The sequence below is a fragment of the Oceanobacillus sp. CAU 1775 genome, assembly GCF_054482815.1.
This window is the reverse complement of sequence record NZ_JBTLRO010000004.1, coordinates 1-56,976: the sequence shown is the minus strand read 5'-3', so window position 1 is coordinate 56,976 and position 56,976 is coordinate 1. Positions and strand designations below refer to the sequence as shown.

Annotated in this window: 69 protein-coding genes; 10 read left to right on the top strand and 59 right to left on the bottom strand. The window is 35.4% G+C overall.

Features of this window, described 5'->3' with window-relative positions:
- Positions 1–58 precede the first annotated feature (58 nt).
- The 7 genes from ACXYMZ_RS08170 to ACXYMZ_RS08140 form a co-directional block, all read right to left on the bottom strand.
- Positions 59–373 (bottom strand): thioredoxin family protein, encoded by a 315-nt coding sequence (locus ACXYMZ_RS08170; protein WP_458947902.1) that lies wholly within the window; start codon positions 371–373, stop codon positions 59–61.
- A gap of 24 nt (positions 374–397) precedes the next feature.
- Positions 398–754 (bottom strand): toprim domain-containing protein, encoded by a 357-nt coding sequence (locus ACXYMZ_RS08165; RefSeq protein WP_458947901.1) that lies wholly within the window; start codon positions 752–754, stop codon positions 398–400.
- Positions 755–911: 157 nt separating this feature from the next.
- A complete protein-coding gene (gene gcvH, locus ACXYMZ_RS08160; RefSeq protein WP_458947900.1) occupies positions 912–1,295 on the bottom strand; it encodes a glycine cleavage system protein GcvH in 384 nt (127 codons plus the stop codon).
- A gap of 80 nt (positions 1,296–1,375) precedes the next feature.
- Positions 1,376–1,732, bottom strand: a complete 357-nt coding sequence (locus ACXYMZ_RS08155) for an arsenate reductase family protein (protein WP_458947899.1) — start codon at positions 1,730–1,732, stop codon at positions 1,376–1,378.
- Between the two features lie 193 nt (positions 1,733–1,925).
- Positions 1,926–3,710 (bottom strand): acyl-CoA dehydrogenase family protein, encoded by a 1,785-nt coding sequence (locus ACXYMZ_RS08150; RefSeq protein ID WP_458947898.1) that lies wholly within the window; start codon positions 3,708–3,710, stop codon positions 1,926–1,928.
- Between the two features lie 27 nt (positions 3,711–3,737).
- Entirely contained in the window at positions 3,738–4,913 is a 1,176-nt protein-coding gene (locus ACXYMZ_RS08145) for an acetyl-CoA C-acetyltransferase (RefSeq protein ID WP_458947897.1), read from the bottom strand.
- 36 nt (positions 4,914–4,949) lie between these two features.
- Positions 4,950–7,337 (bottom strand): 3-hydroxyacyl-CoA dehydrogenase NAD-binding domain-containing protein, encoded by a 2,388-nt coding sequence (locus ACXYMZ_RS08140; RefSeq protein ID WP_458947896.1) that lies wholly within the window; start codon positions 7,335–7,337, stop codon positions 4,950–4,952.
- A 364-nt stretch (positions 7,338–7,701) separates the two neighbouring features.
- Here ACXYMZ_RS08140 and ACXYMZ_RS08135 point away from each other — a divergent pair, with 364 nt between their 5' ends.
- From ACXYMZ_RS08135 to ACXYMZ_RS08120, 4 genes are read left to right on the top strand one after another with little or no spacing between them, the layout of a single operon-like run.
- Complete coding sequence (locus ACXYMZ_RS08135) at positions 7,702–8,643, top strand: metal ABC transporter solute-binding protein, Zn/Mn family (protein WP_458947895.1); 942 nt, start codon at positions 7,702–7,704, stop codon at positions 8,641–8,643.
- A 24-nt stretch (positions 8,644–8,667) separates the two neighbouring features.
- Positions 8,668–9,420: a metal ABC transporter ATP-binding protein gene (locus ACXYMZ_RS08130; protein ID WP_458947894.1), complete on the top strand. Its 753-nt coding sequence runs from the start codon at positions 8,668–8,670 to the stop codon at positions 9,418–9,420.
- Between the two features lie 16 nt (positions 9,421–9,436).
- Positions 9,437–10,285, top strand: a complete 849-nt coding sequence (locus ACXYMZ_RS08125) for a metal ABC transporter permease (RefSeq protein WP_458947893.1) — start codon at positions 9,437–9,439, stop codon at positions 10,283–10,285.
- Positions 10,285–10,698, top strand: coding sequence for a Fur family transcriptional regulator (locus tag ACXYMZ_RS08120; protein WP_458947892.1), 414 nt, complete (start codon positions 10,285–10,287; stop codon positions 10,696–10,698). Before ACXYMZ_RS08125 ends, ACXYMZ_RS08120 begins: the two co-directional genes overlap by 1 nt.
- Positions 10,699–10,754: 56 nt before the next feature.
- Here ACXYMZ_RS08120 and ACXYMZ_RS08115 read toward each other — a convergent pair whose 3' ends face one another.
- From ACXYMZ_RS08115 to ACXYMZ_RS08035, 17 genes are all read right to left on the bottom strand, one after another.
- The gene (locus ACXYMZ_RS08115) at positions 10,755–11,570 is read right to left on the bottom strand and encodes a VLRF1 family aeRF1-type release factor (RefSeq protein WP_458947891.1); all 816 of its coding nucleotides are present in this window, start codon (positions 11,568–11,570) and stop codon (positions 10,755–10,757) included.
- Between the two features lie 178 nt (positions 11,571–11,748).
- Positions 11,749–12,927, bottom strand: a complete 1,179-nt coding sequence (locus ACXYMZ_RS08110) for a DUF4129 domain-containing protein (protein ID WP_458947890.1) — start codon at positions 12,925–12,927, stop codon at positions 11,749–11,751.
- A 54-nt stretch (positions 12,928–12,981) separates the two neighbouring features.
- Positions 12,982–14,181 (bottom strand): DUF58 domain-containing protein, encoded by a 1,200-nt coding sequence (locus tag ACXYMZ_RS08105; protein ID WP_458947889.1) that lies wholly within the window; start codon positions 14,179–14,181, stop codon positions 12,982–12,984.
- Between the two features lie 3 nt (positions 14,182–14,184).
- A complete protein-coding gene (locus ACXYMZ_RS08100) occupies positions 14,185–15,120 on the bottom strand; it encodes an AAA family ATPase (protein ID WP_458947888.1) in 936 nt (311 codons plus the stop codon).
- Positions 15,121–15,353: 233 nt separating this feature from the next.
- Positions 15,354–16,646: a hemolysin family protein gene (locus ACXYMZ_RS08095; protein ID WP_458947887.1), complete on the bottom strand. Its 1,293-nt coding sequence runs from the start codon at positions 16,644–16,646 to the stop codon at positions 15,354–15,356.
- 419 nt (positions 16,647–17,065) lie between these two features.
- Positions 17,066–18,310 carry a C40 family peptidase gene (locus ACXYMZ_RS08090; protein WP_458947886.1) on the bottom strand — a complete coding sequence of 415 codons (1,245 nt, stop codon included), beginning with the start codon at positions 18,308–18,310 and terminating at the stop codon, positions 17,066–17,068.
- 382 nt (positions 18,311–18,692) lie between these two features.
- Positions 18,693–19,322, bottom strand: a complete 630-nt coding sequence (locus ACXYMZ_RS08085) for a response regulator (protein ID WP_458947885.1) — start codon at positions 19,320–19,322, stop codon at positions 18,693–18,695.
- Positions 19,315–20,355 carry a sensor histidine kinase gene (locus ACXYMZ_RS08080; protein WP_458947884.1) on the bottom strand — a complete coding sequence of 347 codons (1,041 nt, stop codon included), beginning with the start codon at positions 20,353–20,355 and terminating at the stop codon, positions 19,315–19,317. The genes ACXYMZ_RS08085 and ACXYMZ_RS08080 overlap by 8 nt, the downstream gene beginning before the upstream one ends.
- Positions 20,352–21,080: a cell wall-active antibiotics response protein LiaF gene (gene liaF / locus ACXYMZ_RS08075; RefSeq protein ID WP_458947883.1), complete on the bottom strand. Its 729-nt coding sequence runs from the start codon at positions 21,078–21,080 to the stop codon at positions 20,352–20,354. Before liaF ends, ACXYMZ_RS08080 begins: the two co-directional genes overlap by 4 nt.
- 83 nt (positions 21,081–21,163) lie before the next feature.
- Positions 21,164–21,808: a PspA/IM30 family protein gene (locus ACXYMZ_RS08070; RefSeq protein WP_458947882.1), complete on the bottom strand. Its 645-nt coding sequence runs from the start codon at positions 21,806–21,808 to the stop codon at positions 21,164–21,166.
- A 16-nt stretch (positions 21,809–21,824) separates the two neighbouring features.
- Entirely contained in the window at positions 21,825–22,181 is a 357-nt protein-coding gene (locus ACXYMZ_RS08065) for a lmo0954 family membrane protein (RefSeq protein WP_458947881.1), read from the bottom strand.
- Positions 22,182–22,401: 220 nt separating this feature from the next.
- A complete protein-coding gene (gene ant(6), locus ACXYMZ_RS08060; protein ID WP_458948171.1) occupies positions 22,402–23,256 on the bottom strand; it encodes an aminoglycoside 6-adenylyltransferase in 855 nt (284 codons plus the stop codon).
- Positions 23,257–23,270: 14 nt separating this feature from the next.
- Entirely contained in the window at positions 23,271–23,639 is a 369-nt protein-coding gene (locus ACXYMZ_RS08055) for a DUF1801 domain-containing protein (protein ID WP_458947880.1), read from the bottom strand.
- A 25-nt stretch (positions 23,640–23,664) separates the two neighbouring features.
- The gene (locus ACXYMZ_RS08050) at positions 23,665–24,033 is read right to left on the bottom strand and encodes an iron chaperone (RefSeq protein ID WP_458947879.1); all 369 of its coding nucleotides are present in this window, start codon (positions 24,031–24,033) and stop codon (positions 23,665–23,667) included.
- On the bottom strand, positions 24,020–24,586 hold the full coding sequence (locus tag ACXYMZ_RS08045; protein ID WP_458947878.1) for a GNAT family N-acetyltransferase: 567 nt from the start codon (positions 24,584–24,586) through the stop codon (positions 24,020–24,022). Before ACXYMZ_RS08045 ends, ACXYMZ_RS08050 begins: the two co-directional genes overlap by 14 nt.
- Positions 24,587–24,601: 15 nt before the next feature.
- A complete protein-coding gene (locus ACXYMZ_RS08040) occupies positions 24,602–25,159 on the bottom strand; it encodes an AAA family ATPase (protein ID WP_458947877.1) in 558 nt (185 codons plus the stop codon).
- A gap of 11 nt (positions 25,160–25,170) precedes the next feature.
- Positions 25,171–25,791: an FMN-binding negative transcriptional regulator gene (locus ACXYMZ_RS08035; protein WP_458947876.1), complete on the bottom strand. Its 621-nt coding sequence runs from the start codon at positions 25,789–25,791 to the stop codon at positions 25,171–25,173.
- Between the two features lie 176 nt (positions 25,792–25,967).
- On the opposite strand from ACXYMZ_RS08035, the gene ACXYMZ_RS08030 reads away from it, so the two are divergent.
- The gene (locus tag ACXYMZ_RS08030) at positions 25,968–26,696 is read left to right on the top strand and encodes a GTP pyrophosphokinase (protein WP_458947875.1); all 729 of its coding nucleotides are present in this window, start codon (positions 25,968–25,970) and stop codon (positions 26,694–26,696) included.
- A 63-nt stretch (positions 26,697–26,759) separates the two neighbouring features.
- On the opposite strand, the gene ACXYMZ_RS08025 is transcribed toward ACXYMZ_RS08030, so the two are convergent.
- The 20 genes from ACXYMZ_RS08025 to ACXYMZ_RS07930 form a co-directional block, all read right to left on the bottom strand.
- Positions 26,760–27,854 (bottom strand): NAD(P)-dependent alcohol dehydrogenase, encoded by a 1,095-nt coding sequence (locus ACXYMZ_RS08025; protein ID WP_458947874.1) that lies wholly within the window; start codon positions 27,852–27,854, stop codon positions 26,760–26,762.
- Between the two features lie 170 nt (positions 27,855–28,024).
- On the bottom strand, positions 28,025–28,375 hold the full coding sequence (locus tag ACXYMZ_RS08020; protein ID WP_458947873.1) for a DUF2200 domain-containing protein: 351 nt from the start codon (positions 28,373–28,375) through the stop codon (positions 28,025–28,027).
- A 12-nt stretch (positions 28,376–28,387) separates the two neighbouring features.
- Positions 28,388–29,419, bottom strand: coding sequence for a S66 family peptidase (locus ACXYMZ_RS08015; RefSeq protein WP_458947872.1), 1,032 nt, complete (start codon positions 29,417–29,419; stop codon positions 28,388–28,390).
- Positions 29,400–29,879 carry an NUDIX hydrolase gene (locus ACXYMZ_RS08010; protein ID WP_458947871.1) on the bottom strand — a complete coding sequence of 160 codons (480 nt, stop codon included), beginning with the start codon at positions 29,877–29,879 and terminating at the stop codon, positions 29,400–29,402. Before ACXYMZ_RS08010 ends, ACXYMZ_RS08015 begins: the two co-directional genes overlap by 20 nt.
- Positions 29,880–29,925: 46 nt before the next feature.
- Complete coding sequence (locus ACXYMZ_RS08005; protein WP_458947870.1) at positions 29,926–30,324, bottom strand: VOC family protein; 399 nt, start codon at positions 30,322–30,324, stop codon at positions 29,926–29,928.
- Positions 30,325–30,356: 32 nt separating this feature from the next.
- Complete coding sequence (locus ACXYMZ_RS08000; RefSeq protein WP_458947869.1) at positions 30,357–30,701, bottom strand: ASCH domain-containing protein; 345 nt, start codon at positions 30,699–30,701, stop codon at positions 30,357–30,359.
- Positions 30,691–31,206, bottom strand: a complete 516-nt coding sequence (locus tag ACXYMZ_RS07995; RefSeq protein ID WP_458947868.1) for a kinase — start codon at positions 31,204–31,206, stop codon at positions 30,691–30,693. Before ACXYMZ_RS07995 ends, ACXYMZ_RS08000 begins: the two co-directional genes overlap by 11 nt.
- A gap of 14 nt (positions 31,207–31,220) precedes the next feature.
- Entirely contained in the window at positions 31,221–31,970 is a 750-nt protein-coding gene (locus ACXYMZ_RS07990; protein WP_458947867.1) for a class I SAM-dependent methyltransferase, read from the bottom strand.
- Positions 31,971–32,146: 176 nt separating this feature from the next.
- Complete coding sequence (locus ACXYMZ_RS07985; protein WP_458947866.1) at positions 32,147–32,488, bottom strand: TIGR04104 family putative zinc finger protein; 342 nt, start codon at positions 32,486–32,488, stop codon at positions 32,147–32,149.
- Positions 32,489–32,571: 83 nt separating this feature from the next.
- A complete protein-coding gene (locus tag ACXYMZ_RS07980) occupies positions 32,572–33,135 on the bottom strand; it encodes a hypothetical protein (RefSeq protein ID WP_458947865.1) in 564 nt (187 codons plus the stop codon).
- A 17-nt stretch (positions 33,136–33,152) separates the two neighbouring features.
- Complete coding sequence (locus tag ACXYMZ_RS07975; protein WP_458947864.1) at positions 33,153–33,899, bottom strand: hypothetical protein; 747 nt, start codon at positions 33,897–33,899, stop codon at positions 33,153–33,155.
- Between the two features lie 15 nt (positions 33,900–33,914).
- Complete coding sequence (locus ACXYMZ_RS07970; RefSeq protein ID WP_458947863.1) at positions 33,915–34,802, bottom strand: GNAT family acetyltransferase; 888 nt, start codon at positions 34,800–34,802, stop codon at positions 33,915–33,917.
- A gap of 30 nt (positions 34,803–34,832) precedes the next feature.
- Entirely contained in the window at positions 34,833–35,000 is a 168-nt protein-coding gene (locus ACXYMZ_RS07965) for a hypothetical protein (RefSeq protein ID WP_458947862.1), read from the bottom strand.
- A gap of 12 nt (positions 35,001–35,012) precedes the next feature.
- Positions 35,013–35,180 (bottom strand): hypothetical protein, encoded by a 168-nt coding sequence (locus tag ACXYMZ_RS07960; protein WP_458947861.1) that lies wholly within the window; start codon positions 35,178–35,180, stop codon positions 35,013–35,015.
- Between the two features lie 62 nt (positions 35,181–35,242).
- Complete coding sequence (locus ACXYMZ_RS07955; protein WP_458947860.1) at positions 35,243–35,452, bottom strand: hypothetical protein; 210 nt, start codon at positions 35,450–35,452, stop codon at positions 35,243–35,245.
- 17 nt (positions 35,453–35,469) lie between these two features.
- Complete coding sequence (locus tag ACXYMZ_RS07950) at positions 35,470–36,024, bottom strand: histidine phosphatase family protein (RefSeq protein WP_458947859.1); 555 nt, start codon at positions 36,022–36,024, stop codon at positions 35,470–35,472.
- 101 nt (positions 36,025–36,125) lie between these two features.
- Positions 36,126–36,743: a DedA family protein gene (locus ACXYMZ_RS07945; RefSeq protein ID WP_458947858.1), complete on the bottom strand. Its 618-nt coding sequence runs from the start codon at positions 36,741–36,743 to the stop codon at positions 36,126–36,128.
- A gap of 102 nt (positions 36,744–36,845) precedes the next feature.
- A complete protein-coding gene (locus ACXYMZ_RS07940; RefSeq protein ID WP_458947857.1) occupies positions 36,846–37,835 on the bottom strand; it encodes an LLM class flavin-dependent oxidoreductase in 990 nt (329 codons plus the stop codon).
- A gap of 28 nt (positions 37,836–37,863) precedes the next feature.
- A complete protein-coding gene (locus ACXYMZ_RS07935; RefSeq protein ID WP_458947856.1) occupies positions 37,864–38,922 on the bottom strand; it encodes a M42 family metallopeptidase in 1,059 nt (352 codons plus the stop codon).
- A gap of 50 nt (positions 38,923–38,972) precedes the next feature.
- Positions 38,973–39,557, bottom strand: a complete 585-nt coding sequence (locus ACXYMZ_RS07930; protein WP_458947855.1) for a DUF1836 domain-containing protein — start codon at positions 39,555–39,557, stop codon at positions 38,973–38,975.
- A gap of 113 nt (positions 39,558–39,670) precedes the next feature.
- Between ACXYMZ_RS07930 and trhA the strand changes: the two genes are divergently transcribed.
- Positions 39,671–40,318, top strand: coding sequence for a PAQR family membrane homeostasis protein TrhA (gene trhA, locus ACXYMZ_RS07925; RefSeq protein ID WP_458947854.1), 648 nt, complete (start codon positions 39,671–39,673; stop codon positions 40,316–40,318).
- Between the two features lie 58 nt (positions 40,319–40,376).
- Here the strand turns inward: trhA and ACXYMZ_RS07920 are convergent, their stop codons facing one another.
- From ACXYMZ_RS07920 to spxA, 6 genes are all read right to left on the bottom strand, one after another.
- The gene (locus ACXYMZ_RS07920) at positions 40,377–40,922 is read right to left on the bottom strand and encodes a hypothetical protein (protein WP_458947853.1); all 546 of its coding nucleotides are present in this window, start codon (positions 40,920–40,922) and stop codon (positions 40,377–40,379) included.
- 33 nt (positions 40,923–40,955) lie between these two features.
- The gene (locus ACXYMZ_RS07915; protein ID WP_458947852.1) at positions 40,956–41,219 is read right to left on the bottom strand and encodes a hypothetical protein; all 264 of its coding nucleotides are present in this window, start codon (positions 41,217–41,219) and stop codon (positions 40,956–40,958) included.
- Positions 41,220–41,299: 80 nt separating this feature from the next.
- Complete coding sequence (locus ACXYMZ_RS07910) at positions 41,300–43,141, bottom strand: hypothetical protein (RefSeq protein ID WP_458947851.1); 1,842 nt, start codon at positions 43,139–43,141, stop codon at positions 41,300–41,302.
- Positions 43,131–43,442: a hypothetical protein gene (locus tag ACXYMZ_RS07905; protein WP_458947850.1), complete on the bottom strand. Its 312-nt coding sequence runs from the start codon at positions 43,440–43,442 to the stop codon at positions 43,131–43,133. Before ACXYMZ_RS07905 ends, ACXYMZ_RS07910 begins: the two co-directional genes overlap by 11 nt.
- Positions 43,405–43,986 (bottom strand): RNA polymerase sigma factor, encoded by a 582-nt coding sequence (locus ACXYMZ_RS07900; protein ID WP_458947849.1) that lies wholly within the window; start codon positions 43,984–43,986, stop codon positions 43,405–43,407. The genes ACXYMZ_RS07905 and ACXYMZ_RS07900 overlap by 38 nt, the downstream gene beginning before the upstream one ends.
- 314 nt (positions 43,987–44,300) lie before the next feature.
- Positions 44,301–44,696, bottom strand: coding sequence for a transcriptional regulator SpxA (gene spxA / locus ACXYMZ_RS07895; protein WP_458947848.1), 396 nt, complete (start codon positions 44,694–44,696; stop codon positions 44,301–44,303).
- A 192-nt stretch (positions 44,697–44,888) separates the two neighbouring features.
- Here spxA and ACXYMZ_RS07890 point away from each other — a divergent pair, with 192 nt between their 5' ends.
- Positions 44,889–46,568 carry a DUF2207 domain-containing protein gene (locus ACXYMZ_RS07890; RefSeq protein WP_458947847.1) on the top strand — a complete coding sequence of 560 codons (1,680 nt, stop codon included), beginning with the start codon at positions 44,889–44,891 and terminating at the stop codon, positions 46,566–46,568.
- Between the two features lie 55 nt (positions 46,569–46,623).
- Here the strand turns inward: ACXYMZ_RS07890 and ACXYMZ_RS07885 are convergent, their stop codons facing one another.
- The 4 genes from ACXYMZ_RS07885 to ACXYMZ_RS07870 form a co-directional block, all read right to left on the bottom strand.
- A complete protein-coding gene (locus ACXYMZ_RS07885; protein WP_458947846.1) occupies positions 46,624–47,040 on the bottom strand; it encodes a hypothetical protein in 417 nt (138 codons plus the stop codon).
- Between the two features lie 447 nt (positions 47,041–47,487).
- Positions 47,488–47,568 (bottom strand): putative holin-like toxin, encoded by an 81-nt coding sequence (locus ACXYMZ_RS07880; protein WP_458948170.1) that lies wholly within the window; start codon positions 47,566–47,568, stop codon positions 47,488–47,490.
- Positions 47,569–47,764: 196 nt separating this feature from the next.
- A complete protein-coding gene (locus tag ACXYMZ_RS07875; protein ID WP_458947845.1) occupies positions 47,765–47,971 on the bottom strand; it encodes a hypothetical protein in 207 nt (68 codons plus the stop codon).
- A gap of 99 nt (positions 47,972–48,070) precedes the next feature.
- Positions 48,071–48,643 carry a vWA domain-containing protein gene (locus ACXYMZ_RS07870; RefSeq protein ID WP_458947844.1) on the bottom strand — a complete coding sequence of 191 codons (573 nt, stop codon included), beginning with the start codon at positions 48,641–48,643 and terminating at the stop codon, positions 48,071–48,073.
- A 90-nt stretch (positions 48,644–48,733) separates the two neighbouring features.
- Between ACXYMZ_RS07870 and ACXYMZ_RS07865 the strand changes: the two genes are divergently transcribed.
- Positions 48,734–49,231 (top strand): hypothetical protein, encoded by a 498-nt coding sequence (locus tag ACXYMZ_RS07865; RefSeq protein WP_458947843.1) that lies wholly within the window; start codon positions 48,734–48,736, stop codon positions 49,229–49,231.
- A gap of 56 nt (positions 49,232–49,287) precedes the next feature.
- On the opposite strand, the gene ACXYMZ_RS07860 is transcribed toward ACXYMZ_RS07865, so the two are convergent.
- A complete protein-coding gene (locus ACXYMZ_RS07860; RefSeq protein ID WP_458947842.1) occupies positions 49,288–50,526 on the bottom strand; it encodes an allantoate amidohydrolase in 1,239 nt (412 codons plus the stop codon).
- Positions 50,527–50,832: 306 nt separating this feature from the next.
- On the opposite strand from ACXYMZ_RS07860, the gene ACXYMZ_RS07855 reads away from it, so the two are divergent.
- Entirely contained in the window at positions 50,833–51,987 is a 1,155-nt protein-coding gene (locus ACXYMZ_RS07855) for a DUF6612 family protein (RefSeq protein ID WP_458947841.1), read from the top strand.
- A gap of 68 nt (positions 51,988–52,055) precedes the next feature.
- Here ACXYMZ_RS07855 and aceA read toward each other — a convergent pair whose 3' ends face one another.
- Complete coding sequence (gene aceA, locus ACXYMZ_RS07850) at positions 52,056–53,333, bottom strand: isocitrate lyase (protein ID WP_458947840.1); 1,278 nt, start codon at positions 53,331–53,333, stop codon at positions 52,056–52,058.
- Positions 53,333–54,934, bottom strand: coding sequence for a malate synthase A (gene aceB / locus ACXYMZ_RS07845; RefSeq protein WP_458947839.1), 1,602 nt, complete (start codon positions 54,932–54,934; stop codon positions 53,333–53,335). Before aceB ends, aceA begins: the two co-directional genes overlap by 1 nt.
- A 453-nt stretch (positions 54,935–55,387) precedes the next feature.
- Between aceB and rnhA the strand changes: the two genes are divergently transcribed.
- Positions 55,388–56,023: a ribonuclease H gene (rnhA, locus tag ACXYMZ_RS07840; protein ID WP_458947838.1), complete on the top strand. Its 636-nt coding sequence runs from the start codon at positions 55,388–55,390 to the stop codon at positions 56,021–56,023.
- 222 nt (positions 56,024–56,245) lie between these two features.
- On the opposite strand, the gene ACXYMZ_RS07835 is transcribed toward rnhA, so the two are convergent.
- Together ACXYMZ_RS07835 and ACXYMZ_RS07830 are read right to left on the bottom strand one after the other, a co-directional pair.
- Positions 56,246–56,626 carry a hypothetical protein gene (locus ACXYMZ_RS07835; RefSeq protein WP_458947837.1) on the bottom strand — a complete coding sequence of 127 codons (381 nt, stop codon included), beginning with the start codon at positions 56,624–56,626 and terminating at the stop codon, positions 56,246–56,248.
- 133 nt (positions 56,627–56,759) lie between these two features.
- On the bottom strand, positions 56,760–56,976 hold a 217-nt coding region (locus ACXYMZ_RS07830), incomplete at its 5' end, for a hypothetical protein (protein ID WP_458947836.1).

Below are 56,976 nucleotides of genomic sequence, written 5' to 3'. Positions count from 1 at the left end.
AGTTATTAAATTGATTAGAAATAATAGTAGCATTACAATTCCTTATTGTCAACAAAGATTATACTTGACTGAATAATTCTGGTTTATATTTCAATAAATAACGATATATATTTCCAGTTGAATGCAAAGTATAGACCTTTTCTTTCACTTCATGATTTTCCATAATAAATAGACAAGGTACCTGTTCAACTTTATGTTCATGCATAAATTCCTCTTCGAAATTCGCATTCATTTCATAAAAAATCGTTTGTTTATGAATGGCTTCAATATTTTCAAGCATTGCTCGAGCAACACTACATGTACCACAAAATGGGGTATAAATAAATAAAATATAATTACCAGATTGTAACTCTTCCGTTGATATTTCCTGCATAAACTCACCCTAAATTAAAATTTATTAAATTAGATATAGTGTTCTCACTGTAAAGCGTTTTGCTAATAATAAAGAAGCAAGGACTTTATGTGGCGTAGTAGCTACCTCGCGATAATCACTATTTATATAAATATGTTCTGCGTGAGGCAACTCTCTAGCCAATTGCTTTCTAAGCTTATTACCTTGTTTATCCTCATCAACTAAAATATACACATCATTTTCGTCTAAAAGATAAGTCTCTAATAATTCATCAAAACGATGAAGACTGAGAGAACCATTCGTACAGATAATTGTTACATCTTCATCAAGGACCTCTTCGACTTTTCGCTTATCTGTTAAACCCTCAACAATAATTACCTTTTCAGGTTCATAATTCATCATCTCATTGCTCCCCTTATCTAAGCAAGCAGTTTGCTCGTTTGAGTTTATAAATAATAGAGACTTTTCCTTCATTCTTTTAGTATATGAAAGACAAAGGGCTAACCATACATGAAATTGTATTGTTAGCCTGCTTAAAATATTATTTAGTTAATGAAAATTAGTCCTCGTCGATAACCTCTTGATATTGTTCCGCAGTTAGAAGGTTGTCTAACTGGCTTTCGTCATCAAGTTCGACAACAATCATCCATGCTTCTTCGTATGGTGACTCATTTACTAATTCAGGGCTGTCGTCAAGCTCTTCGTTTACTTCAACCACTTTACCACTTACAGGAGCATATAATTCTGAAACAGTTTTAACTGACTCTACACTTCCGAATGATTCTTCTACATCAATCGTATCATCAACTTCAGGGAGTTCAACAAACACAATATCTCCTAATTCATCTTGTGCAAAATCTGTAATGCCGATACGTACTTTATTTCCCTCTTTTTTAATCCACTCATGTTCTTTTGAATAAAGTAATCCTTCTGGTAAACTCATATTCACTGCCACCCTTTCAATTATCTTATTATTTTAACTATACAATGGAATAGATATAAAGTAAAACAAGAGTTTACTCTTTATTTCCACGTCTCTTCGTAAATTTCTTCTTTAAAACCAACCGTTACTTTCATTCCGTTTGTTGCGATTGGGCGTTTAATTAACATTCCATCAGATGCAAGGATCTCGGCCATTTCTTCTAATGATGCATCTTTAATTTTATCTTTAATATTTAGTTCTCTGTATTTCTTACCGCTAGTATTAAAGAATTTCTTAGCTGGCAACTCACTTTTTTCAATAAGTTCGATAAGTTCCTCTTTCGTTGGAGTATCCTCAACAATATGAACCGCTTCATATGCAACATCATTATCTTCAAACCATTTTTTTGCTTTCTTGCATGTCCCACAATTTGGGTACCAATAAAAAGTAAGACTCATTATAAAATTACCCCTCATTTCGATTTCATTTTTCAAATATAGTTTATCATACAACGTTCGTTCATTACATTAAAAGCATTTTTAGGCATCGAAACTATGGTAGAACCCATTAAATGACTATTAGTATAGATCATCGTTTAAATTAAAATAACAGCGCATAGCCAAAAGCTACACGCTGTTATCTATATAAAAATTAAATTACATACGTTTCTTTATCGATGATCGCTTTCGCAATTTCACGTTTTTTCTCTACAACATTTGTTGGATTGTGACGTGTTAATTTGCGTAGGGAAGATAGCATCATACGAAGTGTATCTCCTTCTTCTACAGCAATTAAAATGTCTTTTGCGTCTGCTTCGATACGATTAAACGCTTCTTGTGCATATACTTGCGTATATAAAAGCTTTTGATTATTCTTTTCAGCGCCCGTTGCATTCATTGCTTTTTCTGTACGAAGTATTGCAGATTCCATGTTGAATACTTCTCCAACCATATCTGCTAGCTTCACAAGAATTTCTTGCTCTTTTTCTAATTTTTGCATGTATTTCTGTGCAGATAGACCTGCTCCAAGTAAGACAATTTTCTTGGCATTTTTTAATAGATGCTTTTCTTGCTCTAATGGTTCTGTGCCAACTTCCTCTGGCATCATCATCATTAATTCTTCTTGTAGACCTTGCGCTTTTTGAAGTAAAGGTAACTCGCCCTTCATTGCTTTCTTCAATAATGTGCCTGGTACAAGTAGACGGTTAATTTCATTCGTACCTTCAAAAATACGATTAATTCTTGAGTCACGGTAAATTCTTTCTACTTCATATTCCTGCATGAAACCATAACCACCATGAAGTTGAACTGCTTCATCAGCTGTACGGTCTAGTAATTCTGTTGCCATATATTTTGTAATGGAACACTCGATTTGGTATTCAGCAATTGCACGAGCAATTTCACGCCCATCATCAAGTTCCTCTTCAGATAATGCACCCATACGTTGTTCAAATAGCCCAACTGTACGATAAACAGCACTCTCATTCGCATAAATTTCAGTAGCCATTGTTGCAAGCTTAGATTGAGTAAGTGCAAAGCTAGAAATTGGAACACCGAATTGCTTTCTTTCGTTAACGTATTTAGCAGCAAGCTCTAGCGCGCGTTTTGATCCACCTACACCACCAACCGCAAGCTTATAACGACCAACGTTTAGAATATTAAATGCAATAATGTGTCCACGGCCTTTTTCACCTAATAGGTTTTCAACAGGAACTTCTGCATCTTCTAAAACTAATGTACGTGTAGAAGAACTCTTAATTCCCATTTTCTTTTCTTCAGGTCCAGTTGAAACTCCTGGGAAGTCACGTTCAACAATAAATGCTGAGAAATGCTCTCCATCGATTTTTGCATAAACGATAAACACATCAGCAAATGCCGAGTTTGTAATCCACTGTTTTTCACCGTTTAGAATATAATGTGTTCCAGCTTCATTCAATTTTGCTGTAGCTTTTGCACCTAGAGCATCTGATCCTGAGCCTGGCTCTGTTAAAGCATATGCAGCAAGTAATTCACCTGAAGCAAGCTTCGGTAGATATTTTTCTTTTTGTTCTTTATTACCAAAGAATACTATTGGTAAAGAACCGATACCAACGTGTGCACCATGTGTTACAGAGAAACCACCAGCACGCGACATTTTTTCTGTAATTAATGAAGAACTCATTTTATCTAAACCAAGACCACCATAAGCTTCAGGTACATCTGCACCAAGAAGGCCTAGTTCTCCCGCTTTCTTCAATAAATCTACGGAGTTATCAAACTCATGATTCTCAAGTTTATCGATTAAAGGTACCACTTCATTCAATACATAATCTTCTGTTGTTTTTGCAATCATTTTATGTTCGTCAGTAAGGTCTTCTAGCGTAATGATATCTTCTCCACTTAAATCTTCAACTAGAAAAGCCCCACCTTTAAAAATTTTATCCTTCGTTTCGCTCATTATCATCTACCCCTTTTGATTGATTAATTATACTAACTCAAATACTCCAGCTGCTCCCATACCGCCGCCAATACACATTGTTACTACACCGAACTGAACGTTACGACGCTTCATTTCATGTGCAAGTGTCAATGTTAGTTTTGTTCCTGTCATACCTAGCGGGTGACCTAATGCGATTGCTCCACCATTAACATTTACAATCGAAGTATCTAAATTCAGTTCTTCAATTACTCGTAATGACTGTGAAGCAAATGCTTCGTTTAATTCAAATAGCCCAATATCTGAAAGGTCAAGTCCTGCAATTTTTAATGCCTTAGGAATTGCCGCTATCGGACCGACTCCCATAATTTCAGGTTCAACCCCTGCTACTGCGTAGGAACGGAATTTTAATAGAGGCTGTAATCCTTCAGCTTTTGCTTTATCATGATCCATCAAAAGAACAGTTGCTGCTCCATCACTCATTTGCGAAGAATTACCTGCAGTTACAGATCCTTGCACATGGAAAGCGGGTCTTAATTTAGAAAGGATTTCAACGTTCGTACCTTCTCTAACCCCTTCATCCATCTCAAAACGAGTTGTTCTTTCTTCTACTTTATTCTTTGAATTAATTACTCGCTCTGTTACATCAACAGGAACGATTTCATCATTGAATTTACCTTCTTTAATTGCTTTAGCTGCACGTTCGTGGCTCATTGCTGCGAATGCATCTTGATCAGCACGAGAGATATTAAAACGATTTGCTACCTCTTCAGCTGTATGGCCCATCCCCATATAATAGCCTACTGCATTTTCTACCAATGTTGGGTTCGGTCTAATGACATGCCCACCCATTGGAATGAGACTCATAGATTCTGCTCCACCTGCAATGATGGTATCACTTGCGCCGAGCATGATTCGTTCTGCTCCATATGCAATACTTTGTAAACCTGAAGAACAATAACGGTTGATAGTTATTCCTGGAACATCATTAGGTAGACCAGCTAAACCAGCGATGTTTCTTGCCATGTTCATTCCTTGCTCAGCTTCAGGCATTGCACAACCTATAATTACATCATCAATATTTCCTGAATAATTGCCAGCACGTTTTAGTGTTTCTTTGATAGTAGCTGCCGCTAAATCATCTGGTCGTGTATTTGCTAACGAGCCTTTTTTTGCTTTTCCTACAGGGGTTCTTGCACCTGCAACAATTACTGCTTCTTTCAATTTTCCTTCCCCCTTTTGTAAAATATAATTTCTGAATTAATTACGTAATGGTTTTCCTTTCACAAGCATATGTTGCATTCTTGCTTGTGTTTTTGGTTCTGCGATTAGGCTTAGGAATGCTTCGCGTTCTAAATCTAGCATTGTTTGCTCATCGATAAATGAACCTTCTTTAGTTCTTCCACCTGATAAAACATATGCTAACTTTTCAGCAATTTTCAAATCATGTTCTGATGCGTATCCACTTAACTGTAGATTTTTTGCACCTAGTAGCATTGCTGCATAACCTGCATCACCTACAACTGGGATTTTTTCCCGTGCTGGTGGTTTATAACCTGCTTTATCTAAAGAAAGCACTTTCTGTTTTGCATCGTAAATAATATGATCTGGGTTTGCACTTATTGCATCACCGCTGTCTAGATAACCATTTTCCAGAGCTTCTTGTGCCGAAGTCGAAACCTTCGCAGTCGCTACCTTTTCAAAGACATCGTTTGCTACTTTGGATAAATCAAAATCTACACCTTTTGGCATGTTACGTAACTGTTTAAGATATAATTCCTTCGTTCCACCGCCACCAGGGATCAGTCCAACACCAAATTCTACAAGTCCCATATATGTTTCTGGAGATGCTTGGATAGCAGCTGCTGGTAAAGATATTTCTGCCCCACCACCAAGTGCCATATTAAATGGTGCAAGTACCACTGGTTTTTCAGAATACTTAATATTCATTGCCATGTTTTGGAACTGACGAACAACCATATCTAACTCAAAGAAGTTGTCATCTTGAGCTTCCATTAACATTAGTGCAAGGTTCGCGCCTACACAGAAGTTTTTTCCTTGGTTACCAATAACTAATCCTTTATAATTCCTTGCAGCTTCTTCAATGGAAAAGTTGATCATTTGCATGATGTCTAATCCTATTGCATTACTTTGCGAATGGAATTCTAGAAGTAGAACATCGTCACCCAAATCTATTAAACTAGCACCTGTGTTTTTCTTAATAATATTACTTTCATTCTTATATAAGCGAAGATTTATTTCTTTAGGATTTGTTTTAACTGGAACATATTCTCCATTGTTATAGAAGAACACTTTTCCATCTTCTTGTTTATAGAAGCTTTCATTTCCAGCTTCCAGTAGTTCTAGTACCCAAGCTGGTACTGTTTCTCCTTCACTCTGCATTCGTTCTACAGACCCTTTAAGTCCGATTGCATCCCATGTTTCAAATGGACCGATTTCCCAACCGAATCCCCATTTCATTGCTTGATCAATTGCTACGATATCGTCTGCAATTTCACCAAGTAATTCAGCAGAATATAGGAGTACTGGTTTTAATACAGACCACACAAGTTCAGATGCACGATCATCTTTCACAGAAAGAAGCGCTTTCAATTTTCCACGAGATCCTTTTGCTTGTTTAGCCATTTCAATTGCTGCTGTTTTTAATTTTTTACGATCTTCATACTCCATTGTTTCTGGATTTAATTCATAGATCGTGCCATCTTTTTTATGGTAAAAACCTTGACCAGTCTTCGAGCCTAGCCAACCATTCTCTAACATTTTATTCATAAATGCTGGTGGGTCAAATACATCTTTCTCCGCGCCTTCTACTTGATCGTAAACATTACGTGCTACGTGTAGGAAGGTATCTAATCCAACAACATCCAATGTACGGAAAGTTGCACTCTTCGGTCGGCCAATTAACGGACCTGTTACTGAATCAATTTCGCCGACACTATAGCCTTTTTCAATCATTTCTCTCACAGTAATTAATAATCCATACGTTCCAATGCGATTAGCGATAAAGTTTGGTGTATCTTTCGCAACTACAACACCTTTACCTAAAACATCTTCAGCGAATTCCTTCATAAATGAAAGTACTGCTTCATCCGTATGTTGTGTCGGAATAATTTCAAGTAGCTTTAAGTAACGTGGTGGATTAAAGAAGTGTGTTCCAAGGAAATGTTTCTTCATATCTTCACTTGAATCTTCTATCATTGCTTCCACCGATATACCTGAAGTATTTGAGCTTACAATACTTCCTTCTTTACGATGCTCATCTACTTGTTTGAAAACACTCTTTTTAATTTCAAGATTTTCAGTTACAACCTCAATAATCCAATCAACTTCACTGAGTTTCCCCATATCCTCTTCAAAATTCCCAACTTGGATAAGTTCAAGACTAGCTTTTGATGTAATTGGCGAAGGTTTTTGCTTCAATAATTTCTTTTTGTTTTCTGCACTAATTCGATTTCTAACGTTCTTATCTTCTAATGTAAGTCCTTTTTGTTCTTCTTGTTTTGTTAATTCTTTCGGCATGATGTCCAGCATTAATACTGGTATCCCTAGGTTTGCCAAGTGTGCAGCAATTCCAGAACCCATTACTCCAGAACCTAAAACTGCAGCCCGCTTGATAGACAATGTCATGTTTTATCCCCCAATCTAATTTTTGAATGAATGTTCATTCATTAATCCTTAAAAATAAAAGATAGGCTTCTATCTCGTTAATTCTTAGTATAAATTACTTTCAGACATTTCGCAATTAATATATCATAATTTTTCCAAAAAAGAAAGCGTTTTATTTTACTAACTTTTAGTCTATGTTACAGTTCCATATTATTTAGAGAAGAAACCCGCTTCGGAAATATACTCAATGTACCTATATAGATTGAGAGTCCCTTGATTCAGACAATTATAAAGAGATATTTTTATTCAAATCGTAATCATTACTATTTACAAATCGTAATCATTACGATACTATAAGAATAGTTTTGTAAAAGGAGCGAATAAAGTGCATTTTAGATATATTATTATACTACTTATACTAGCAATTGGAATAATTAGTGGCTGTTCAAATCAAAATAATGACAATGCAGAAGAAACTAAACCTACTATATATACAACCGTTTATCCACTACAATTTCTTGTACAAGAAATTGCTGGCGAGGAAGTAGATGCTGTATCAGTCTATCCTTCGGGAGTTGATGAACACACCTATGAGCCTACCTCAAGAGAGTTAACAAGTATTGCTGATGGTGAAGCTTTCTTTTATATAGGAGCAGGACTTGAAGCTTTTGCAAATACTGCCGCAAGTGCATTAGAAAATCAAGATGTACGTTTGATTGAAATCGGAGCAAATGAAGAGCTCTTCCTAAACAATGAACATGATCACGACCATGAAAACGAAGAGGATGACCATCATCACGGTGATCTCGATCCACATATTTGGCTTGATCCTTTACGAATGATTGATATTGCTGAAATAATTTACGATGAATTAACGGATCTCTTTCCTGACAATCAAGTTCTATTTGAAGAAAACCTTGTGAACCTTACAACGGAATTAGGAACTTTAGATGAAGAATTTCAACTACTAATATCTAGTAAATCGAATAAGAAAATCCTTGTTTCACATGCTGCCTTCGGTTATTGGGAAGAAAGATATCAGCTCGAACAGTTATCCATCCATGGACTGTCAACTGAGAACGAGCCGTCCCAAAAAGATTTAATTGAAATTGTGGACTTAGCAAATGAAAATGAAATCAAACATATCATTTTTGAACAAAATGTAGTTACTCGAATTTCTGAAGTGATTCAACAAGAGATAGATGCAGAAGTAAGAACGTTGCATAATCTTTCTGTACTTACAGAGGATGATAAAACCGAGGAACGTGATTACTTTTCAATTATGAGAGACAATCTTAATGTATTAGATGAAGTTTTAGGTGAGTAATTTGTTAAGAAAGGAGTGCTTACTATGGATAAACCTATTGTTACCATGAAGAAAATAAACTTTGCTTATGAAGATAAAACTGTACTGGAAGATATCAACTTTGAAATACCAAAAGGTAAATTCATGGGTTTAATCGGTCCAAATGGTGGCGGAAAAACTACCTTAATTAAATTAATGCTAGGACTTATTAAGCCAGACTCAGGAAGTATCGAACTTTTCGGCGAACCATTAGAAAAATTCAATGGTAGAAATAAAATTGGTTTTGTCTCTCAAAAGGCAAACAGTTTTAATCTAGGCTTTCCTGCAACAGTATATGAAGTAGTTTCTACTGGGTTAACAGCAAAACTTGGCTATCTCAAATTTTTAAATAAAAAACATAAAGAAAAAATCTTACAAGCTATTGAATTAGTAGATATGCTTGATTATGCTTATGAAAATATTGGAAATTTATCTGGTGGACAACAACAAAGAATCTTTATTGCACGCGCACTTGTCAATGAACCTGACTTACTTATATTGGACGAACCTACTGTCGGAGTTGACCAGGAAAATGTAAAGCGCTTCTATGATTTACTTTATAGATTAAACAAAAACGAAGGTATTAGTATGCTTTTAGTTACACATGACACAGGGATAGTTACTGAATATGCTACAGATATTGTCTGTTTGAATAAGAACCTCCATTTTCATGGCGACCCTAAAGAATACACCTCTCTATCTGAGAAAGATCTTTCTTTATTTTATGGACATCCTGTAACAATCGTCACGCATCACTAGTAATGGAGGAAACAAAATGATTGCAGATTTTCTAAATTATGATTTCTTGAAATTTACATTCTTAACTGGGATTTTAATCGGGATAATCGCTCCTCTTTTAGGGACTTTTATTGTGGTTCGTCGCTTATCTCTAATAGCTGATGCCTTATCACATGTTACTTTAGCTGGGATTGCTTTTGGACTTATGATTGAAAAATTATTCGTAATCGCCCTCTCCCCTCTTTATAGTGGAATGGCCTTCTCGGTAATCGGCTCCATCTTTATAGAAAAGCTACGTGGCGTATATAAATCTTATCAAGAGTTAGCTATTCCAATTATCTTATCTACTGGGGTTGGATTAAGTGTTATTTTTATCTCTGTTGCAAATGGCTTTAACACCGATTTATTCGGTTATTTATTTGGTTCAGTGTCTGCAGTAAGTAAAAATGATTTCTATTTGATCTTATTAATCTTTGTTGTGGTAGTAAGTGTAGTCACTTTCTTCTATAAAGAATTGTTTACCCTATCGTTTGATGAAGAACATGCAACAATATCAGGTATTCATACAAAAAGGATTCATCTATTATTTATCATTTTAACATCACTTGTTATTGCTGCTTCCATTCGAATCGTGGGAGTGCTACTTGTTTCAGCATTAATGACCTTACCGGTTGCAGCAGCAATGCGGATCGCTAAAGGCTTTAAGCAGATGATGCTTTTATCCATTATATTTGGAGAAATATCCGTTATTTTTGGTATTATCATTGGCTACTACCTAAGTATTCCACCAGGTGGTACAATTGTAATGATCGCCGTCGCTATTTTACTTTTGGCAATTGGTTTTAAAAAAAGTCGAAAATCAGTAAATAAAGTGAGGGAAGCATAATGAATATGAATGAAGCTATGAATTTATTGAAACGCAAGGGATTTAAGACAACCGGCCGAAGAAAAGATATCCTCCATTTTTTCGAAAAAGAAGATGGTTATCGTACGGCTAAAGAATTAATGCAATTCATGGAAGATAAATATGAGGGTATTAGTTTTGATACAGTCTATCGAAATCTAAATCTATACAATGAGATGCGCATTCTCGAGACAACAGAATTAAACGGTGAAAAGCATTTCAGAATGAACTGTACGAAACACCACCACCACCATTTCATTTGTAGCTCTTGTGGCAATACAAAAGAAATCAATGTCTGTCCAATGGATGAGATTCAACATAAACTTGGAAACTACTTAGTTGAGGACCATAAATTTGAGATTTACGGACTATGTCCGGGGTGTCAGGTTGCATAACACTTTTAAAGAAGTAAGGCGACTTAACGAAAATTTGTTAAGTCGCCTTACTTTTATTATTCGCTTCTCACTTCATCAAGCACTTTCATTTCATCATGATCCAGCATATTTTTCTGAACGACACGATCTACTGGCTTGTTTAAAAGACTAGATAACTCAGTGGCAACATCTGCTTCACCAACTACGTATAATTGTTCCCAATTGCTATCCTTTGCCAGTTTATCTAATTTTGGAGCGATTTGTTTATACCAACGTTGCATATTAGCTGCATATCTTGATTGAAAGTTATCCTTTTGTACGTTTGGTCCACGAGAGCCTGCCATTGTTGCTGGTCGAGGCCCTTTTTTAATTTTCCAATCCTCTGTTTCAATATCTAATTCATAGTTAACCGTATCTAAAATACGATTTGATTCAGATTTGATAACTTTAATTTGATTCTGTTGGACTAAAACAACGCCAAGCTTAGGGTATTTCTCCTTTAGATTCCTCAATTGATTTAATTCTGGTTCTTCTTGCCAGTAAAACTCTGAATCTAAATTCATTTGCACTTTTCTAGCAAACCAAATCTCATCATCTGCTGTGGCATATATAACAACACCTCTTTGCAAGCTTGCTTCTTCTTCTTTCATATAATCAGTAACTTTTTTCTTAACTTTTAAAAAGTTATCTAATTCTTCATTGTTATCATCTTGTTGTAAGTATTTTTCAAAATTACGCATACCATTTTTGAAATGAATTTTCCATTCATCTCCTTGTTTATTAGTGGCGGAACGATCTGTGTTTAGGTACATTGTAAATATCTTATTAACACCATCTGTTTTGACATCTTCTAGCCATTTTATTGTTTCTGTAATGCCCATGTTTTCTGCCATTTTACTATCGTCCTCCTATATAATAAAATTTACTGCTTCTTTGTATTTAACCTTAATGTCAGCTGAGTAAACATTTGAATTTACTGATAACTTCCACCCTATGCTTCTTATCTATTAAAATAACTAAACCCGCGAAACTATCTAAATATAGATAGCTTCACGGGCTTATTTTCTTGAATCAATTTAAGCGATTTGCTAAGTTGTTTAACTCTTGCTTCAATTGATTTAGTTCTTCTTCCGATACATCCTTATCACCGTATCTGACTCGTTGATAGATTACTAACTCCGTTCCGTCTCCGATACGTGCTAACCACTTTTCTAATGTTTCATGAGATAACCTAGCATAGTTCGACTTTACTAGTTTTTTCTCAAATTCAAAGACTAGACGACGTGCTGGATGTTCAGGTTTTTTGAAGAAATTTTGCCAAAATGGTTTCCTCGGTTGGTTTGTTTCTTGTTTCATTTTATCATTTCTTAATTGGTGTTCACTCACTTCTTCAGATTCTTCGTTTTCTCTTAGAGGACGTCTTAACTTATGAAATAAATAGACTATACAAATAATTATTACCGCAAATGCAAGTACGATTAAAATTATTGCGTAACTACTAACACCTTCCATTATCGATTCGCCCAATTCTGGACTTTGAATTCCAGTTACCTCATCTTCAGGTTCATAATCATATATGGAAGGATCTGGTGTAACCCAATAAAACAAACCCGCAAAAAACGATGAAATATGAGCTGTCAGAAACCCAATAACAATCCAAATTAATCCAACAATCCTGGTAACTATTTCATTTAAAAAGAGGAAAGCAAATCCTCCAGCGAGTACGATTATACCGATAATCTTTCCAAATTGTACAAGGAAATCAGATTGCAATGATTTCGAAACTATTACTAGATTCATTAAATAAAAACCTATAAAAGTTAAGAAGAATTGAATAAGGAAAATCCAATAGATTTCGTTATCCCCATTAAATACAGTTAAAAGTATTACCAAAATGGCAGATGTACCTAGATAGCCGGCTTCTCTTCTCTTAATATCAGTTTTTGCAATACGATAATAACGATAGGTAAGTACAATACTGAAAACAACCACCAGACTAATCATATAGTCAGCTGCGTAGAATGCAAATGCGAGAATGGGAATCATAATAATATAGAGGATCTCGTTTAATTCTCGGTAAGCAATAAAAGAAAATAATACAGCACTCATTAATAAGATTACAAGGAAGGACCAATATGGAGCTTCAACAGTATTCGAAAACTGGATAGCTATTAAAATAATATAAAACGCTATAATTCCTTCATTTATATAATGAGAAAATTGAGCAATAATCCGTGCATTTTTATCCATTCACTTCATCCTTTAAACAATTAAAGTAGGTCTAATACTTTATTAATAAAATAGTTAAGCAATTTTTCTATTTGATACCGAAGTGATAGAGGCTACCCCATTTGATTCATTTATCTGAAAAACAGTGTGTCCCTTTTGTTCAAGTTGTGTAATTTGAGCATAGGATTCCTCACTAATTTCCCCTATGATAATAATTGTTTTTCTTTGCTGCAGTGTTTTCGATACATGAAATAGTAAAAGTTCAAATGAAGAAGCAATCGGTTGTCTTGGTATACGGGCTAAAAATTCTAAACTTCGGGCTAAATGTCGATTGTCATTGCCTTCTGGTAGTTGCAGGAAAGAATTGCTTCCATGTTGTCTAACATTTAATAAAATTTCATAAGAAGTATCTTGTTCTGTCGCAAACTTACTTAAAAATGCTGTATAAGATAACAAATCTTCTGTTCGTGTACTTTCACCGACTCGTTGTTCTTGTTTAAGATTCACTATATATACAAATGAAAGATCTGCTACCTTCTCATAAATATTCGTTTGTAACTCTTGTGACCGAACCGATGCTTTCCAATTAATTCTTTGAAAAGAATCACTAGATTGATAATCTCTCGTTCCAATTGAACTTTGAATGTCCTCATATGGTGAGTATTGCATTCGAGCGTCACCAGGAAACTGATGATAAATTACTTCGAGTCCAGTTACTTCCTTTAATTCTGGATAAACAATAAACTCTGTCTGATAATATTCATCATAACGCATTTTCATTTGATGAAAACTAAATAAATGTGGGAATTCATATACTAGCTGGGTCATTCTAGCAGTTCCTCTTTCTACAGCTTTAATAGGAACCTCTATGGCTGGTTTACGCTTTGAACTAATTGAATAAGGTATTTCTATGCCATACCAATAGTTTTTTCTATTAGTATCATTGTTCATCACTTGTACGTTATGACCTAGGTTAAACCTTAACTTGCCGTTAATGATTGGAAAAAATGATTTATTTTCCATTTGAATCTTCCACACCATATCTTCACCAGGGAAAAGTCTTACTGAGCGTTTTGGATTCTCAACAATTATATTTTCCGATACTGATTTTTCAAAAAGCTTATGGAAGACGATATGCACAAGTAATAGTGCAGCAATAATAAACGGAATAAAGTTTTTCAGGATTATTCCAACTAAAAATAAACCAATAATAGAAAGGCCGAATAAATCAAATGACTGCAAATGCTTCGATTCTACTTCTCTTTTCCACTTCATTTATTATACCCCTACCTCAACCGGTACTGGAACCTGTGAAATGACATCATTCATCACATCTTTTGGCGTGCGTTTCAGTGAAGCTTCCATAGATAAAATAATTCTATGTTCAAATACGTAGCGAGCAAGTGATTGCACATCATTCGGAGTGACAAAATCTCTGTCATTTAAAAGTGCCTTTGCTTGAGCCGCACGCATTAATCCAAGCATTCCTCTAGGACTGATACCTAATTCGATTTCCTGTGAAGCTCTTGTGGCTTCAACAAGATCAATTAAATAATCCATTACTAAATCAGATACATTTACTTTTTTAGTTTCTTCTTGTAAGGAAATAATATCATCGGTAGTAACAATTTCACTTAATGACTCAGATGGATCAGCCAAGCGGTAATTCGTTAAAATAGATTTGGCTTCTTCATTTGTAGGATAATCTAAACTAACTTTGAACAGAAATCGATCCAATTGCGCTTCTGGCAATGGGAATGTCCCATAATTACTTTCAATCGGATTCTGAGTTGCAAGTACGATAAATGGAGAAGGAATAACAATTCTCTCCCCATCAATTGTTGTCTGCGTCTCTTCCATTACTTCTAGTAAACTTGATTGTGTTTTTGGTGTCGCTCTGTTAATTTCATCAGCTAACAATACATTCGTAACAACTGGGCCTAGACGTAATTCAAATTCCTGTGTTTTTGGATTTAAAAAACGAATACCTGTAATATCACTTGGCAGAACATCAGGTGTAAATTGAATTCGACTATAGTTCCCCTTCATTATTGTCGCAAAGCTCTTAGCAAGCTTTGTCTTCCCTGTTCCAGGAACACTCTCAAGTAGTACATGGCCTTTAGCTAATAGCGCGACAAAAATCAACTCAACTATTTCCTCTTGTCCATAAATTACTTGATTTAACTTCTGCATTGATTGTTTAATCTTTTCCATTCATCTACATCCTTTTGTAATTTTAGTAATTAATTTTATCGTAACATAATTCTAAAAATTGGTCTATATTTGTTTCATTTGGGAATTAAAGTAAGTTGTTGACGCTTCATGGAATAGAAAAAGAATAATTTATTTGTTAAACGGGATTATATTCATAGCAATTTGGAAATTTAATAGAATAAAACAAAAAAGAAAAGCCGTAACACATAATATGCTACGGCTTTTCTTTTAACTTAAGGTTTAATTATTTTAACTTTTTTAATTTGGTAGCCATCCATCTCTTCAATAATAAATTGATGGTCCTCATACTCTACAACTACACCTTCTTGTGCATCAAGGTTGGTCGTGAATATCCAACCACCGATTGTATCAACTTCATCATCTATTAATTCGATACCTAAAATTTCATTTAAATCTTCAAGATGAATTTTTCCTGAGACAATTAAAGTTTGATCATTGATTTCTTGGATATCAGGAACTTCATCTTCATCGAATTCGTCACGAATATCTCCAACAATCTCTTCTAAAATGTCTTCAACTGTAACTAGACCAGCTGTACCTCCATACTCATCGTTTACGATTGCCATATGGATTCTTTCTTTCTGCATTTTCAGAAGAACTTGTTTGATAGGAGTTGCCTCTGAAATATGTAGAATTGGTCGGATAAACTGGTTAATTCTAACTGACTTCCCTTGAATATGACCAGAAAATACTTCTTTTAAGTTTACTAAACCAATAATATTATCCTTATCATCATCAGCCACTGGATATCTCGTGTACTGACCTTCTAAAATAACATCTAGATTGTCTGATATACTATCATCTTTTGAAAAGTATACCATTTCTGTTCTAGGGACCATGATTTCCCTTGCTACTCGCTCATCAAATTCAAAAATGTTATTAACATACATCATTTCTGCTTGATTAATTTCGCCACTTTTGTAGCTATCAGCAAGAATTAAACGAAGTTCTTCTTCCGTATGTGATTGTTCATGGCTAGCCATTGGTTGGAAACCAAGGATACGCACTAATAGACGTGCTGATCCATTTAGTAACCAGATAAACGGATAAAGTAAGCGATAGAACCAAATTAATGGTCGAGCGACTAAAAGCGTCACCTGTTCTGCTTTTTGAATTGCAATGTTCTTCGGTGCTAATTCCCCAATTACTACATGGAGGAATGTTGCGATACTGAATGAAACGATAATTGCAACTGTAGTTACAGTTCCTGCACCAAGATTAAAGTAATTTAATAATGGATGCAACATTCTTTCAAATGTAGGTTCTGCTAAACGTCCAATACCTAATGCTGTAATCGTAATTCCTAACTGACAGGCTGATAAATACTCATCTAAATGTGTAATAACAATTTTAGCAGCCTTTGCTGATTTTTTCCCTGTTTCGAGATGTGGTTCAAGTTGTGTACTTCTGATTTTTACAATCGCAAACTCGGCCGCTACGAAAAACGCGGTCAGTCCGATAAGTACAGCAACTGCAAGTAAGTTAAATATGGGCAATACGTCCAATTAAGGTTCCCGGTGCAAATAGTGCAACGAGAACTTCACCTCCTGTGTTTTGTTTCAGATTTTTTTAAAGTTTACCGTTGTTCAATCAGAGAAGGCAGAACCAACCTGATTTGAGCTATATAGATTATAGACTTAAGATTGTTCTTTACCTTCCCATTGAATCACCCACTTTTGTAAGTTTCATTATAATATATCATTGGGATTCAGTCTATAAAGAACGTTTGAGAAATGAGATTTTTCACAGCAATCTTACATTAAAGACGGTTATTTCGTCACTTATACTAGCTTATACCCTATAACATGAAGAAATCTCATGTTTTAAACATTTCTCTTGGCTTTGCTCATGATTTGGAAAGATTGATTGAAAAACAGCATAAAAAAATCCACCCTAGTTAGGATGGATTTTTGAAATGTTTTGTTTAGCGTACACTGCGTACGTGGCCAGCAAATTTGCTTGCCCAGTAACCAGTAGTCATGTCTGCAACTGCAAGTCCAGTTGAGTTTTGTGCACCGATGAATTTACCGCCACCTAGGTAAATTCCAACGTGTCCATTTGTTTTGTAAGTATTAAAGAATACGATATCTCCAGGCTGCATGTTGCTTGCAGAAACTTTAGTTCCTGTAGATTGAAGACCTGCTGTACTTGATGGAATCGAGATTCCACCTTGTGCAAATGCCCAAGAAACAAATCCTGAACAATCAAATCCACCTGGTCCTTTACCTGCCCAGCGATATGGAGTACCTAAGTGGTTGAAACCAGCATTGATTGCTGTGCTAATCCCACCAGATGCTGCTGGTCTTGGAGCTTGGTTAGTGCTTGATTTCGAAAGCGTTGTTAAGTTACCACCATTTGAATCTGAACTAGCACTTGCTGTTTGTACAGGTACAACTGGTTGTGTTAATGCGTCGATATTTCTGCTTACTTCACTTTGTAATGAAGCAAGTTGTCTATCTTCCATTTCTAACTCTTCAACTTTAGCAAGAAGTGTACTTTCTTTTTCCTTAAGATCTGCTTTCTTTGCTTTTGTTTCTTCTTGTTGTTCCTCGATTAATGCTTGCATTCCTTCGAGTTCAACTTTCATTTCGTTTAGTTCATCAAGTTTAACAAGTACTTCGTTTTGCATTTCTTCGACAACTAATTTATCAGCTTCAATTCTTTCCATTAAATTCGTATCAGATTCAGTGATTTTGTTAACTGCAGTAAGTCTGCTGATGAAATCACCGAAGTTTTTAGAACCAAATAATACTTCTAGGAATGAGATGTTTCCACCATTTAATTGGTAAGAAACTGCACGTTCTTTTAAGATATCGAAACGTTGTTGAATTAATTCTTCTAATTTAACAATGTCTGCTTCAAGTTCTTCAACTGCTTGCTCAGTAGCTGAGATATTATCTTCGTTTTCTTGCATTACTTTTTTATTCTCTTCTAGTGCTTCTGTTGTACGCTCAATCTCTTTATTAATCTCTTCTAGGTCTATTAATAAATCAGCAACCTCTGACTCTGCTTCTGATAGATTAGCTTTTAGATCTTTTCTATCTTCTTGAATCTGTGTTTGCTTATCTTTTAACTCATCTAATGTTTCAGCAGATGCCGGAGCACCGAAAAACACACTACCTAAACCAACTACAGAAACTGTAGATACCGTTAATAAAATCTTTTTCAATTTCGCGTTCCCCACTTCCGTCACCAAAATTGCATGTAACTCTCTATGTAAAATGCTTTATATGTATGTTTGCAATCCCGTGAAATTATATGTTTATTATTTTGATTCCATGGGTAGTATAACACCCTTAAATTTCACCCATGTTATCGTTATGTTACAGTTATGTTTCAAATAATGACAAATTATTTCCTCAAAAAAGAAAATCCAAGTCGAAAACGCGTTCATATCACATAATAAATGTGCATATTTTCTTATTACAAGACAATATTACTATAAATAATAATAGTATGTTTATATTGTTTTTTGCAAAATGGACGAAGAACGGTAAATTTTCCACAAAAAAATACTTATCATTCAAATAAAAATGATAAGTATTCTCTCGTTAAACTAGTTTATTTTGAAACGCATAAATGACCGCCTGTGTTCGATCTTGTACTTCCAATTTACTTAGTATATTACTCACATGAACTTTTACGGTCTTCACTGCTATGAAAAGTTCATCGGCGATATCTTGGTTTGTTTTCCCTTCAGCGATTAGAAGCAGGATTTCTTTTTCTCTTTCGGTTAATTGTTCATGTAAAGGTTCTTCCGATTTATTACGCATGCGGTTCATAATTTTCCCAGTTACTTCTGGCTCTAAAACCGATTGTCCGTCATGTGTTGCGCGGATTGCCTTCGCGATTTCTTCTGCCTTTGAAGTTTTTAATAAGTAGCTCGTCGCTCCCGCTTCCAAAGCCGGATAGACTTTTTCATCATCTAGAAAGCTTGTAACAATAATAATCTTCGCTTCTGGCCACTCGGAAATAATCTGACGCGTTGCCTCGATGCCATCCATTTGCTTCATAACTAAGTCCATGAGAATGATATCTGGACGGAGTTCTAGAGCGAGTTCGACAGCTGGACCGCCATCATCTGCTTCAGCGATAACATCAATGTCAGGCTGTGCGGATAAATAAGAGGAAACACCTATGCGAACCATTTCATGATCATCTGCAAATAATACTTTAATCATCATTTTCCTCCCCTTCTATCATTGGGACTTTTACCTCGAGTCTTGTTCCTTCATTCGGCAAACTGATTACTTTAAAAGTTCCACCGATTTCATAGGCACGTTCTCGCATGTTTTGCATCCCGTACGAACCTGTCTTCATTTCTTGCATGTCAAAGCCAATACCATCATCAGTAATTCTTAAAATGATTGTTTCATCGCGGACAATTAATAAAAGATTGAAAGTTGATGCTTCTGCATGTCTGAGTGTATTTGACATTGCCTCTTGGATAATTCGGAATAGCTGATCTTCAATTCCTTTATCAACAGCCAAATCATCAATCGTCCAGCTAATTTCCATGGTCACCTTTTGTTGCATCTCGATTAATAATTCTTCGACACCTTGTTCAAGAGTTTTCCCTTTTAAAGCAACTGGTCGAAGATGTAATAAAAGCGCACGCATTTCAAGTTGGGATTGATGAATCATCTTTTCAACGAGTGCGAGACGAGATTTTAAGTCAGTTTCTTCCATCGGTTTACTTTCATTGATTGCTGACATCATCATCGAAGCTGCGAATAATTGCTGGCTGACGGAATCATGTAATTCACGTGCTAAGCGATTTCTTTCTTGGGCAACAATCTCTTGCAAACTTTGTTCCCGTTCTTCTGCACGTTCTGTTGCTAATTTCTGTGTATGTTCTGTTTGTTTTTGAATTCGCTCCTGAATTTGCTCGAGGCGCTTTTCAATGCTAACTAATTCATGGTAGGGATCTTCTTCTGTTCCGAGTTTCTGTCCTTTGCTTATCGCATCCAATTTACGATCTACCCAGTGCAAACGCTGCTTCCAATACCAACCAATCGCTAAACCGAAGACCATTCCACCAGTTAGAACGAGTCCAGCCACCCATATTAGGAATGGCACATTTCCAAATTCTACTTCCCATAAGAAAGATATTTTTTCAAGTGGGAAAATAACGAACACAACCGATAGAAGTGCTATCGCGAATACAAAACTATATATAATTGCTGTGAAAACATGTCTGAGCATTGTACTCATATTCGCTTCACCTCAATATCTCCAGAGAGTAAAGAGGTAACAATTTTCACACGAGATGTAGCATGATCATAATTTTTTGTCTGGTAAAATACGGACTGATTAAATAACTTTTCATCTGTTCGATTGAAAATTTCTGCACGGCCAAAAATGGCGCTATGATGAATGCTCACTTCGACTTCATAAGGGACATAGATTTCAATATTTCCTATCCCATGGCGAATGGAAATAATTGCTGTGTCATTTGGCAAAACCGTATTACTCAGGTCAATCATACGATCCCCCATGAGTCCCTGGATATTCACATCCCGCCATTGGTACGCATACTCCGTTGTGTGTTGATCATCGAATATTGTATGGTCGAATAACGGATCTTTTTGGACTAAATCTTCAGCCAGTCTACTTTCAGCTGGTAATTCAGGGGCTTCATGTTTCACGTCTTTCGTTGATTTTGTATAATTAATGATTAAAATAACGACGGCCGCAAGTACGAAAAAGCGGATTGCCATTAAATTTAATACGGAAAAAATAAAAGAGATGAGCGAGATCCAGAAGAGAATTTTTCCCCATAACATGCTGAAGTTTTTCCAACCAACATATGTGAAAATCGCTGCGAAAAGTGCTGGCACAATTGCGCCACCAAAGAAAAAGACGATCTCAAATAAAAAGAGGATCACACCAATGATTAATATCCAGTTATATGTTTGTGTCGAAATTTGTTTAAACATTGCTGTCACCCTCCTTTTTCGTTAAATATGTAATAGACGCAGACCGAAATCTACGTCTATTAGTATAGCATGTTTCCTTTTGTTTATAAGCTATTATTCTGTTCTTTTGCTGCCATTTCTTTTTCAAGTTTAGCAATTTTGCTATCAAAACTGCTCTTGTAAAACGCGTTATTTACTTGATGTTCAAGGTTCTCGATGTACTGCTCAAGCTCCGCAAATTTTGCAAATGGCTTATCAGAAACGTCATCAATCACACGATTCATTTGTTGATTCGCTTTGGCAATATTTTCACGCCCCATTAATTCCATGCGACGCATATGCATATCTTTCAAGCGATGTTTCATTTCTTCATATTTAGCTTCTAACATTTCGAGCTGCTCCATTGCATCCTCACGACTTGTTTTCAGACGGTCAGCACGTGCTTGATATTCTTCATACTCTTTCACTGCAAATTCATGCATGGAAGTTTCTCCAGCTTTTTCTGCAATCTCCGCTTGTTTCTTACGCTTGTCAGCAAGGTCCTGCGCTTTCAAGTACTCACGGGAAAACTCTTCCTTTAGTTTGTACTGACGTTCAATAAGTTTTTTCACTTTTTCCTTTTCCTGTTCACTTTGGCGTAAATATTGATTCAGTGCAGAAATTGGATTCTTCTGTTCCTTCTTATCCATTAACTCATGCAAATCTGCTGAAATACTATCCATCCATCTTGTAAATATGTTTGTTGACATAGTTTATACTCTCCTTTTATTTGTTTAAGTCTGCCCATTCTCTCTCAAAATTAGAAAACGGATCATTATCTTTCATTGTGTGGACAACTGGTGAATCATCCTTCGAGTCCTTCCAGCTTTTATAAATCAGGTATAGCGCATATAATGCGACAACACCGATTAATGCATAGATGTTAGAAACGGTGAAGCTTAGGATCAACAAGCCGACAATCGCCCATCCAACTTTTCCTGCTGTAGAATCACTTTTCATGAATTGTTTAAACACGATGTAAAGTAACCAAACACTTAATGCGAAAATTACCATTGGGCCAATGCTTGCAAGTAACACAAAGAATGCAATTAGACCCCCGACGAACAGTAGAAATTTAGTCATCTGTTCTGCCTCCTTTCTTTATCTTGATTTCATCTTACCGTGGATGGCGATTTGTCGTAATGAGCCTGAGCTATATTTTGGGTTAGGACTTGAGGCGTATTTGGAATAAGACCATATAAAAAAAACACCCGTGGTGATTATGAGTGTTTTGGCATAAATATGGTTAAATTAAGTTTTGATAACTAAATTAGCTTTACATTATTTAAGTAATGTCCTTCTATTAAAATAGTTTTTGATAAATATCTTCCGTATATTTCTTAATCGCTTTATCATAATCGGGGTATGTATACCCAAGCTGTTTGGCAACTGGTATAGCATAGCTTCTAAATAATGCATGACAAGTAAATAATGCCTTCCACAACTTTAATGTATCGCATGCAGTATATGTGGAAAGTAGTGCCTCACATTCAGCTTCGGACAAATATTGCAGCAGATACTTATAGTTCTTTCCAACACTGAAGGTAAATCCGTGTTCAATACCAGTTTTCCAAGCAATCATGCGGAGTAAATTAGGTCTAACACTCTCATTCAGATGATCAATCGCATATAATAATTCATTTCTAACTAATCCTTTTACTACATAAGTTGATACCCACCAGAATTCATTACAACAATCATCAAATACTTTAGCATCGGGTTTTTTTATCCAATATTTCTCATCACTTGGAATGAGTTCTGTCTCTATACGCTCATCTTTATCAAGTAGTAACTCAACCAAACCATCACTATTGTCGAGGTAATCAGTGAGTTCCCTTAAAGGAATAAGTGTCAAATCGATTCGATTACCATCTTCAAATAACATGAGATAAGAAAACCAGTTTCCTAACTCTGGAGGAAATAATTCCATAGCTTCTGGCTTTTGCATAATGATTCTTTTACCAAAAATAGTGAGCCAATCGTCCGTTGCTTTAAATGAATCAAGGTCTGTTACAAAATAAGAAACATCATAATCTTGAAATGAATCTGCTGGAACATTTTTGTTTGTTCTAGAGCCTTCCAGAGTTACAATCCGTACTCTGTCATCTTGAATAGCAAAATCAAGCACTGTTTTCAATATTTCAGTCTCATTTCTCATCATATAAATCCTTTCTACCTATCATTCAATTCCATCGCAGCGCGAATATAAGCTGTAAATAACTCGACATTCACTTCTTCCAGCTTTTTCACACGAATGTGTCGCATCGTTTTTCCAGTTCCATTTAATAAGCTATGTTTATCTAATTCTTGTAATTGGATCCCTTTTTGAAAACCTAAATTTACATGATTTTTACTCGCTTGTAAATAGCAGGCTAGTCCATGATATGAATAATTTGGCATTGACCATTTATATTCCTCTTGAAGCTCAGGTGAAGTATCAAGAATAATATTCCTTAATGTTTCTGTAATTTCTTTTATATCTTCTGGGAGGGATGCGATATACTGATCCACTTCTTTTAACTTTCTAGTCTGCAAAGCCACTAACCATCCTCTCTTTTTACAATCCTTATCTCCAAAACTTCGTGTGATCTTTTTTATCCCATATATTAAATTCGATCATTTTTTCCAGAAGGTCATAATTAAATGGTTCCTCCCACTTCATGCGAACCAATTCTTTTGTATGACTGTGACCTGCTTCTTTAATGTCTTTGGCGAATTGCTCAATTCCTGCGTTCTCAGGTGCAACCGCCATATGACGTTTTGCAACACTGAAGCCAATAATATAAGTTCCGTGGTCCGTAAACATTGGTTGGTTCCATTTTATTTCAGGTACGAGATTTGGATATTTTTCCGCGACCCATTCCAAAACCTCTTTCATTCTCTCTTCGTGTGCTGGCTGTTCGATTTTGTTTAAAAACTCTTTAAAGATTTCCATACTTCACTTCATTATTTTGATTATATTCTCTTCTAAGCAGACTGTAGACTACTGTATCGTGAAAAGTTTCGCCATCAAAGTCCGTTTCACGAAGAATGCCTTCTTTCTTAAAGCCAAATTCTTCTAGTAGTCTTTGCGAGCCCTTATTCCCTGCAAAGATATCTCCAACAATACGATTTAAATTGAGGTCATTAAAACCATAGTTAAGCATTACTTTGAGCACTTCGGTCATTACACCTTTTTGTTGAAATTCCTTTTTTATAATCGCACGCATTTCAGCTTTTCGATGATAGGTATTTACTTTATGAAAATCGAAGGTCCCAATAATTTCATTTGAACAAGAAGACAAAATCACCCATGGTAACTCTTTTTTAGCTTTAAGTTTATTAAGACTCTCCCTAACTTCAAGATTCATTTGCTCGATACTCTTTACTGGGTGTGGTGTAATAAATTGCATTGTTTCTTTATCGGACATCATGTCGTAAAGTGCAGGTGTATCCGAAATCCTGATTGCCCTTAGTATATAGTTTTCTGTTTTAATTGTTTCTAACAAAAGCGAACCTCCCTTTTAAAAGTTAAATTCCTTCTTGATTTGCTTAGCAACTTCTGCTGCCGATAGATTTTTATTGTTAATGCGGAGGTAGTTTTCCCTCGTGATTTCTCCTGGGTTTGAATTTAAACGATGATTCTTCATTGTTTCTTTCATTTCAGCTTCCGACCAAGCGACATTTCGTTTCGTTGGCTTATGCTCTAACCTATTTGGTGTACTATTGCGGATAACTCTTTCCTCCAAATCTGCTTCGAGTTCGACAAAATAAACCTCCGCACCCTCAGACTCGAATATCTCAGAGACTTTCTTCACATAATCCCAATCTTCTTGTAAATCAAATGCCCATACATAAGTAAAAATAAATCCATCCAAGTCACTCTTTGCGACTGATTCAAAAATATCTTGACGGAACTTATTTACCAGACGCCACATTTCTGGCTTGAACTCATAAATTGGTGCGAGTAAATCGATTGTCATATGGTTGTGGAAAAGTTTGAAGCCCGTGACTTTTTGTAGTTCTTGCCCTACTGTCATCTTACCTACTGCTTGTGGGCCGAATATCATAATGAATTTCATATGCAGCTCCCTCACTTCTTTCGGCTAATCTCTCGCATTGCTTCACTAACTTGCTGTGCACTAGGATTAAGTTCTCTGCTTAGTTTATAAATTACATTTTGATAATCTTCTTCACTGCGATTTTGACTCATTTTATATGCTGCTTGAATTTCTTCTACTTTTATCTTAAAACCGACAATACCTTTTATCTGTTGTTTTGTTTGGTCTGTTAGTTTATCCCAAAGTACTGGATCCGCACGATGTTGTTCATATTTTTCCAGAAGTGTTATTAAGTCTTGCTCTAGTTCTTCAGATGTCATGATTTCTGCTTTTCCATAAATATGAACCGATTGATAATTCCATGTCGGTACATTTTCGTGATCGTACCATGAAGAAGAAACGTAAGCATGGGGCCCCTGTAACATGACAAGCACAGGATCCGGATTGTTCTCTAATGTTTTCCATTGTGAATTTGCATAGGCGAAATGGCTCGTAACATAATAATCTTCTCCTTGTTTTTGTAATTGAAAAGGTAAGTGTGTGGCGATTGGTTTTCCAGCTTCAGTTGAAACGATGGTGCCGAATGAATTACTTTGAATGAAGGATTCGATTTCTTCTCTGTCTTCTATTTTAAAATGTTTTGGAATATGCATCGTCATTCTCCTATATGAATTTTAGTTCTTTTAAGAATAGCATGTTTTTCAGAGTAGTTGTACTTTTTCAGGGAATAAAGATGTATATCGAAGGAGCACAATCCTACTTCTCGTTTCTATATAAGTTATAATAATAATATTAATATAAACAAAGTAACGAAAGGGGTTTTTTCGACGTGATTCCAGAAAAGCCAATAAACAAAGAAGCTCTAGATGAACTCCGCATAAAGTTCACTCGATTTGGCATGGCCTATAAGTTCGCATTAGAAGAAATCAGTACGAAGGTGAAGATTTTGCAGGAAGAGTTCCGTCTAGTTCATGAGTATAATCCGATTGAACAAATTAATACGCGCGTCAAATCAGCAGAGAGTTTAATGCGAAAAGTGAACCGGAAAAATCTACCGCTATCCTTAGACCTTATTCAAGAGGAAATCAAAGATATCGCAGGCATTCGTATTGTTTGTTCATTCGAATCCGATATTTTTCAGATTGCTGATATGATCCAGTCACAGTCAGATGTACAAGTCGTTGAAGTGAAAGATTATATTAAAAACCCAAAGCCAAACGGTTATAAAAGCTACCATATGGTATTGCAAATTCCCGTATTTATGTCTGATCGCGTTGTCGATGTCTATGTCGAAATGCAGATTCGTACGATTGCGATGGAGTTCTGGGCAAGCCTTGAGCACAAGATTTACTATAAATATGATAAACAAATTCCAGAGGATCTTACACGTCAATTAAAAGAAGCCGCAGACACCGTGGCAGACCTCGACCGTAAAATGGAGAATATCAATCACGAGATTAATATCTTAAAAGAACAAGATAATGATGACTATGACAATATAGCATTTGACCCAAGAAAATTGATGATGCGAATGCTGGAAAGTAATATGAAAGAATAAAAAAGCGTCGATTTCAATTGGAGTTGAAATCAACGCTTGTTATTTCCATGGATTTTGAAATCCCTATAAATTTGCAATTTTAACGATTGGTTTAATCGTTTTCCCTGTTTTAGAATCTTCAAATGCTTCATTAATCGCATCGAAGTCATAGAATTTCACAAGCTGATCGAATGGGAATTGACCGTTTTTATAGTACTCAACCAATTGTGGGATGAACACGTTAGGAACAGAGTCCCCTTCAATTACACCCATCATCGTTTTACCTTCAGCCATTAAATCGTTATGCACATCAATGTTCATTTCAGGTGTCACGCCTACAATTGCAACAACACCAAGCGGACGTAATGCATGCATCGATTGACGAACAACTGGGGGTACACCCGTCGTCTCTACTGCATATGTTGTTCCGCCATTTGTTAATTCATTAATTTCTTTAACAACGTCTACCTCTGATCCATTAAAGACATGTGTAGCCCCTAATTCTTTTGCTAATTCAAGTCTTGAATCATGAACATCAACGGCAATGATTGTTTTACACCCAGCAACTTTAGCTGCCATCACCGCACTTAATCCGACCGCTCCAGCTCCGTAAATTGCGATTGTCGAACCAAATTCCGGTTTGATTCTATTTAGTACCGTACCAGCCCCCGTTTGAATGCCACAACCTAGTGGCCCTAACAATGCTAAATCAACATCCTTGTCCACCTTTACAACATTTCGCTCATGCGATATTGCAAATGTTCCAAATGAAGATTGTCCAAAGAAAGTTGAAAGTGCTTCGCCATCTTTACTTAAACGTTGCGTTCCGTCATCATTAATACCACCGAAGTTTAAGTCATTAAAAGTATCACAAACAGTCGGATGACCAGTTAAACAATTGTCGCAATGTCCACAATGTGCAAAGGATAAAACAACATGATCTCCTTTTTCAAAACGCGTGACTCCTTCACCAATTGACTCGACTATACCAGAGCCTTCATGTCCAAGAACGGCAGGTAATGGAGCGATTGCTTCATCACGAGCAACTGCGTCCGTATGACATACACCTGTCGCAACAATTTTAACTAAAACTTCATTTGCTTTTGGAGTTGCTAAATCAACTTCTTCCATCACAAAATCTTGTCCTTGTCCACGAGTTACTGCTGCTTTAATTTTCATAAGTTCCTCCTAAATTACTATAATGAGTGTAAATCTATACTATAGTTAATCTTAAATCATTAGCTTCCTTTTGCAATTAAAATGCTTTTTTGATAATTAGCTCACACTGCCTAAATGACTCACTTTTTATCTTTTCTTGTCTTAGCTCCATATTTTTTCCTTTCAAGAAGTTATTTCCGTAATATCTTCTCCATCTTTTTACCCTTAGCCAATTCATCAATCAGCTTATCAAGGTAACGAATCTCCTGCATAATCGGCTCTTCAATTTCCTCCACACGTACGCCACAAATGACTCCTTTAATTAATTCACGCGCTGGATTCATATTTGGTGCTTCGTTAAAAAAGGTTTCAAAATCCTTCTCGTTCACAAGTTGGGCTTCGAGTTCTTCCTGGCTATACCCCGTTAACCAACGTGTGATTTCATCGACTTCTTCTTTTGTACGGTTTTTCTTTTCGGCTTTTGTAATATAGTGGGGATAAACTTTTGCCACGCTCATTGAATAAATCTTATGCTTTGTCATTGTTTGCCTCCTTTACTTAACGCCACTTTCTAAGATTGCAAAAGTTTTCTTGTCACAATCAATTGCTGCCATTGCACCATATGGCAAAATAAATTTGGGTTCCGTGTGACCGAAGCTTAAATTATATAGTATCGGTAGGTTATTTAAGTCATACTCTTGCATGACAGATAGAATCACTTGTTTATATTCTTCATAATACATCTCATCTTGAGGTTTCGCAAAAATAATTCCTTTCACTTTCCCCAAAATCCCTTGAGCAGCATAGTTCCTTAACCAATATTTCACGAGACTTGGTTCAGGCTTCTCTTCAGATGTTTCAAAGAAAAGAATGCTATCCTCCCAGTATTCTATCCCTGGCCAAAGTGTTGTTCCTTTTGCAAACTCGAGCACTTCAATACAGCCTCCAATCAACCGGCCTTGTACCTTTCCTGCTCCTTGTAGTACTTCATACCCTTTGTTTTCTTGCATTTTACGTCGCGTATTTTTATTCTCCTCTGCCCATTCTAAATGTTCACTTGTCCACTCTTTAGGCGGCTCAATTTCACCAATTATATCATTTGAGAAAAGGACTCGATTCACCATTTCTATTGTATAGGCATGCATTTCCACATTTTCTGCAAAGTCCATTAAAACAGCTAGTCCATAAAAAGAAGAAAGTCCTGCTTTATGACAGAATAGATGTGATATCGTTACGTCAGAATAACCCATAAAGATTTTTGGATTTTCACGGATTACTTCAAAATCAATATAAGGAAGCAGACGAATACTATCATCGCCACCAATATTTGAAAAAATAGCTTTAATACTGTCATCCTTGAATGCAGTCATTAAATCCTCTGCACGAGCTTCAGGATTTTGGTAAAGATAATCCGCACCCTTTAAACTATTCGGCATCGGAATAACCTCTAGACCAAAAACCTCTTCAAGCCTTTTGACTCCCTGTTCATAGCGCCAACGAATTTCCAGTTCACCTGCTCCTCCCCAGGAAGGACTTACTGTCGCAACACGATCGCCACGGTTTAGTTTATTTGGTTTGATTAGCATTTACTTTCACCTCTTTTATTTGAGCTATATATGTTTTTATAAAATCTGCGTCAGTATCTGTTAATGCTTCTGGTAAATCTGTGAGTGGATGATATTGCATCGTTACTGATTCCATGTAATCAATCTTCAGTTCACCACTAACTTCGTTTGTATAATAAACAGCTGTTGCTGAATATAACTCGTCCCCATTTGGTACTTTCAAATAATATTTTGAACCAGAAAACACATTAAGAAGTTTGAGATTTTCAACTGTTAATCCCGTTTCTTCAAAGACTTCTCTTTTAGCAACATCTTCAAAACTTTCGCCCATATCCATTAATCCACCAGGAAGTCCCCAGCTACCATTATGCTTTTTCTGTAATAAAATTTCATTCTTATCATTTGTAAAAATGACGACTGATCCTGGCAAAATAATCGGTCGCTGCCCAACGAACTCTCGTAAATATTTATAATACTCCACTGGTATCCTCCCTCTATGCAATAATTTCTTTTACTTCAATATACATTTATTCTGGTGCCACCAGTTCTACTTTTATTCGATCAGGGTCTTCAAAGAATACTGCATAATGATTCTCTCCACCAGCATATGGGTGCCTACTCGAGTATAAAATAGTGATTCCTTTTGCCTTTAATTTTTCTGTCATTTCATCTACATGTTCACGAGACTTTCCATAAAAGGCTAAATGATTAAGACCAACACGTGATCTATGGTAGGAAGCACTTAGAAATTTTTCTCCCGTTTGAACAAAAACAAGATATGTATCCTCTAGTTTCCAACTTTGTCCACCTTCCCATTTTTGAAAACTTGTATAACCTAATTCTTCAAGAAACCATTCCCAAAAATCAACAGAAGCTTTTAAATTTGATACGTTAATTTCTATATGATGAAGCAAACCATTTCTCAATAAAATCCCCCTCAAGTGAAATGATACATTCTCTATTTTAAAAACCTTATCGTTATCGCAAGTGTGCCCCACTTTTCCTCATCTTCTGGCGTATAAATTTCATACGTACTCTCTACCATTTCTTCTATTGACTCATCCAGTACATCAAAGTCACTCGCGGGAACACTTTCATACATCTCTTTAAAGGTTGGATAGACTGTTAAATCGATAACTTCGACTGTTAATGTCCCATCGTTTTCAGGTACTTTCGTAAAAGTAATTGTATCGCCGATTTTTATCTTTCTTCGCTTTTCATCATTCAATCTAACTTCTACCGTCTTTTTCCCAGACTTTATCGAATCGAAAGGTTCTTGAAATAAACCCATATTATGCTCCATTAGCTTCATTCCCCTTTACATCATTTAAAATCAAATTAAAAATATCATCTTCAGTCATATTCTTTGTAAGAAAAAATTCATTGTCCACACCAAGATAATCCTTTTCATTCCACCAAGCTCTTAAAGATTCTTCACCAAACTCCATATTCTTTTCACGAGATTGATGGCGATGAACTGTTTCTTCAAATGGCAAATCGAAATAGTACGCAAATACTTCATCATCAAAATATCGAATTAAATCACGCAACATTTCTCCATAGCGTTCTTTATACAAAATTCCTTCTACAATCACAAATTCACATTTACCCTTTCCATAAGAAGCAATTTGTTGAATTAATTCAATGGATAAATTTCCTTCTCTATCTTGAACCCTCAACATATCCCTTCTTACGACATCTTGAGAAACTACCAACGTTCCATGCCCTAAATGACTCTGAAGTCTCTTAGCAATCGTTGATTTTCCGCTTCCTGAATTCCCTCGTAAAATAATTAACGTTGATTGCATATACATAGCCTCGCTTATGAAATTTTTCTTAACTTAATTCTGCAACTCAAGCATTCAGACAAGCCGACAACTTCATGATACTGCCAGTTTTTAAAATCCATCGCACCACCAGGAAAATAGCCAGTAATTTGTAGATTGGCAGCTTTACAAAGGCTTTCAATTTCTTTAGGTGTATAGCATGCTAAGGATTGTGTAACTTTGTCTTCAGGATTACCCTGCTCCCACCATGTATCTGTCATTCTGTTATTTTTTTCATCATAACCATAGACTCTAGTTATTTTAGAATCATTGAATGGCTTCATTTGCTCGCCGCTTACTTTCTTCCAATACTCCGGTTGATAAATATCAATGAGCGCAACCCCGTTATCATCTAACCAATCATGAATCCGTTGTAGTAATGTCAATTGTTCCTCATCTGTACCTACGCCAAAACCATCTATATATAAAATACAGTCATATGTTTCTGGAAGCTTGATGTCATAGAAACTTCCACAATATGAAGTAACATTCGGAGCTTTAAACTCTTCAGCAAACTCCACAAGTTCTGGTACTAACTCAACTGTAGTAACTTTTCTATTGACTGTAGCTAGGCTACGAGCTAATTGTCCATTCCCAGCTCCGAGTTCTAATACGTTTGAAAAGGGACTACCTACTTGTTCGTTTATTTCCTCTGCCAGTTGCGTATTCAATGTTGTTAAGTCCAATTCATCCTTGAACATCTCGAACTGTTTTTGGTAAAAATTATAAGCGTCTTGTACTTTCATTGGATTACCTCCTGTTGCTTAATTTAATAATTATAGCTAAAATTTCGACCGTTTATCTTCGTTTAATAAAAGAATTTTCTATTAAATGATAACATAACCACCATTTATTGTTTATAAGTTTCTAATATTGAAAAAAGAAAAAGACCATCAATTGATGATCTTCACTCACTCTATATTTATTTTTTCCATTCAGGTTTATCTTTAGATTCTTTTATGTTATCCACCTTGTAAGGAATGATATATGGTGTGAAAAACGATAGTAGAAAAATTATAATTACGGCAATCCCTAATATAAGATAAATACTACTCGTTTCAGAAATAAAATTATAAATAATTAAAAACGGGATGACTGTTAGTACGATAAATCTAAACCTTCCACCGTTTGTTACTTCGTGTGTTGTTCCACAATTTTTACAAGAAATTGGTTTAAAGGCAAGCCAAAATGAGGCATAGAGCTGTCCCCAGGTAAAAGCAGTGTTACATTTCCCACATTTTTGCAATTGAATCTCCTCCATCATGAAAGTTCTCTTAGAATATCATACTTAAAAGTGGGAAATCACTAATTTCAATAAATATTATCAAGTTTCCCCATCGTACTCTTTTATACAAGCCTCTTTCTTTTTCTCAGTAGAACATTATAAAAGAAAGCTAAAAACAACAGCTGCATGAGCAATAAAATCCCGAGAAGCGTTTCAGCGAGCTGTGGTATCGCATTAACTATAAAACTCACACACGCAAAAAAGGATACAATTAATAATCCTGTAGATATTCTATCTAAAATTTTAATATTACATCTACCAGTGGCCTCTTCACTTACCACTTCAATTAATCTATGAATAATATAGTAAATCATAAACACACCAGCAATAACAACTGCAAGGCCTAGAAGACCAACAATCGCCCCAAAAGAAGATGATAGCGAGACACCTAAAGGAGAATTCCCGGTCATATTTAAAATCAAAAAGAGTATGCTATGAACAATCATCACAACAACAAATGGTTGAATTTTACTGAACTTTTCATTTTTCAAGCTTAAATTTGATAGTCCATACAAAATTAAAAGATAGCCAATGGTATTCGTTATATAATAGAAAGCTCCTATTTCAATAAAACTCAAATTCGTTTTGGAGAAAACAAAAAATAGACCAATAAATATTTCTAGCATTGCTAACTAATCTCCTTTTAAACGGATTTATTTCTCAAACTAATCTTTTTAGGTCTAAAAGTCACTATTAAAAATATCCCAAGTATTAAACTTATAAATGGATATACAAAAGGAAATAGTAAAGAAGGATATCCTTGCCAAGCATCAGTATAATAACCTATTTGATGTGAATATAACGAGCTAGCATTTAGTAATTCTGTTTGAAGTGCGTCTCTTTCCATGAAATTAAACGAGTCATTTTCTAGATTACCCTTCTTATCGACACTATAAAAAGAATAGAAAAGATCTTCATCTGGAGCAAAACCAACAATACTTTTATCAGGAGTTTCTTTTATGATTTCTCTTGTCTTTTTCATTAAAATAATGAATTCTGTTTCATCAATCTTTTTATGTGTCAACGTAAGAAATGAGACTTCACCCCAATACCTATTCAGTCCTTCTTCTTCAATTCTTATCGGGAAATTTTCTAACCTATCAATCTCGTTTCCATTAACATGTAACGCTATATGTCCAAAACCTAATTTATATCTCCATGGATCTATATAGGCTTCTTCATCTGACAGTTCTTCTATAAGTTCAATAGTAACATCATGAAATTCAAAAGATGCAGGAGTAGCTGGATAACCTTCATTTACATGATTGATTTCATATCTACTATCCATAATGGAAGAATGGAGAAGTTCTGCGATCATTATTGTAGCCATTGGTAAAGAAACTAGAAATAATAATATACCAAAACTAAACATCACCCATTTGATTCGCATCATCTAATCTCCCTATTATTTTCTTTTTTGCATAGTAAGCCATGTAGGTGTCTGTTGAAATGGAAAGGATTTAAGAATTTCCATTGCAGGTTGATCAGTGGTGTCGAATTCCCCAATGATTATTCGATAACCCAATTGCTTTGCTTGCTGTATTTGGTGCAAAATAAGTTGGGATTCTGATTTCTTTTCCTCAATAAATTTAGCCCCGCACCATCCCAATTCTAAAGCGTCCTTATCCTCTGATTCGTGTAAAAATGAATAAGCAATAATCTCTTCATTCTCTGTAAATACACAACTAAGTTGCGAAATCATATCTTCTGCAAAAATCATCTGTTCCCATTCGTTTAATTCAAGGTCTGCTACTGGATTTACAAGATGTGTATTTTTATAATTTGTTTTCACAAGTTCAACTAGATTTTCTACTAGTCGTCTATCTTTAGCTGCCTCTTCTATAGTAAAAATTTTATATGTATTTTCTTTCTCAGTGGCATGGTTTTTTATTTTAGATAAATCCAGTTGAGGCATATAAGTCTTTCTAATTATCTCAAACTTATTATTCTCTAAGGTCTCCATGAGGTAAGTCGAGGTTTCCCATAGTGAAGTTTGTAAAGGTAAATAATCTACTGTCTGTTTTTCAAGATTTTCTAACAAAATTTCAGCAATTGCCTCATCCCGATAAAAAGGGTCTACTAAGATACGAAAATACGTACAGTTAGGATGAAAATTGCTTTTCCATGTAAACGATACCCCAATTAATTCAGTACCTATAAACACTGTTTGTACAGCTTCTCCTTCGTTACGCTCAATAATATGTAGTAAATAATCTTCTTCATTATTAAGTTGAATCAAATGTTTTACTTGTTCTCTATCATCTAAACTAAAGTCTCTTATTTCAAGCTGCATAATTTTTCTCGCTTTCTAATTCAATAGATATTAATAGTCCGCATGTCTCTTTTCAGCAAATAACAGAAATAATGTTGCTAGGGGACCCAAAAGGAGAGATAGTAAAAACCAGTTTAGTCCTGTTCTATTTTTCCCCTGCGCAAGTCCAGCATTGATTAGAGCTAATGTACCCCAGCCCACAAAATACTGATTATCCATCTGACTCCCTCCTTAACTTTCAAAATCTTCGTCGATTTTATTTTTCGTCAATTCTTCTCGTAATTTAATAATTTCATCTGTCTGGTTACGAATATTGTTATTAATTGATCGGATGCCATCATTAATAGCAAATAGAGCCAAAAATAATAAAATAATAGCAAGTAGGATAATCTCTCTCATTCCTTTCTAATAAAACGCCAAATGAGGTTTTTTTAATGGTAATGATTCATTTTAATTTCTAACTAAGAAACTAATAAATTAATTAAAAGAACAATGAAATTAAACACGCCAATAATGATTAATGGGTAGCCAAGAGCTTTTCCGTTCTTTTGAAGCTCTTCTGCCCCAAGTACTATTAATAACAAACAGGCTAAGAGTAAATATATTGCAGTTAAATCCATCGTTTCTAAGAAAAAGTTGGTAGCTGCTAGGATTATAACTAGTAAAGCCAATACATATTTAAAATATTTCATATTTCCCTCCGAATAATATTTCCGAGCTTTTTTTTATGAAAAGTTAGCTTGTAAATATCTGGCATTTGAAGGGCTTTCCAAAAGTCATAGTCATAATTTTTATTAAAGTAATTCATAATTAGTACCATCAAATTTCCGTGCGTACCAATTACAATATTTTTTCCTTCATGCTTTTCGAGTACTCGATTTAAAGCCTGAACACCACGCTTTTGGGCGGTATGATTAGATTCTCCCCCCTCCCAGGAAAAACTAGGATTCTCCCAAACTTGCGTTATTGCATTCTGAAAATCTTCTACGGATTCACCAGCCAGAATCCTTTCTTTAAAATCTTCGTCAATAATTATGACCTTGTTAATTTGCCTAGCTACTCCTTCCACCGTTTGAATTGCACGATTGTAGGGGCTAGAGATAACAATGTCTATATTTTCTTCTTTAAGGGATTTTGTCACTTTTTCTGCGTCTGAAAAACCCTTTTGGGACAAGGGCCTCCCTAATTCATCTGGTGTATATGTAGAATGCGCATGACGCACAAGATATATATTCGTTTGCAAGATCTTTCTCTCCTCATCATTTCTCTAGGTTAATCGTAACAAATTCTAAATATATAAACAATTCTTACCAAAAATAAAACTGAAGTCAGAGTGACTCAGTTTTATTTTGATTTTCTAGCTTTTCTCATTCTCAAATATAGATAAATTACAATCAGTCCACCTAAAAGCAAAGTAGCATAGACAATCGTTGAATAAATATCCATAAACCCTAAAATACTCTCCCAATTTTCACCGAGTGCAACACCAACCGAAATTAGAATAACATTCCAAATGAGTGTTCCGATTGTCGTTAGTAAAAGAAATATTAAAAAGTTCATATTCGACATTCCAGCAGGGATGGAGATCAGGCTCCGAATCAATGGGACCATTCTACAGAAAAACACTGTCCAGTATCCATATTTATCAAACCAAGCATCCGCTTTATGAATATCCTCTTTTTTTATTCGTAAGATTTTTCCATAGCGTTCCACAATTTTTTCTAATGTTGCAACGTCAATGAGTAATCCTATGCTATATAAAATCATTGCACCGATTACAGATCCGAGTGTTGCGACGAAGATTACTCCTATCACGGTAAGATTTGTCGAGGTAGTTAAAAAGCCTCCGAATGGAAGAACAATTTCAGACGGAATCGGCGGGAATAGGTTTTCTAAAGCCATCATCAGAAAGATACCAAAATAGCCAAACTGCTCCATAATATCTGTAACCCATGTTTGCATTTTCATCACCCAGACATTTAAAGTTATAATTCTTTAATTATATGACAAGCCTATGGAAAATAAACATGGAAAGTCTAATATTATAATAGACTTTCCATTTATCTATTTTAGCTTAAATTCTTTTGCCAACAGTTCATAAGATTTTTTTCTCACTTCATAATCATGTGTTATTGTGACAATCATAAACTCGTCTACATTGTATTGCTCTTGTAGAGATTCTAGCGCTTGTCTAACTTCTGTTGGTGTTCCGATGATTTGACGATTCTTACTTTTTCTAAAAAGCTCTAAATCATCTGTAGTAAATTCGTACTCTTTCGTTTCTTGTATGGAAGGAATCCGCCCATCTCCAATACCTTTATCTCTTTGCAATTGCCAAACCTGGTTACTCAAAGCGAGTTCTTCTGCTTCTTCTTTTGTTTCGGCACAAATAACCGAAACTGTAACAATTGCTTCTGGATGTTCCCCTTGGTAATTATCAAAGTAACCTTTTACAATTGATGGTCCGTCAGCTTCACTCATGAAATCTCCATAAACATAAGGCAGTTCCTTTTCCAAAGCCAGAACAGCACTCTTAACACTTGTTCCTAGTAACCATGGAACAGGTCTCTCTCTTGGCACTGGCATCGCCTTTACTTTTGAAAAGATGTGGTCACTTGGAAAGTTACGGTTTAAGAAATGTAAGAGTTCATCAATTCTTTGTGGGTAATTTCTTACTTCTTCTAAAAAGTTATCTACTAAAGCAATTGACGCTTCTGCAGACCCACCAGGTGCTCTGCCTAGTCCAAGATCAACTCTTCCAGGGTACAAAGTTGCAAGCATATTATATCTTTCTGCAATATTATATGGCTTATAGTTTGGTAGAAGTGTTGCACCAGAACCGATGCGAATCTTCTTTGTTTTAGAACCTATAATACTTAGAAGAATATCTGGCGCAGGACTAGCAAGCCCATCAAATCCATGATGCTCAGCCACCCAATATCTTTTATAGCCTAATTTATCTGCTAGTACTGCAAGCTCAATTGTTGCTTCAAGAGCTTCTGTTGCAGTTTTCCCACTAGAAATTGGTACTTGATCTAATATACTCAGCTTCAACTGTCCCACCTTCTTTCTTCATCGAAAATTAGGTTAGTTCGACTAGATTTGATTGAACATAATGATACAGTAGTTGCTCGGTTTCTTTTAGAGAATCTTCATGTGTTCTTTCAAAAGCATGTGAAGAGTCAATACCAGGCCCAATCAAACCATGAACAATATCATGTCCAGAACGAATTGCAGCAGAAGCATCCGATCCGTAATAAGGATAAATATCTAATTTGTAGCCTATCTTATTCTTTTTAGCAATTTCTACTAAGTTTTTACGCAGTCCATAATGATATGGACCACTTGCATCCTTCACACAAATCGATACGGTATATTCATCTGTTGACTGACCATCACCCATGGCACCCATATCAACAGCAAGGTATTCAACAGTTTCGGCTGGGATATTTGAGTTTCCACCATAACCGATTTCTTCATTATTTGAAATTAAGAAATGTGTGGTATAAGGCAATGTAATATTTTCTTCTTTTAGTCGTTTGATGAGTTGCATCAAGATGGCTACACTCGCTTTGTCATCCAAATGACGCGACTTAATAAAACCATTGTCCGTAAACTCAACACGAGGATCAAATGATACAAAGTCACCTACCTCAATGCCAAGTTGACGTACTTCTTCTGCATTTTCTACCTTTGCATCAATTCTTACTTCCATATTTTGTTGATTACGCTTGGCTTCACCAGCATTTTTATAAACGTGGACAGAAGTTTGGTGCATGAGAATTGTTCCAGTGAAAACATCTCCTGAAGATGTTTCTATTTCACAATATTCTCCTTCAATCGAGTTATAGTTGAATCCTCCGATTAAATCCAGACGCAGACGTCCATTACTTTTCACTTCTTTTACCATTGCTCCTAATGTATCTACATGAGCCGTAAGCATACGATGTTCTTTATCGTTTTTCCCAGGTAGTGTGGCAATTAATCCACCTTTACGGTTACGATAGTTTTCTACATTTAATGCATTTAGTTTTTCTTCTATGTATGTAATTACCTTTGATGTATTTCCTGAAGGACTTGGAATTTGCACGAGTTCTTTAATAATTTCTTTTGTTTTTGTAGTATTTGGATATGCTGACAAATAAATTCTCCTCTCATTGTTATCTACTAGTTTATCATACGATGAAATTGCTAGCTCTTTTTAGTTTCTATCGGTTCCATTTGATCAATAATTTTCTCAGCTGCTCTACGGTAATAATTGCTCATGTTTACAAATGACATCGCTTGAAGAAGTTTATCAAAATAAGCTTTTTCTTCTTCATTAAATTGGTCTAGTTTTTCTTGCACATCTTGAGCTTGCTCCATGCTACTTTCTTTAAATCGTTGCACATTATTTTTCGATAGCTCTAGATAGCTTGTATAAAGTTTTTCAATATCAAATGCATGATCCGTTATTTCTAGATTGAGCTTTGTTAAAGCATGCTTGATATCGCTAATCGACAACACCGTTTTCATTTCATAAATCATATTGATCAACATAATATGCTCTTTTGAGTACTTTTTGTTTTTAATCGGAAAAAATAATTTGCCCTTGGAATAATTATTGATCATCGTTTTTGTTAAAATTTTCTCATCTTCATTTCTTTTCGTTGCAGCAAATTTATTCTCAAATAATTGAATCACTTGATCCATATATAAATCAATATCTGGGATTTCATGATTGGAAAGTTCAATATCCAGATGCAGCTCAGCTAATAATTTTTCTATATTCGTCATATTGATTCTCCTTTAAAACAAAATTCTACTTCCGTCTTGACCAGTGGATAAAATCATTATATCATGATGATGTAGTTTTTAAAACTACATTGTAGAGCAGAGGGGGATATTCATTGAATCAATACATTAGGGAACCTATAAATACGATTACTCATTTAATTGGTGCAGTGCTTGCAGTTATTGGGTTAATCGCACTAATTATGAAAGCTATATCTGAAGGATACTCGACAGTTGAAATCATGTCTGTAATCATTTTTGGTGCGAGTATGATCCTACTTTATTCAGCATCAGCTACATACCATATGGTCATAGCAAAAGATAAAGTAATTGCATGGTTACGCAGAGTTGACCATTCTATGATTTTTATCTTAATCGCTGGAACGTATACCCCGCTATGTATTATCACTTTAGGTAATACACTAGGATGGATTTTATTTGGCGTTATTAGTGGTTTAGCAATTGCTGGTGTGATTTTCAAATTAACTTGGTTTAATTCACCACGTTGGTTATCAACTTTTATTTACATTGCAATGGGTTGGCTTGTTGTTTTCTTTACTGGGGAATTAGCACCGTCACTTGGGGTTGGTGGAATGGTTTACTTAATCCTTGGTGGTGCAGCATATACAATCGGTGCTGTCATCTACGGATTCAAACCAAAATTCCTCCATATTAAAAATTGGGGATTCCATGAGATCTTTCATGTTTTTATTTTATTTGGAAGCTTTTTTCATTTTATTTGTATTTATTGGTATGTACTTTGAAGATATATTAAAAAATAAAAAAGGTAGAAATCCTAATTGGTTTTCTACCTTTTTTTAGTTAATTATCTAGTTCACGTAGCGTATCGTTTAAACAAACTAAATTTGTCTCGACCTGCTCCCAACTACTTGTATGTTCACTTATCTCACAATTAAATATTGATTGGGATAAATTCACGATCTCGATTTTCGTTGCTTCAGTTAATGGTTCTTCTCTGCTTAGATTTTCAAACAATGGTTGAATATGTTCGTGCATCTGGTCAACCTGTTGAAGAATTGACTCAGGAAAAACCTCAGATTCAGATGTTTCTATATTCATTAATCTATAATCCAAATCTCTAAACATAACTTCTAAATCATTCATTAAACTCTGATCAGACCAGTTTATAGCTTCGACTGGTTGCTGCCCTAGAAAATATGAAATTACTACTAATGGACTTTTCACTTCCAAATCATAGACAAGCATATTTGTCTTCTCTAAGTTTTCGTTTGCATAAGCATGTTTATTACGTTCAGTAATGTACAAGATTGATAGAACTAGAATAATTACTGCCAATATGCCGATAAATGTGGCGTTCCCTTTCTTCAGGGAAAACTTCGTTGACATGGAACGAATACCTCCAATAAATAAGTGAAAGTTTTACTCACTTATACTAAGCTTTTTATAATATGCGAATACAGTAGTTGTGAGACCTACTCCAAAAAGGATTCCACCTGATACTAAAAAATTGTTGGTGTAGGCATTGGCTTTAGCTTCATAATCAAATAGTGCATAATCAGAAGTGGCAAACCAACTATCTGCAATAGTTCTCCCAAATCCATAACTAAAAAAGATAAATATCAACCCTATTGCTGCTAGCACCAATGCAAGGTAAATCAATTGATTTATTTTCTCCTCCGTCATGTTTCACCCCTAAACTTCAAGAAAATTTTTACTCGAATGTTATTTTATACTACCATAACCAATGTAGAACTCAAATCTACTTAGTTAGTTATTTCTTCATAAAGAGCTTTCCATCTATCATAAGCTTCTTGGTTTCCTTGCTCCTCATAAATATATAAAACACTTTCAAAATAAGAATCATACTCAGTTAGAATTGCAAGTTTTTCAAGATAAGGCAGTCGCATTTTATCAAATGTTCTACCTTTGCCATCACCTTCAATGCCAATTAATGTAGAAATCATACGTAAGCTATGTGCGTCCTTAGAGTTTGCTTCCACATTCTTTCGGTAAGCTTCTAATGCTTCTTCAATCTTTCCATCTACTAAGAGACGATCTGCGCTAGTCAGTTCTCTTTCTTTTAAATACAACACTGGAACATTGCCGATATTCGACTCATTGAGACGATAGCCATTACTACGTGTTAATAACTCTCCGTCTTGATTATATGCTGAAATATTCCAAGAAAATCTTCCATCTGGATTAGCAAATCCCAGATAGATTGCTGGATCGAAGTATTCCCATTCCATGCTTTCCTTACTTATAAGTACATGGGGACTGTGATGATAAAGTTTATCAATTGGTATTGTTACTTCAGTTTCTGAAAATTTAATATCAAGTATTATTCCCGAAGACCCTCCCTTATATTCTACATTTAATCCTAATAGATAATAAGCTGCTTCAGGGACTTCTTCCCAAGCAAATGTTATCTCATCATCAGTAATCACTGTATCATTTACTGGTGAATAAACGTCCATTAGCGGCGCCAAGGTGATGTCATACGATATATTTTCCGAGCCATCAACAATAATCCAATCATCCATCGAAACTGGCCAAGTGTGTCCATCGATATGGTCGATGGTAAAGCCAGCAAACATTTGATATTTTCCTGGAGTAACACCTTTCATTTCATAATAACCATTTTCATCTGTAGTCACTTGTACTTGCCGGTCTTCATATGTGATTGACGTATGAACGAGACTTTCATTTCGTAAATAAACACCCGCTCTCGCAAGTGGGGTCCCATCGGCTCGCTTTAAATGTCCTGAAACCGTAACTATCTTTTCTTCGCTCCATTTATTCGTATTATGCAGTCTTTTTTCGAGAAAAACCAATTTTCTATAGACTTCGGAGTGTTCAACAGATTTATTTTCATATGGATCCCGCCAGTTCTTTGCAAAGTCATCCATCAACTGATTAATAGTTGCAGCTGCTTCTTCTTGATTTCCTTTACGTAAAATAGTTTGGAAATAATATTCCGCTGCTTCACCGAAAATATAAGAGTGAGCTTCAGGTGTCGTTTGCATCATATCTATTAAATGAGCTTCTGCTTTATCGAGCTCGTTTTCTCTGAAAAGTAGTTTTGCGTAAGAGAGGGAGATGTCATGATAAATATGATCTATGCTTTTATTTTCCGACCGTTCTAATGCATGCTTATAAATAGATTCTGCCCATTCTATATCACCTTGACTAGCTGCATAATTTGCTAATTTCACTGCTGCCGCATGCAGCCCGTAATCAATTGGTCCATCTTCTAAATACGCTTCCACATATTTCAATTTTTCTTCCCAAGTAAATGTTGTGGTTTCTTCTGCATGACTAATCGAACTCATGGTAGGGCCTACATAAACATCATAATCTTCGTATCCTTGATAACCCAATATATGTTGAGAAATCAGGCTATATTTTTGGTGGGGTAAAATTCTACTTTCAAGTACATCTAGAACTTTTTCCTTACCACCAACCTTTTCATTTTCAATTGTATGTTTTGCAATGACGAGTTCAATCTGAGGAAATAGAAACATTCCCACTAGAGGCAGTACGACGAATACACTAAACAAGATAGTAACAAAATGTTTTACTTTCATTGTTATCTTAGTCTTCATCCGCTAATCTCCTCTCTACATCTTCCTTAACATACATATTTCCCCCGATAACTATCGTTTCTTTAATCTCATAGTTTGGATTCATTTCACTGATTTGGAAGACACCATAAGCAAAGAGAAAGACAGCAAAAACAGAACTAACTGGCAATAAAGGAATAGATATTTCTTTGTTCCATAATCGATGAAATTTTGTCTTCCATGAGCGATCTTCTATTTGTTTTAATACTTCAGCTTTTTTTGTAAAACGAATGTCTTTCAATTCATTAACCAATTGTTCTCTTATTTGTTGTTTCTCCTTCATGAGTTAGTTCCTCCTTCTCTAACAAAATCGCTTTTAATAATTCTCTCCCACGCTTAAGGCGTGATTTTATTGTATTTTCTTTTACTTCTATAAGATTAGCTATCTCAGAAATCTTAAGTTCGTTAAAGTAAAATAATGTAATCACTTCTCGGTATTTATAATCTAGTGTATGTATTGCTGTCGCTAGCCCTTCTCCAAATTCAATTTCTAAAAGGCTATCTTCAGGACCTTCTACATTCTCATCTTCAAAGATTTGTTCCTTATCATCTTTTTGTAGAAAAATATTTTTCCAACTCCACTTACGCATACGCTGTCTTGATTGGTTGATTGTAATCGTAGTAAGCCAACTTTTTAGTACAGCTTCATTTTCTAATTGGGCAATCTTTTCATATGCAATTAAAAATGTATCTTGAACAACTTCCTCAGCTGTTTGGTGATCTTTCAAAAGTAAAAAGGCCATGCGGAGCAAGTAATCTCCATATTGGTTCATGAGTTCCACGATCGCAGCTTCTTCTTTATTCTTTAACCTGTCAACGAGATTCATCCCTGCCCCTCCCCATCAATACTAAGATGCAAGCTACTTGGAAAAGGTTGCATCATTATAAATTTTATATTACAGCATTGTGGTGTGATTGCCGAGTGGGAGGATATCAGCATAATATGTGACGATATCAGGATAAGTCGTGTCGGTATCAGGAAATATTGTGTCCATATCAGGATTTGGAGCAATATATCGGGATTTCAACCAAACGAACACTTCTTTTATTGCTCGTCACTTTAAATACGAACTACAAATTCAAGCAAATAAAAAAGCGCTACCCCTCAAGCAATTAGCTTGAAAAATAGCGCTTCTAACAATTAGTTTATCATTTTTTGCATTTCATTTAAATTGAATGTACGAACTGAGCGTGGGAGGAAACTACGAATTTCGTCTTCGTTATATCCTACTTGAAGTCGTTTGTCATCAAGCATGATTGGGCGTTTTAGAATCCCAGGATGCTCTTCAATTAGTGCCAGTAAATCTTGTAATGATAATTTTTCTAAATCAATATTTAGTTGGTTATAAACTTTTGATCGTGTAGAAATAATTTCTTCCGTTCCATTATCAGTTAATCTTAAAATTTCTTTTATTTCTTCACGAGTTAATGGTTCTGCCATAATATTACGTTCTTTAAACGAAATCTCATTCTCTTCGAACCATTTCTTTGCTTTCCTACATGAAGTACAACTTGGAGTAACATAAAGTGTAACCATCCGATCACCTCAACATATATTTTGAAAATAATTTACGTGAATTAATTTATGTTTAATTAAGTATATTATAACGTACTTAACGCTGAATGTCAAATTAGGTTAGGGTTTTCATATAATCTTGCTAATTAGGTGTTTTTGAAACCTTTACCTGCTTTATCTCGTATTTAATAATACGAAAGTGAGGAGAACCGTATGAAAAAATGGATAGTACTATTTATCGCTTCACTGGCAATTTTACTTTTTCCCATAACAGCATTTGCTGTTGATTTTACAATAAACGAAACGAATATTGAAGCATTCCTCCAAGAGAATGGAGACGTGGAGGTTTCCGAATTTCACACTTACGAATTTGATGGAGAATTCAATGGGATTACGAGAAGTATTATTCCCAAATCCGGAACATCAATAAAGGATTTCCAAGCGGTTGAAAACGGGTTACCACTTAAAATTGAACAAGAAGATGAATTATACCGAATTTTTCGTGCTGGTGACAGTGAAACAATTCTGATTGAGATAAATTATACAATAACAAATGGTGTAGAAGTCTTTGCAGATATGGCTCAATTTCATTGGCCTTTCTTCGACTCGAGCAATGAATCTGATTATGAAGAGATGACAATTTCTGTCCATCCACCGAATCAAGCATTTGATGTTTTAGCTTATGGAGATAATGAAGCATATAATACAGAAACCATTCTAGATGATGGTACGGTTATTTTTTCAATGGGATATGTAAGAAGCGGGACAGATGGTAATATACGAGTCGCTTTTGAAAACTCGCTTTTCCCTGCAGTACCGACAATAAGTGATAAATCCATTCGGCATGATATTTTAAACAAACAGCAAACACTTGCAGATGACTATTTAAATTATAAAGAAAGACAAGGAACAGTTAATAATATTGCTCCATTTGCTGTGGGTGTTTTTGGAGTATTCCTCTTGGGACTATTGTTCTTTGCTTGGCGTAAAAAGCAAATGACAGATCACGAAGCAGAACGAATTTACCATTCATCTTCAATCGTACCAAAAGAAATCATGAGCATGCCTGCGACGATTTATTACTATAGAAAATATTTAGTTGGTTACGGCGAATTAATGACGATTGGAATGATGGATTTAATTAGAAAAGGCAATATTGAAGCCCGTTCAGATGAAAAGTATTATAGAGTTCATTCGAAGACAGAGCATAAACACGAAAATTCTCTACTAAAATTATTATTCGATAAAATAGGAAGAGACAACACGTTTACATTTAAACAATTAAAGAAATTCTCAGAGTCAACAAAGGATCAACATACATTTAATACAGCTGTAAATGGTTACCAAAAAGAATTATTAGAGGAAATTCATACACATGATTTATACGATTCCCATAAGAAATTACGATGGACGACTGCAATTCTCAGTTTATTGCTTATTCCATTGATGATTATATTTGGAATCTATCAGCTTTTCATGTGGTTGTTTATTAGTCTAGGAATTATGGTTGCGCTATTAGTGTTTGCGATTGCATTTAACCCTAAAACTCCAGAGGGTAAAGTAATAAAGAAACGCTGGAAGCAATTTGAAAAAGAATTTGAGGAACTAGAAGAAAACAATTGGAGATCCTTAGCTAGTGATGACAAAGAACGTGCACTACTCTTCTCTTCTGGACTAGCTAATAAAAAGTTAAAAGAGAAAAACAAACAGTTTATCGAGAGTTATGAAAACCAAGACAATTCTGCGATGACTTTACTCTTACTTTTAACTCTTTCAACAACAGGGAGCTCAAGTTTTGGAAGTGCTACAAATGTCGCTGCTTCTTCAGGTGGATCATTCACTGGCTCTGGTTCAGGAGTTGGCGGTGGTGGCGGAGGATCAGGAGCATTTTAATAGATTTGGATTTTTGGACGAAGAGCTTTTATCTTCGTCCTTTTATGTGCTTTTTTTAGTTTAATTTTTTCACTAGCGAGCCTACAGCAATACCAAATATAGCATGCGATCCCGTCCAATAGATCCATGCAGCAGTATCATTAGGTTCAGGGGGTTCATCTGTCAAGGCACTGAGGAAATATAAAGCTCCCCCACCTAGCGAATAGACCCCAACATAAGGCGAAATATTATTTTCTAAGCCTAGTGGTTTTAAAATATAATACAAACCAACTGCACTAGAGATACATGTACCAAAATGAAAGGCAACGCCAACACCTGGAATATCCTTGTACTTCTTAAACAATGGAATATAGTCAACATTATATAGTAGAATTTCTGAGGGGTTCCCACTAATTTTGCGGATTAATTTCATCGAAGCGGACAACACAGTGCCTGCGAGTACACCTGTTAATACTAGTTTTGAGATTTTCATATTATCATCACCTGCTAGTAGAGATTTGGTGTACTATACCCGTTTGGATGTTGGATAAACTGGAACAAATATATTTATCTTGTCATGGCTGTAAGGGTGGTCATTTCTTTTTTTGACATTATCGCAACAATTAACACTCCAAATATAAGCATTAAATAAATAGATGCAACACGAGAACCGTCCCCATGTATCAAATCTAAAGTAAATCTGCTTTCAAACTTAAATTCTGAAATGCTTTAGATTACCAATTAATACCCATGCTACACAAAGGTTTAATTTCATTTCAAAATAGGGTATAATTGATTTAGAAAGTCATACCTTAATAAGAGACCACTTCATGCTCGTACATGAAATGGTCAGGCGTGTAATTGCCCTTCAAGGGGCGAGACTCGCAAATAGAGTAAAGAAATAACTACCCTAAAGCTCGGTCAAAGCAATCAGGGGTAGTTATTTCTTTTTCTCTGACAATATCGATACGATGAGCGCTCCAAAACTTAGCATGAGAACCATTGCTTCAAATATTGTCATAGGCATCACCCCCTCCTAAAAATAGGATGTGAGAGCGAGCTACTACCCTTAAAAAGCTTTATTACACATTTTTTATTATAACATATACGAACGCATGTTTCTATTTGTAAACATAATTTTAAGTAAATATACCTATTACAGCATTTCTACCCACTATTTTCAACCACTCCCTCAAACTCATTGAATAATTAAGCTCTCATCGCTTAAACCACTTTTCTCTTATTTCTTGAAACGTCATGTTATGAAAAATAATCGTATACCATAAGATGCTCCCCGTAAAAACAGTAAGTACTTTTATTTGTCTATGAATAAATATTTGGATTGGTAGGATAGCAATGATCAGTACAATCCCGACTGAAATTGCTAACACTTCTAAATAAAATCTAAATCTAAAAAAATTCATCTGTTCTTCTCTCCTAGAAAGCTATATATGAAGAGTCCAAGGAAGATTGCATTTGAACATTTAAATGAAGGTTTTTTCTATAAAAATCAGCCGCCTCTTTTAATTCTCTCTCTTTTCCAACAAACTTTCATGTATAACACCATACATTTCTTCAACCCCATCACTTGTCGCATCAAAATTATAAGCATCTTTTATATTAATACCAAGCTGCACTGCTTCTTCGATTGCATCGATATTTGCTCCCAGAAAGATAAATTCCCAGTTATATTCTTTTTCCATTTGACGGATTAATTCTTTTACTTTTTTATAACTAAATTCACAACTTGCATTTTCTAAGCCGTCTGTTGTAATTACAAAAATAACTTGAGTAGTTTTTTCTCTAAGTCTATTGTTTGAGTAGTTAACAATCGTTTTACCAATTGCATCTAGTAAAGCAGTTGATCCGCCTATGAAATATTCATTAGACGTTAGATTTAATTCACTTGCGGAGACATCTTCCCAAATAACTTCGTACTCATGATCAAAGAGTGCAACAGTTGCTCTAGTTGCACCATCCAATTGCGCTTGTTTTTTCATTAAGGCATTAAACCCGCCTATTGTATCTTCTTCTAACCCCCACATGGAACCACTTTTATCAAGTAAAAATATAATTTCTGTAACTTTCTTATTCATCTTCATCAGCCCCTTTGTCTTTCTGATATAATGGTAACGTAATTAATATAGAATTTGGTCGCTTCAGAAGCGACATTTAGGAGGGGTCTTATGGTTGATCAAAAGTTATTAGAAGAAATTGCGAAATATGTGGAATTTCATATAAATGTTTCTCTAAACTATAGCTCAAGTTTAAATGTAGCCGAATCTAGTATATTTACAGATAAAGCAAATGGAGAAATTGAAAACTATATAAAAACTATAAGAAAACCTCCATTAAATGCTGTGCTCTTTAAGTATATTGATAAGAAAACTATGAGTGATAGTCAGGTTTATAAAAAGGCAGGGATTGATCGCAGACATTTTTCAAAAATCCGTTCCAATTCAGACTATAAGCCAAAGAAGAATACAATAATTGCTCTCGCCTTTGCCTTAGAATTAAATAGAGTAGAATTCGATGAAGTGTTAAGCGCTGCTGGCTATTCGTTGGCAGAAAATGATACGAATGATTTAATAATCCAATACTTTCTCGATAAGGAAATCTATGATATCCCATTAATTAATGAAGTGTTAGAAAGTTTCGAGCTGAAACCATTAGGTCAAATATAGACAAAAAAACATCACTGCTTGTAGAAAAAATACAAACAATGATGGGTTTATTATAATTATTTTTCAACGACGACCGCCTGCTTCAAAACCTCTTCCTTCAATAACTTAACACCAATTTCTATATCCTTTTCTTCGGTGAATTCGTCAATGTGATGGCTAAGTCCTTCAACTGAAGGAACAAAGATTAGAGCTGTTGGCCAACAGCTTGCTGTGTTCATGGCATCATGTCCTGCTCCACTCGACATAAACATAAAAGGTACTCCAGCCTCCTCACAAGTAACGGAAAATGCTTTTGCCAAATCTTGATTCATCATAATAGGCGCGTCTTTTTGGATGACTTCTATAGATATGGGCATCTTTCTTTTTATTTCTACTTCCTTTACCCTTTTAATAATTTGCTTATAAACCCGCTCTCTAGAATCAACATCTGTACTTCGGATATCCACCTTTAACTTTGCATATCCTGGTACCACATTCATTGCACCTGGTGTGATATCAAGAACGCCAACCGTCGCGACTGTTTCATGTTTATCTTCTGAGACACCTGCTTCTTCCACCGCTAAAACTATTTCTGCTGCAGCTAGTAACGCATCTTTTCGATTTAACATTCCAGTCGTTCCTGAGTGTGAACTTTTCCCTTCTATATTAATAGCTAAACGGAGTGGTGCTGCAATTCCAGTAACGATACCAATTTTCTTCTGTGCTTCAATGAGCTTTGGTCCTTGCTCCACATGGAGTTCATAAAATGCTTTTACAGGCATCTTGCTTCGATCTGCATGGAGGAATTGATCCAAATCTAAACCTTGTTCAACGACAGCTTCCCTTAATGAAATCCCGTCTTTGTCCTCTAGATTTTCAAGGGTATCCATGTCCATTTTACCTGTCATTAATTTACTTCCTAAAGTTGCAATGTTAAATCTTGAGGACTCCTCGCTCGTAAATCCAATTAATTCGATTGGATGCATCGTCAGTATACCGGATTCTTTTATCGAACGAATAATTTCAAACCCAGCAACGACACCAAGTAAACCATCGTAACGTCCTCCTTGATAAACAGTGTCTACATGCGAACCGATAAGTACTGGTGGTAAATGGTCATCCGTACCAGGCAAACGAATAATCACATTACCTGCTTGGTCAATTTCAGTTTCGAGACCTGCTATCGTTCCTTCTCTCACTAGAAATTGTTTTGCCATGTATTCTTCATATGTATAAGCAAGTCGTTCAATGCCGTTACCCGTATCGCCAATCTCATTCATTTTATTAAATGTATCCATCCATCGTTCTAAATTCATCTCTGCCATCTCCATAAATTTCGATTGTTATATATAGTTCTAATTTACAATATATTTTCATGTTACACCAGTTTTGATGAGTGAAAGTCACGTTATTATAAGGAATAGAAAAATATTTTTAACTAAATGGCACTTCATACTTTTTTTGTTGTATAATATCTTTATATTTTAGTAGAAATCGTCCTCCCAAACCCCTCTATAAAAAGGTGATCTGGCTGGACTAACTGCTAACTTGAGAGGGGATAGTGAAGTAAATTTAAAGGCGCTACAAGAGAATACTTATTATCACAAAGGGAGAAAAGGAATATGAGAAAAACTGTTTATCTATTAATAGGCTTAGTATTAATTTTCTTAGCTGCATGTGGAGCTAATGAAGACCTAAGTAAAGAAGAAGTTTTAAGTCAAACCATTGAAAAAGTGGAAACAATCGAAAGTTACTCAGCAGATATAAAAATGGATACAAGTATGCTTGGAATGGATATGTCAATAGAAGGCGTTAGTGACATTACCCATAATCCCGATACGATGTATATTAAAATGACAATGAACATGCCTGGAATGGCAATGGAAACAGAGACATATTATGCGGATGGTGTAGGGTATATGTCGATGTTCGATGAGTGGTTTGAAATGTCCGAAGAAGAACTGCAATTAGGTAGCTTTGACCAACTAAATAAAGAAGAGTTAGAAAAATTACAGGCATTTGAAGATCAATTTGAGATGACTGAGGAAGATGGTATGTATGTACTGTCACTAACTGGCGACGGGGAAACATTTAAAAAACTTGTTGATCCTTATTTAGACTCATCCATGGGTGGTAACGGTGGTGAAATATTATTTGATGAAGAGCTGGACTTTTCAGTAAACAATTTTGAAACAAAAATGTGGATCGACAAGAAAACGATGATTCTTACAACCCAAACTGTACTTGCAGATATCGAGATGGACGGAGAAGCGTTCACCATTAGCTCTGAAGTTAGTATTTCAAATATAGATGAAGTCGAACCAATTGAAGTTCCTGCTGAAGTACTTGAAAACGTAGTAGCTGATGATTATTGGGAAGATGATTATGATTATGAAGAAGAAGATTTGACACTTGATGAAATAAACGAAATTATTGATTTCACAATTCCAACAATAACTCATGTTCCAGAAGGATATGAGCTTGTAGATACGTATTATGATGAATATAGTGGTGCTGTTTTTATAAGCTATGAAAAAGACTTTTATAATTATTTCACAGTAGATGTGTATCCTTCAAAAGAAGCATATGGTGAAATTTATATGGAAGAAACTACTGAAGAAATTGATATCAATGGAGAGACAGGTATTCTTCAATTTTCTGAAGGAAACTTCATGTACATGACTTGGATGCATGGTGATTTATTTATTGATTTAACTGTTGACGGACCTGAAATGTCAAAAGATATTTTACTAGATATTGCTAATGGAATTGAATAATTACTATTAAAATAATAACCAGGCAAGGAATATGTTACCTATTTCCTTGACTGGTTATTTTTCATTTATTAATTTGTAAATTGTTCTGCTTCTGTTGAACCAGCTAATGCAGTCGTTGAAGAAGTACCACCTGAAATGACTTGTGCAACTTCATCAAAATAACCTGTCCCTACTTCACGTTGGTGACGAGTAGCAGTATAGCCATTCTCCTCACTTGCAAACTCTGCTTGTTGTAACCTAGAATATGCAGCCATTCCTTCATTTTTATAGCCTCTAGCAAGTTCGAACATACTGTGATTTAGTGAATGGAATCCAGCAAGTGTAACGAACTGGAATTTATAACCTAATTTACCTAGTTCAATTTGGTAGTTTGCTATTTCCGCGTCTGATAATTTTCGCTTCCAATTGAATGAAGGTGAACAGTTATATGCTAACAGTTTATTTGGATACTTCTCATGAATCGCTTCAGCAAAACGCCTTGCTTCCTCAAGGTCCGGCTCCGCAGTTTCACACCATACTAAATCTGCATATGGCGCATATGCAAGACCTCTTGCGATTGCTTGATCAATCCCAGCATTTGTTTTATAAAACCCTTCAGCAGTACGCTCTCCAGTAAGGAATGATGCATCTTCTGGATCAACATCACTTGTTACCATATCTGCTGCGTTTGCATCTGTTCGGGCAATTAAAATTGTAGGCGTTCCCATGACATCAGCTGCAAATCGAGCTGCAACTAAGTTTTTTACTGCCGTCTGTGTTGGAAGTAATACTTTCCCACCTAAGTGACCACATTTTTTCTCTGATGCTAATTGGTCCTCGAAGTGTACACCAGATGCCCCAGCTTCAATCATCGACTTCATTAATTCAAATACATTTAAGTGTCCTCCAAAACCTGCTTCTGCATCTGCTACAATTGGAGCAAACCAATCAATAGCTGTATCGCCTTCAGAATAATGTATTTGGTCTGCACGCTGTAATGCTTGATTAATACGTTTCACAACATTTGGTACACTATTAACTGGGTATAAACTTTGATCAGGATACATTTCTCCAGCCATGTTTGCATCAGCAGCAACTTGCCAGCCACTTAAATAAATTGCTTTTAACCCTGCTTTTACTTGTTGAACAGCTTGATTACCAGTTAATGCACCAAGAGCGTTCACATAGTCCTCTGTATTAATTAATTCCCATAACTTTTCAGAACCGCGACTAGCAAGCGTGTATTCTAAATCTATTGAACCTCTTAATCTAATAACATCTTCAGCAGAATATGGTCGCTCAATTCCTACCCATCGTAAATCATTTTCCCAGCTTTTTTGTAATTTTTGTACACGTTCGTTTGTCATTATTGATTTCCCCCTTGGATTAATTTTTCGTATACTGGTAAAGTTAAAAACTCCTCAAATGTCTCTTGCTTAATTAAATCATCAAAGATTTCTGCAGCTTGTTCATAATTGCCTTGCTGATAAAACTCTTTCCCAACCATGTTTTCTATTTTTCTTAATTCTTCTTCTAGTGTTTGTTCTACTAATTCCATCGTTATATCTCTACCATCTGAAAGCACACCTTTTGGATAACGAATCCATTGCCAGATTTGCGCTCTAGAAATTTCAGCTGTTGCGGCATCTTCCATCAAGTTATTAATTGGTACAGCTCCTCTTCCTGAAAGTAAAGCTGCAGTATATTGGATGCCCACACTAATATTCGTTCGCAGTCCTTCTTCCGTAATTTCCCCTTCTGGAAGCTCTACTAATTCTTCAGCAGTGACCTCAACATCTTCTCGTTTTTTATCTAATTGATTTGAAGTAGGCATGATTTTATTAAAAATATCTTTTACGAGCTCTACCATTCCTGGATGTGCTACCCATGTTCCATCATGCCCATCTCTTGCTTCACGTTCTTTGTCTTTGCGAACTTTTTCAAACGCAATTTCATTTGCGGCGTCATCATTTTTTACAGGAATTTGTGCTGCCATTCCACCCATCGCAAATGCATTTCTTCTATGACAAGTCTTTACCGCTAACTGTGTATACGCGCGCATAAATGGAACTTCCATTGTAACTGCGGCACGGTCAGGTAAGATTCGATCTGGATTCTTATGGAATTTCTTAATATAGCTGAAAATGTAATCCCAGCGTCCACAATTTAAACCTGCTGCATGCTCACGAATTTCATATAAAATTTCATCCATCTCAAATGCTGCTGTAATTGTTTCAATAAGTACCGTTGCTTTTATTGTTCCTTGTGGAATACCTAATTCATTTTGCGCAAAAACAAATACATCATTCCAGAGACGCGCTTCTAAATGGCTCTCCACTTTTGGTAAATAAAAGTAAGGACCAGATCCTCTTGCTAACAACTCTTTTGCATTATGGAAAAAATATAATCCGAAATCTACTAAACTACCAGACATTGGTTCACCATTTACGGTTAAATGTCTTTCTTCCAAATGCCAGCCCCGGGCACGAACAATGAGTACAGCAGTTTCTTCATTTAAAGAATAAGACTTACCATTATCAGCAGTAAAATCAATTTCTCTTCGAATAGCATCTCTCAGATTCACTTGCCCATCCATCACATTCGTCCAAGTTGGTGATGTCGCGTCTTCGAAATCTGCCATGAAAGCTTTAGCCCCACAATTCAATGCATTAATAATCATTTTTCTATCTACTGGACCAGTAATTTCTACTCTTCTATCCTGCAGGTCTCTTGGTAGCTGATCGATTACCCAGTCACCTTCTCTGATATGCTTGGTTTCTTCTAGAAATTGAAGCTCTTTTCCATTATTAATTTCTTCTTGTAATTCTTTTCTTTTCTCCAGTAGTGCTTTTCGTTGGTCATTAAAGTTGAGATGTAGTTTTTCCAGAAATCCTAATGCCTCGGGCGTTAGGATTTCTGCATACTTTTGTTCATGGTTTACTTTCACAGTAGCTTGATTTATTACCATTCAATTACGCTCCCCATCTGTTATATGATATACACAAAAATAACCATTTGTTATATAACACTACGCCCAAAAAAATTTACTCCCCACGTTTCGATAAGCAATAATCACATACCATTGAAAAGCTTTTTGAATCTACTTCTTTTCCACACTCTGGACAAGATACTTTCTCCTGTTTCATCATTTCGCTTCCTCCTTTTATATAACAGTATTTTGATTAATCTTACTTGTTGTATAACAGTGTATGTTAAGTCTTTTGAAAAATCAACTCTTTTTTATAAATTATTTGAATATTGTTTATTGGTAGTTTGTCTATCCCTTGGTATATAAGGGTTTACTTCCATAAAACTTTTTATAATTTTTTCAGAAAAGATTGTTATTCTGTTATATGACAAGCCTAAAATTGTAAGTTACATGTTATAATTAATGAAATATTATTGAATGAGGAGCAATTCGATGGCGAAAAAGAAATACTACGTCGTATGGGTTGGTAGGAAACCTGGCGTATATGATAGTTGGGCAAAGTGCCAAGAACAAGTAAATAAATTCGATCAAGCAAAATTTAAAGCATACCCATCCCTGGAGCAAGCGACAAAAGCATATGAAGAAGGATGGAAAGTTCATTGGGGTCAGGGGAAAACATCTGCAAAGCAAGTGAAAAATCTTGATAATATTGACAGTGGAGAAATAGACTATAACAGTATTTCTGTCGATGTTGGGACACGAGGAAACCCTGGGCCAGTTGAATACCAAGGTGTCGATACAAAAACAGGACAAGTAATTTTTTCACACGGTCCTATCAAAAGAGGAACAAACAATTTAGGAGAATTCCTTGCGATTGTTCATGCTCTTGCTCACTTAAAACAGCAAGGCAGCAATAAAACAATCTACACAGATTCACGTAATGCAATGAAATGGATAAGAGAAAAGAAGGTTTCCACAACTTTGAAAAGAGACGAATCAACAGAAGAAATCTGGAATTTGATTGACCGCGCGCTTTATTGGCTGCAAAATAATACTTATGAAAATAAGATCTTGAAATGGGATACGAAACGTTGGGGAGAAATTAAGGCGGATTATGGTAGAAAATAAATAAAATTGTTTACAAAAAGAGCACCTCTCTCTATATGTAGTTAACAAAGATACATGTGAGTTGCAAAATCATAAATCGCATCAACATTCAAAAGGTAATTCGCACGATTCTCACAATTAACTTCACAGTATAAATTCCATCACAAAGCTTAGAGAATTAAATTCTCTAAGCTTTCTTTTTTATAATTACTCCTTCAACTAACGCACCCAATCTTTTAATATCTAATCGTTAGTTAAAATAAGCGTTTCAGTATTGTCATTCCACTCTACTATTACTTCTACCACGGAACTTTCACTTACTTTGGCATTCGTTGGGTTTGACTGATTCTCAATAATGAGTACACCTTTTTCATTTAAAGAAGCCCCGCTACGGCCAAATCCGCCAGCGTTCGTATCAACATCAAAAGTTATATCTCCAACTGCACTAACTTCATCACCTTTATATTCCAATTCAAGTTTTTTATCTTCGTAGTCGTTACTGTGTTGAGTAACTTTTAATGAAGCAGACCAATTAGTTGTTTCTCCATTAAAAGTGAAGGTATTGGAATTACAAGCTGAAAGTAATAACAAAAACATCCCTAGCAATATTATCTTTCTAACCATAGTACATCACCCCCATTTTATTATATACGGAACCGCTGAATATAGGTTTCATTGTAATTCCATTATTATGTATATTTAAGGTGAAAAAAGACTATACGTTTTAAACTATCCTGTCCAGTTCGTTTAAAAACTTCTATCTAAATACTAACATAATATTCCAATAATAATACCCAAATCTATTTATTATAAAAAAAGCGACCCTATTTGGATCACTTTCTTCCACTATTGCACCCGTTTGTTGAAGAATACTTACTGTTTTTTTCGATAAACATTCGTCTTGTATTGGTTCCATTCCGTATTCAATTGATTCCAGTGTGTTATCTTCCAGGGATTGAAAAAAGTTTGTCCAT

Excerpts from the sequence above, each read along its gene's own strand:
- ACXYMZ_RS08170 (WP_458947902.1), bottom strand. The coding sequence starts at position 373 with ATGCAGGAAATATCAACGGAAGAGTTACAATCTGGTAATTATATTTTA.
- ACXYMZ_RS08165 (WP_458947901.1), bottom strand. The coding sequence starts at position 754 with ATGATGAATTATGAACCTGAAAAGGTAATTATTGTTGAGGGTTTAACA.
- gcvH (WP_458947900.1), bottom strand. The coding sequence starts at position 1,295 with ATGAGTTTACCAGAAGGATTACTTTATTCAAAAGAACATGAGTGGATT.
- ACXYMZ_RS08155 (WP_458947899.1), bottom strand. The coding sequence starts at position 1,732 with ATGAGTCTTACTTTTTATTGGTACCCAAATTGTGGGACATGCAAGAAA.
- ACXYMZ_RS08150 (WP_458947898.1), bottom strand. The coding sequence starts at position 3,710 with ATGAGCGAAACGAAGGATAAAATTTTTAAAGGTGGGGCTTTTCTAGTT.
- ACXYMZ_RS08140 (WP_458947896.1), bottom strand. The coding sequence starts at position 7,337 with ATGACATTGTCTATCAAGCGGGCTGCAGTTTTAGGTTCTGGAGTAATG.
- ACXYMZ_RS08130 (WP_458947894.1), top strand. The coding sequence starts at position 8,668 with ATGGATAAACCTATTGTTACCATGAAGAAAATAAACTTTGCTTATGAA.
- ACXYMZ_RS08125 (WP_458947893.1), top strand. The coding sequence starts at position 9,437 with ATGATTGCAGATTTTCTAAATTATGATTTCTTGAAATTTACATTCTTA.
- ACXYMZ_RS08120 (WP_458947892.1), top strand. The coding sequence starts at position 10,285 with ATGAATATGAATGAAGCTATGAATTTATTGAAACGCAAGGGATTTAAG.
- ACXYMZ_RS08115 (WP_458947891.1), bottom strand. The coding sequence starts at position 11,570 with ATGGCAGAAAACATGGGCATTACAGAAACAATAAAATGGCTAGAAGAT.
- ACXYMZ_RS08110 (WP_458947890.1), bottom strand. The coding sequence starts at position 12,927 with ATGGATAAAAATGCACGGATTATTGCTCAATTTTCTCATTATATAAAT.
- ACXYMZ_RS08105 (WP_458947889.1), bottom strand. The coding sequence starts at position 14,181 with ATGAAGTGGAAAAGAGAAGTAGAATCGAAGCATTTGCAGTCATTTGAT.
- ACXYMZ_RS08100 (WP_458947888.1), bottom strand. The coding sequence starts at position 15,120 with ATGGAAAAGATTAAACAATCAATGCAGAAGTTAAATCAAGTAATTTAT.
- ACXYMZ_RS08085 (WP_458947885.1), bottom strand. The coding sequence starts at position 19,322 with ATGATTAAAGTATTATTTGCAGATGATCATGAAATGGTTCGCATAGGT.
- ACXYMZ_RS08080 (WP_458947884.1), bottom strand. The coding sequence starts at position 20,355 with ATGAGTACAATGCTCAGACATGTTTTCACAGCAATTATATATAGTTTT.
- liaF (WP_458947883.1), bottom strand. The coding sequence starts at position 21,080 with ATGTTTAAACAAATTTCGACACAAACATATAACTGGATATTAATCATT.
- ACXYMZ_RS08070 (WP_458947882.1), bottom strand. The coding sequence starts at position 21,808 with ATGTCAACAAACATATTTACAAGATGGATGGATAGTATTTCAGCAGAT.
- ACXYMZ_RS08065 (WP_458947881.1), bottom strand. The coding sequence starts at position 22,181 with ATGACTAAATTTCTACTGTTCGTCGGGGGTCTAATTGCATTCTTTGTG.
- ACXYMZ_RS08050 (WP_458947879.1), bottom strand. The coding sequence starts at position 24,033 with ATGGAAATCTTTAAAGAGTTTTTAAACAAAATCGAACAGCCAGCACAC.
- ACXYMZ_RS08040 (WP_458947877.1), bottom strand. The coding sequence starts at position 25,159 with ATGAAATTCATTATGATATTCGGCCCACAAGCAGTAGGTAAGATGACA.
- ACXYMZ_RS08035 (WP_458947876.1), bottom strand. The coding sequence starts at position 25,791 with ATGCATATTCCAAAACATTTTAAAATAGAAGACAGAGAAGAAATCGAA.
- ACXYMZ_RS08025 (WP_458947874.1), bottom strand. The coding sequence starts at position 27,854 with ATGAAAATTAAAGCAGCAGTAACTCGTGGACAAGGACAAGATTTTGTG.
- ACXYMZ_RS08020 (WP_458947873.1), bottom strand. The coding sequence starts at position 28,375 with ATGACAAAGCATAAGATTTATTCAATGAGCGTGGCAAAAGTTTATCCC.
- ACXYMZ_RS08015 (WP_458947872.1), bottom strand. The coding sequence starts at position 29,419 with ATGCTAATCAAACCAAATAAACTAAACCGTGGCGATCGTGTTGCGACA.
- ACXYMZ_RS08000 (WP_458947869.1), bottom strand. The coding sequence starts at position 30,701 with ATGGAGCATAATATGGGTTTATTTCAAGAACCTTTCGATTCGATAAAG.
- ACXYMZ_RS07995 (WP_458947868.1), bottom strand. The coding sequence starts at position 31,206 with ATGCAATCAACGTTAATTATTTTACGAGGGAATTCAGGAAGCGGAAAA.
- ACXYMZ_RS07990 (WP_458947867.1), bottom strand. The coding sequence starts at position 31,970 with ATGAAAGTACAAGACGCTTATAATTTTTACCAAAAACAGTTCGAGATG.
- ACXYMZ_RS07985 (WP_458947866.1), bottom strand. The coding sequence starts at position 32,488 with ATGATGGAGGAGATTCAATTGCAAAAATGTGGGAAATGTAACACTGCT.
- ACXYMZ_RS07980 (WP_458947865.1), bottom strand. The coding sequence starts at position 33,135 with ATGCTAGAAATATTTATTGGTCTATTTTTTGTTTTCTCCAAAACGAAT.
- ACXYMZ_RS07975 (WP_458947864.1), bottom strand. The coding sequence starts at position 33,899 with ATGCGAATCAAATGGGTGATGTTTAGTTTTGGTATATTATTATTTCTA.
- ACXYMZ_RS07970 (WP_458947863.1), bottom strand. The coding sequence starts at position 34,802 with ATGCAGCTTGAAATAAGAGACTTTAGTTTAGATGATAGAGAACAAGTA.
- ACXYMZ_RS07965 (WP_458947862.1), bottom strand. The coding sequence starts at position 35,000 with ATGGATAATCAGTATTTTGTGGGCTGGGGTACATTAGCTCTAATCAAT.
- ACXYMZ_RS07960 (WP_458947861.1), bottom strand. The coding sequence starts at position 35,180 with ATGAGAGAGATTATCCTACTTGCTATTATTTTATTATTTTTGGCTCTA.
- ACXYMZ_RS07945 (WP_458947858.1), bottom strand. The coding sequence starts at position 36,743 with ATGCAAACATGGGTTACAGATATTATGGAGCAGTTTGGCTATTTTGGT.
- ACXYMZ_RS07930 (WP_458947855.1), bottom strand. The coding sequence starts at position 39,557 with ATGACGAATATAGAAAAATTATTAGCTGAGCTGCATCTGGATATTGAA.
- ACXYMZ_RS07920 (WP_458947853.1), bottom strand. The coding sequence starts at position 40,922 with ATGTCAACGAAGTTTTCCCTGAAGAAAGGGAACGCCACATTTATCGGC.
- ACXYMZ_RS07915 (WP_458947852.1), bottom strand. The coding sequence starts at position 41,219 with ATGACGGAGGAGAAAATAAATCAATTGATTTACCTTGCATTGGTGCTA.
- ACXYMZ_RS07910 (WP_458947851.1), bottom strand. The coding sequence starts at position 43,141 with ATGAAGACTAAGATAACAATGAAAGTAAAACATTTTGTTACTATCTTG.
- ACXYMZ_RS07905 (WP_458947850.1), bottom strand. The coding sequence starts at position 43,442 with ATGAAGGAGAAACAACAAATAAGAGAACAATTGGTTAATGAATTGAAA.
- ACXYMZ_RS07900 (WP_458947849.1), bottom strand. The coding sequence starts at position 43,986 with ATGAATCTCGTTGACAGGTTAAAGAATAAAGAAGAAGCTGCGATCGTG.
- spxA (WP_458947848.1), bottom strand. The coding sequence starts at position 44,696 with ATGGTTACACTTTATGTTACTCCAAGTTGTACTTCATGTAGGAAAGCA.
- ACXYMZ_RS07890 (WP_458947847.1), top strand. The coding sequence starts at position 44,889 with ATGAAAAAATGGATAGTACTATTTATCGCTTCACTGGCAATTTTACTT.
- ACXYMZ_RS07885 (WP_458947846.1), bottom strand. The coding sequence starts at position 47,040 with ATGAAAATCTCAAAACTAGTATTAACAGGTGTACTCGCAGGCACTGTG.
- ACXYMZ_RS07880 (WP_458948170.1), bottom strand. The coding sequence starts at position 47,568 with ATGACAATATTTGAAGCAATGGTTCTCATGCTAAGTTTTGGAGCGCTC.
- ACXYMZ_RS07875 (WP_458947845.1), bottom strand. The coding sequence starts at position 47,971 with ATGAATTTTTTTAGATTTAGATTTTATTTAGAAGTGTTAGCAATTTCA.
- ACXYMZ_RS07870 (WP_458947844.1), bottom strand. The coding sequence starts at position 48,643 with ATGAATAAGAAAGTTACAGAAATTATATTTTTACTTGATAAAAGTGGT.
- ACXYMZ_RS07865 (WP_458947843.1), top strand. The coding sequence starts at position 48,734 with ATGGTTGATCAAAAGTTATTAGAAGAAATTGCGAAATATGTGGAATTT.
- ACXYMZ_RS07860 (WP_458947842.1), bottom strand. The coding sequence starts at position 50,526 with ATGAATTTAGAACGATGGATGGATACATTTAATAAAATGAATGAGATT.
- ACXYMZ_RS07855 (WP_458947841.1), top strand. The coding sequence starts at position 50,833 with ATGAGAAAAACTGTTTATCTATTAATAGGCTTAGTATTAATTTTCTTA.
- aceA (WP_458947840.1), bottom strand. The coding sequence starts at position 53,333 with ATGACAAACGAACGTGTACAAAAATTACAAAAAAGCTGGGAAAATGAT.
- aceB (WP_458947839.1), bottom strand. The coding sequence starts at position 54,934 with ATGGTAATAAATCAAGCTACTGTGAAAGTAAACCATGAACAAAAGTAT.
- rnhA (WP_458947838.1), top strand. The coding sequence starts at position 55,388 with ATGGCGAAAAAGAAATACTACGTCGTATGGGTTGGTAGGAAACCTGGC.
- ACXYMZ_RS07835 (WP_458947837.1), bottom strand. The coding sequence starts at position 56,626 with ATGGTTAGAAAGATAATATTGCTAGGGATGTTTTTGTTATTACTTTCA.